General features: G+C 44.0%; 56 protein-coding genes and 2 pseudogenes (2 of these 58 cut by a window edge). 40 read left to right on the forward strand and 18 right to left on the reverse strand.

Annotated features, from left to right (window positions below):
* From H1S01_RS07255 to H1S01_RS07280, 6 genes and pseudogenes are all read left to right on the forward strand, one after another.
* On the forward strand, window positions 1-1037 hold the end of the coding sequence (locus H1S01_RS07255) for an ATP-binding cassette domain-containing protein (RefSeq protein WP_188039424.1). 2275 nt of this gene lie to the left of the window's left edge; 1037 of the gene's 3312 nt are visible here — the last part of the coding sequence; its start codon lies off the left edge, out of view; its stop codon occupies window positions 1035-1037.
* Window positions 1038-1416: 379 nt separating this feature from the next.
* Window positions 1417-1715 (forward strand): annotated as a pseudogene (locus H1S01_RS22500) (ATP-binding protein); the annotation flags it as partial.
* 642 nt (window positions 1716-2357) lie between these two features.
* A complete protein-coding gene (locus tag H1S01_RS07265; RefSeq protein ID WP_188039425.1) occupies window positions 2358-3317 on the forward strand; it encodes an aminotransferase in 960 nt (319 codons plus the stop codon).
* Entirely contained in the window at window positions 3304-6918 is a 3615-nt protein-coding gene (locus H1S01_RS07270; protein ID WP_188039426.1) for a DEAD/DEAH box helicase, read from the forward strand. Before H1S01_RS07265 ends, H1S01_RS07270 begins: the two co-directional genes overlap by 14 nt.
* Window positions 6919-7788: 870 nt before the next feature.
* Window positions 7789-8169 (forward strand): MmcQ/YjbR family DNA-binding protein, encoded by a 381-nt coding sequence (locus H1S01_RS07275; protein WP_188039427.1) that lies wholly within the window; start codon window positions 7789-7791, stop codon window positions 8167-8169.
* 294 nt (window positions 8170-8463) lie between these two features.
* Window positions 8464-8769, forward strand: coding sequence for a hypothetical protein (locus tag H1S01_RS07280; RefSeq protein WP_188039428.1), 306 nt, complete (start codon window positions 8464-8466; stop codon window positions 8767-8769).
* Here H1S01_RS07280 and H1S01_RS07285 read toward each other — a convergent pair.
* From H1S01_RS07285 to H1S01_RS07310, 6 genes are all read right to left on the reverse strand, one after another.
* On the reverse strand, window positions 8713-9612 hold the full coding sequence (locus H1S01_RS07285; RefSeq protein WP_188039429.1) for an ArsA family ATPase: 900 nt from the start codon (window positions 9610-9612) through the stop codon (window positions 8713-8715). The genes H1S01_RS07280 and H1S01_RS07285 overlap by 57 nt on opposite strands.
* Entirely contained in the window at window positions 9609-10496 is an 888-nt protein-coding gene (locus H1S01_RS07290) for an ArsA family ATPase (RefSeq protein ID WP_188039430.1), read from the reverse strand. The genes H1S01_RS07285 and H1S01_RS07290 overlap by 4 nt, the downstream gene beginning before the upstream one ends.
* Entirely contained in the window at window positions 10496-10834 is a 339-nt protein-coding gene (gene arsD, locus H1S01_RS07295; protein ID WP_341479052.1) for an arsenite efflux transporter metallochaperone ArsD, read from the reverse strand. Before arsD ends, H1S01_RS07290 begins: the two co-directional genes overlap by 1 nt.
* 97 nt (window positions 10835-10931) lie before the next feature.
* On the reverse strand, window positions 10932-11285 hold the full coding sequence (locus H1S01_RS07300) for an ArsR/SmtB family transcription factor (RefSeq protein ID WP_188039431.1): 354 nt from the start codon (window positions 11283-11285) through the stop codon (window positions 10932-10934).
* A gap of 445 nt (window positions 11286-11730) precedes the next feature.
* Window positions 11731-12447, reverse strand: coding sequence for a LolA family protein (locus H1S01_RS07305; RefSeq protein WP_188039432.1), 717 nt, complete (start codon window positions 12445-12447; stop codon window positions 11731-11733).
* Between the two features lie 285 nt (window positions 12448-12732).
* Window positions 12733-13068: a MerR family transcriptional regulator gene (locus H1S01_RS07310; protein WP_188039433.1), complete on the reverse strand. Its 336-nt coding sequence runs from the start codon at window positions 13066-13068 to the stop codon at window positions 12733-12735.
* A 247-nt stretch (window positions 13069-13315) separates the two neighbouring features.
* Between H1S01_RS07310 and H1S01_RS07315 the strand changes: the two genes are divergently transcribed.
* Together H1S01_RS07315 and H1S01_RS07320 are read left to right on the forward strand one after the other, a co-directional pair.
* The gene (locus tag H1S01_RS07315; RefSeq protein ID WP_243237130.1) at window positions 13316-14509 is read left to right on the forward strand and encodes an MFS transporter; all 1194 of its coding nucleotides are present in this window, start codon (window positions 13316-13318) and stop codon (window positions 14507-14509) included.
* A 72-nt stretch (window positions 14510-14581) separates the two neighbouring features.
* On the forward strand, window positions 14582-15184 hold the full coding sequence (locus H1S01_RS07320; protein WP_188039435.1) for a hypothetical protein: 603 nt from the start codon (window positions 14582-14584) through the stop codon (window positions 15182-15184).
* Window positions 15185-15574: 390 nt separating this feature from the next.
* Here H1S01_RS07320 and H1S01_RS07325 read toward each other — a convergent pair whose 3' ends face one another.
* Window positions 15575-16891: a D-alanyl-D-alanine carboxypeptidase family protein gene (locus tag H1S01_RS07325; RefSeq protein ID WP_188039436.1), complete on the reverse strand. Its 1317-nt coding sequence runs from the start codon at window positions 16889-16891 to the stop codon at window positions 15575-15577.
* 703 nt (window positions 16892-17594) lie between these two features.
* Here H1S01_RS07325 and H1S01_RS22260 point away from each other — a divergent pair.
* From H1S01_RS22260 to H1S01_RS07350, 5 genes are all read left to right on the forward strand, one after another.
* Window positions 17595-17915, forward strand: a complete 321-nt coding sequence (locus H1S01_RS22260; protein WP_207732236.1) for an FHA domain-containing protein — start codon at window positions 17595-17597, stop codon at window positions 17913-17915.
* Window positions 17916-17990: 75 nt separating this feature from the next.
* The gene (locus H1S01_RS07335) at window positions 17991-19964 is read left to right on the forward strand and encodes a stalk domain-containing protein (RefSeq protein WP_188039437.1); all 1974 of its coding nucleotides are present in this window, start codon (window positions 17991-17993) and stop codon (window positions 19962-19964) included.
* An 18-nt stretch (window positions 19965-19982) separates the two neighbouring features.
* Complete coding sequence (locus H1S01_RS07340; RefSeq protein ID WP_188039438.1) at window positions 19983-21446, forward strand: trypsin-like peptidase domain-containing protein; 1464 nt, start codon at window positions 19983-19985, stop codon at window positions 21444-21446.
* Between the two features lie 87 nt (window positions 21447-21533).
* Complete coding sequence (locus tag H1S01_RS07345; protein WP_188039439.1) at window positions 21534-22433, forward strand: PP2C family protein-serine/threonine phosphatase; 900 nt, start codon at window positions 21534-21536, stop codon at window positions 22431-22433.
* A gap of 98 nt (window positions 22434-22531) precedes the next feature.
* Entirely contained in the window at window positions 22532-23404 is an 873-nt protein-coding gene (locus H1S01_RS07350; RefSeq protein ID WP_188039440.1) for a PP2C family protein-serine/threonine phosphatase, read from the forward strand.
* A gap of 46 nt (window positions 23405-23450) precedes the next feature.
* On the opposite strand, the gene H1S01_RS07355 is transcribed toward H1S01_RS07350, so the two are convergent.
* Window positions 23451-23603, reverse strand: coding sequence for a hypothetical protein (locus tag H1S01_RS07355; RefSeq protein ID WP_188039441.1), 153 nt, complete (start codon window positions 23601-23603; stop codon window positions 23451-23453).
* A gap of 156 nt (window positions 23604-23759) precedes the next feature.
* Here H1S01_RS07355 and H1S01_RS07360 point away from each other — a divergent pair, with 156 nt between their 5' ends.
* From H1S01_RS07360 to H1S01_RS07385, 6 genes and pseudogenes are all read left to right on the forward strand, one after another.
* The gene (locus H1S01_RS07360; RefSeq protein WP_188039442.1) at window positions 23760-24185 is read left to right on the forward strand and encodes a MarR family winged helix-turn-helix transcriptional regulator; all 426 of its coding nucleotides are present in this window, start codon (window positions 23760-23762) and stop codon (window positions 24183-24185) included.
* A gap of 221 nt (window positions 24186-24406) precedes the next feature.
* Window positions 24407-24571, forward strand: a pseudogene (locus tag H1S01_RS22505) (DUF169 domain-containing protein); the annotation flags it as partial.
* A 46-nt stretch (window positions 24572-24617) separates the two neighbouring features.
* On the forward strand, window positions 24618-25127 hold the full coding sequence (locus tag H1S01_RS07370) for a hypothetical protein (RefSeq protein WP_188039443.1): 510 nt from the start codon (window positions 24618-24620) through the stop codon (window positions 25125-25127).
* Window positions 25128-25624: 497 nt separating this feature from the next.
* Window positions 25625-26011: a MerR family transcriptional regulator gene (locus H1S01_RS07375; RefSeq protein WP_188039444.1), complete on the forward strand. Its 387-nt coding sequence runs from the start codon at window positions 25625-25627 to the stop codon at window positions 26009-26011.
* 41 nt (window positions 26012-26052) lie between these two features.
* Window positions 26053-27054 (forward strand): aldo/keto reductase, encoded by a 1002-nt coding sequence (locus tag H1S01_RS07380; protein WP_188039445.1) that lies wholly within the window; start codon window positions 26053-26055, stop codon window positions 27052-27054.
* 112 nt (window positions 27055-27166) lie between these two features.
* On the forward strand, window positions 27167-28288 hold the full coding sequence (locus H1S01_RS07385; RefSeq protein WP_188039446.1) for an MBL fold metallo-hydrolase: 1122 nt from the start codon (window positions 27167-27169) through the stop codon (window positions 28286-28288).
* A 167-nt stretch (window positions 28289-28455) separates the two neighbouring features.
* On the opposite strand, the gene H1S01_RS07390 is transcribed toward H1S01_RS07385, so the two are convergent.
* Window positions 28456-29274 (reverse strand): stalk domain-containing protein, encoded by an 819-nt coding sequence (locus H1S01_RS07390; RefSeq protein ID WP_188039447.1) that lies wholly within the window; start codon window positions 29272-29274, stop codon window positions 28456-28458.
* A 452-nt stretch (window positions 29275-29726) separates the two neighbouring features.
* Here H1S01_RS07390 and H1S01_RS07395 point away from each other — a divergent pair, with 452 nt between their 5' ends.
* The 3 genes from H1S01_RS07395 to H1S01_RS07405 are packed head-to-tail and all read left to right on the forward strand — an operon-like array spanning window position 29727 to window position 31667.
* Window positions 29727-30155: a MarR family winged helix-turn-helix transcriptional regulator gene (locus tag H1S01_RS07395; RefSeq protein ID WP_243237131.1), complete on the forward strand. Its 429-nt coding sequence runs from the start codon at window positions 29727-29729 to the stop codon at window positions 30153-30155.
* A 46-nt stretch (window positions 30156-30201) separates the two neighbouring features.
* Entirely contained in the window at window positions 30202-30816 is a 615-nt protein-coding gene (locus H1S01_RS07400; protein ID WP_207732237.1) for a class I SAM-dependent methyltransferase, read from the forward strand.
* A gap of 35 nt (window positions 30817-30851) precedes the next feature.
* On the forward strand, window positions 30852-31667 hold the full coding sequence (locus H1S01_RS07405; RefSeq protein WP_188039449.1) for an arsenite methyltransferase: 816 nt from the start codon (window positions 30852-30854) through the stop codon (window positions 31665-31667).
* Window positions 31668-31676: 9 nt separating this feature from the next.
* Here H1S01_RS07405 and H1S01_RS07410 read toward each other — a convergent pair whose 3' ends face one another.
* Together H1S01_RS07410 and H1S01_RS07415 are read right to left on the reverse strand one after the other, a co-directional pair.
* A complete protein-coding gene (locus tag H1S01_RS07410) occupies window positions 31677-32573 on the reverse strand; it encodes a DMT family transporter (protein WP_188039450.1) in 897 nt (298 codons plus the stop codon).
* A 205-nt stretch (window positions 32574-32778) separates the two neighbouring features.
* A complete protein-coding gene (locus H1S01_RS07415) occupies window positions 32779-33225 on the reverse strand; it encodes an ATP-binding protein (protein ID WP_188039451.1) in 447 nt (148 codons plus the stop codon).
* A 181-nt stretch (window positions 33226-33406) separates the two neighbouring features.
* On the opposite strand from H1S01_RS07415, the gene H1S01_RS07420 reads away from it, so the two are divergent.
* Window positions 33407-34906 carry a 4Fe-4S dicluster domain-containing protein gene (locus H1S01_RS07420; RefSeq protein ID WP_188039452.1) on the forward strand — a complete coding sequence of 500 codons (1500 nt, stop codon included), beginning with the start codon at window positions 33407-33409 and terminating at the stop codon, window positions 34904-34906.
* A 73-nt stretch (window positions 34907-34979) separates the two neighbouring features.
* Here the strand turns inward: H1S01_RS07420 and H1S01_RS07425 are convergent, their stop codons facing one another.
* Entirely contained in the window at window positions 34980-35444 is a 465-nt protein-coding gene (locus tag H1S01_RS07425; RefSeq protein ID WP_188039453.1) for a pyridoxamine 5'-phosphate oxidase family protein, read from the reverse strand.
* 538 nt (window positions 35445-35982) lie between these two features.
* Here H1S01_RS07425 and spoVG point away from each other — a divergent pair.
* From spoVG to H1S01_RS07470, 9 genes are all read left to right on the forward strand, one after another.
* The gene (gene spoVG / locus H1S01_RS07430; protein ID WP_188039454.1) at window positions 35983-36261 is read left to right on the forward strand and encodes a septation regulator SpoVG; all 279 of its coding nucleotides are present in this window, start codon (window positions 35983-35985) and stop codon (window positions 36259-36261) included.
* A gap of 301 nt (window positions 36262-36562) precedes the next feature.
* Window positions 36563-38581, forward strand: a complete 2019-nt coding sequence (locus H1S01_RS07435) for a sensor domain-containing diguanylate cyclase (RefSeq protein WP_188039455.1) — start codon at window positions 36563-36565, stop codon at window positions 38579-38581.
* A 130-nt stretch (window positions 38582-38711) separates the two neighbouring features.
* Window positions 38712-41684, forward strand: a complete 2973-nt coding sequence (locus H1S01_RS07440; RefSeq protein WP_188039456.1) for an ATP-binding protein — start codon at window positions 38712-38714, stop codon at window positions 41682-41684.
* Window positions 41681-42595, forward strand: coding sequence for a response regulator (locus H1S01_RS07445; protein ID WP_188039457.1), 915 nt, complete (start codon window positions 41681-41683; stop codon window positions 42593-42595). Before H1S01_RS07440 ends, H1S01_RS07445 begins: the two co-directional genes overlap by 4 nt.
* A gap of 210 nt (window positions 42596-42805) precedes the next feature.
* Window positions 42806-44038, forward strand: coding sequence for a poly-beta-1,6-N-acetyl-D-glucosamine synthase (gene pgaC / locus H1S01_RS07450; RefSeq protein WP_188039458.1), 1233 nt, complete (start codon window positions 42806-42808; stop codon window positions 44036-44038).
* Window positions 44038-44439: a poly-beta-1,6-N-acetyl-D-glucosamine biosynthesis protein PgaD gene (pgaD, locus tag H1S01_RS07455; RefSeq protein WP_188039459.1), complete on the forward strand. Its 402-nt coding sequence runs from the start codon at window positions 44038-44040 to the stop codon at window positions 44437-44439. Before pgaC ends, pgaD begins: the two co-directional genes overlap by 1 nt.
* 248 nt (window positions 44440-44687) lie before the next feature.
* A complete protein-coding gene (locus tag H1S01_RS07460; RefSeq protein WP_188039460.1) occupies window positions 44688-45899 on the forward strand; it encodes an HD-GYP domain-containing protein in 1212 nt (403 codons plus the stop codon).
* Window positions 45900-46052: 153 nt separating this feature from the next.
* Entirely contained in the window at window positions 46053-46505 is a 453-nt protein-coding gene (locus H1S01_RS07465) for a PaaI family thioesterase (protein ID WP_188039461.1), read from the forward strand.
* 51 nt (window positions 46506-46556) lie between these two features.
* Complete coding sequence (locus H1S01_RS07470; protein WP_155475388.1) at window positions 46557-46796, forward strand: hypothetical protein; 240 nt, start codon at window positions 46557-46559, stop codon at window positions 46794-46796.
* A 165-nt stretch (window positions 46797-46961) separates the two neighbouring features.
* On the opposite strand, the gene H1S01_RS07475 is transcribed toward H1S01_RS07470, so the two are convergent.
* Complete coding sequence (locus tag H1S01_RS07475; protein WP_188039462.1) at window positions 46962-47705, reverse strand: VCBS repeat-containing protein; 744 nt, start codon at window positions 47703-47705, stop codon at window positions 46962-46964.
* A 91-nt stretch (window positions 47706-47796) separates the two neighbouring features.
* Between H1S01_RS07475 and H1S01_RS07480 the strand changes: the two genes are divergently transcribed.
* The 5 genes from H1S01_RS07480 to H1S01_RS22270 all read left to right on the forward strand — a co-directional run bounded on the left by H1S01_RS07480 (window position 47797) and on the right by H1S01_RS22270 (window position 51375).
* A complete protein-coding gene (locus H1S01_RS07480; protein ID WP_188039463.1) occupies window positions 47797-48453 on the forward strand; it encodes a DUF1847 domain-containing protein in 657 nt (218 codons plus the stop codon).
* A 237-nt stretch (window positions 48454-48690) separates the two neighbouring features.
* Window positions 48691-49203: a flavin reductase gene (locus H1S01_RS07485; protein WP_188039464.1), complete on the forward strand. Its 513-nt coding sequence runs from the start codon at window positions 48691-48693 to the stop codon at window positions 49201-49203.
* 249 nt (window positions 49204-49452) lie between these two features.
* On the forward strand, window positions 49453-49830 hold the full coding sequence (locus H1S01_RS07490) for a hypothetical protein (protein ID WP_188039465.1): 378 nt from the start codon (window positions 49453-49455) through the stop codon (window positions 49828-49830).
* Window positions 49827-49982, forward strand: coding sequence for a hypothetical protein (locus tag H1S01_RS07495; RefSeq protein WP_188039466.1), 156 nt, complete (start codon window positions 49827-49829; stop codon window positions 49980-49982). Before H1S01_RS07490 ends, H1S01_RS07495 begins: the two co-directional genes overlap by 4 nt.
* Window positions 49983-50100: 118 nt before the next feature.
* Complete coding sequence (locus tag H1S01_RS22270; protein WP_188039467.1) at window positions 50101-51375, forward strand: DUF429 domain-containing protein; 1275 nt, start codon at window positions 50101-50103, stop codon at window positions 51373-51375.
* A 163-nt stretch (window positions 51376-51538) separates the two neighbouring features.
* On the opposite strand, the gene H1S01_RS07505 is transcribed toward H1S01_RS22270, so the two are convergent.
* The 3 genes from H1S01_RS07505 to H1S01_RS07515 are packed head-to-tail and all read right to left on the reverse strand — an operon-like array spanning window position 51539 to window position 52838.
* Window positions 51539-51859: a hypothetical protein gene (locus H1S01_RS07505; protein WP_188039468.1), complete on the reverse strand. Its 321-nt coding sequence runs from the start codon at window positions 51857-51859 to the stop codon at window positions 51539-51541.
* Between the two features lie 16 nt (window positions 51860-51875).
* Window positions 51876-52409: an RNA polymerase sigma factor gene (locus H1S01_RS07510; protein WP_188039469.1), complete on the reverse strand. Its 534-nt coding sequence runs from the start codon at window positions 52407-52409 to the stop codon at window positions 51876-51878.
* 36 nt (window positions 52410-52445) lie between these two features.
* Window positions 52446-52838, reverse strand: coding sequence for a hypothetical protein (locus H1S01_RS07515; protein WP_188039470.1), 393 nt, complete (start codon window positions 52836-52838; stop codon window positions 52446-52448).
* A 217-nt stretch (window positions 52839-53055) separates the two neighbouring features.
* On the opposite strand from H1S01_RS07515, the gene H1S01_RS07520 reads away from it, so the two are divergent.
* From H1S01_RS07520 to H1S01_RS07530, 3 genes are read left to right on the forward strand one after another with little or no spacing between them, the layout of a single operon-like run.
* Window positions 53056-53514, forward strand: a complete 459-nt coding sequence (locus H1S01_RS07520; protein WP_188039471.1) for a tripartite tricarboxylate transporter TctB family protein — start codon at window positions 53056-53058, stop codon at window positions 53512-53514.
* 26 nt (window positions 53515-53540) lie between these two features.
* Complete coding sequence (locus H1S01_RS07525; protein ID WP_188039472.1) at window positions 53541-55223, forward strand: tripartite tricarboxylate transporter permease; 1683 nt, start codon at window positions 53541-53543, stop codon at window positions 55221-55223.
* A complete protein-coding gene (locus H1S01_RS07530) occupies window positions 55204-56115 on the forward strand; it encodes a tripartite tricarboxylate transporter substrate binding protein (RefSeq protein WP_341479053.1) in 912 nt (303 codons plus the stop codon). The genes H1S01_RS07525 and H1S01_RS07530 overlap by 20 nt, the downstream gene beginning before the upstream one ends.
* 67 nt (window positions 56116-56182) lie before the next feature.
* Here the strand turns inward: H1S01_RS07530 and H1S01_RS07535 are convergent, their stop codons facing one another.
* Window positions 56183-57565, reverse strand: a complete 1383-nt coding sequence (locus H1S01_RS07535; protein WP_188039474.1) for a 4Fe-4S binding protein — start codon at window positions 57563-57565, stop codon at window positions 56183-56185.
* A gap of 2 nt (window positions 57566-57567) precedes the next feature.
* Window positions 57568-57671, reverse strand: the 3' portion of a protein-coding gene (locus H1S01_RS07540; RefSeq protein ID WP_188039475.1) for a hypothetical protein. 808 nt of this gene lie beyond the right edge of the window; 104 of the gene's 912 nt are visible here — the last part of the coding sequence; the start codon falls outside the window, past its right edge — the gene reads right to left on this strand; it ends in the stop codon at window positions 57568-57570.

Genomic DNA, 57671 nt, shown 5'->3' on the forward strand with positions numbered 1-57671 from the left:
ATAACTTCTCGAAGATTCGCTTTTTATTTAGAGAAATCAAAAAAACGACAAAGCTTGATTTAGCAAAAGCTGAAGCAGATATGAATGATGAAGAAAAGAAAGCCCTGTGGTACGGAGTATGGGATCATTCTTTCTTGTATTCACAGAAAGGTTCTTATTACAGATGGAGAGGATTAACATTCCTCATCCAGAAATATGTGCGCAGTTCCAAGTCTTGGCTTAAGGACGTACTGAAAAAATCAAGCCATACGAAAACGTGTCCCATATGCAATGGAGATCTGCTGTTCCATAGAAGAGAACTTTTCATCAAAGGGCGGGACATTCGAGAATGGTTGCGCCTTCCTCTGTCAGAAATTGCGCAATCTTTCCCCGACATCCCCGTTATCCAGCGACTTGCCACGATTCTTCCTGAGGGGACGTGTGCAAATGATGATGTATCTTTGCTACAAAGGGACATCCAAGCAAGACTAAAGTTATTTGAAATCGTAGAACGATCATTTTTTGGTTTTCACTTTGTCTTTAACAATGTCCTCCCCTATTTCACCTTGGAAGATGACCTTCTCCGTAAACTCTCCCAAAATAACGAAGTGACGCTCTGCGATGACCCAGAAATTGCACAAACGAAAGATGTGATCATCGCAGAGTTTGCATCCTTTAGCCATGATGGGGACGCATTGGTCTGGGAAGTGCTGGGCTATAAAAAAGTTAACACAGAAATACAGCGCCTAAAGAAGAATGCTCCCTGTCCCACGTGTCTAGGGAAAGGACGATTCAAAGTTGAAAGCCCAGAAGACATTGTCGATGCTTATTATATTACCTGCAGTCACTGTTCGGGAGAAGGGATATCTTCCGATGGGCTTGGACAGATGATTCAAGGTGTACTAGCGAAAACCTGGCTATTCGGCAGAGTTTCTGATCTGCCCGAATTTGAGGTGCTGGAAGGGACTTATAGGTCAGCCAGAATCATGGCTAAGCTGAAAGAACTGGAAAAATCGACCTTGAAATCACTATTGGCCTTCTTAAAGAGCAAGAAGTAACTTTTTTATTATCCTGTCTCCAAAAATATAAAAATGACAAGGAGAACCTGTATGAAGCTGATATACTTCCCTTGTGGTAGACAGATGAAATAATAAAATCTGTCACTTCAAGGGGAGTATTTTTTATGTCTAAAAGAGCCATTGATCCAGAGGTTAGCGCTTGAGGAGACTAAAGCGGTTAATGTTCCCCCATGAGGCCACACTGGAAACGTTCGCTTCTAGCTTTCGAAACAGTATTTCTAAGCGATGATGAAACAAATGACTGATCTGGCTTGATTGGAAAGTGCGTACAATATTATGTTTCTTGGACCATAAGGCGTGGGGTAAACGCATTTGGCGATATCGTTAGGCATCAAAGCATTGATGCGGTTACTCCGTTTGCTTTATCAGCATGGACGACTTCATCTACGCCCTTAAAGCCGAAACCGTCTCCAGCGGTAGTCGTAAAAAGCTAAAAGCCCTGTACGGATCCAACCTTGCCATCCTTGATGAGGTTGAGTTCCAACCGATAACGAGGAAGAGGCGCGTCAACTATTTGAATTTATCAACAGGCTCTATCAGCAAACTTCTGTAATCCCTACCTCCAAGAAGAGCTTTGAAGAATGTGGTGAATTCCTCGGCGACACGGTCATCACTGCGGTATGCTTAACCGGTTTATGCACAAGCGCGAATGTTTAAATGCGAGGCGACGGTTGCCGCTTGGCCCCCCCTTAACCGAATTTTGGCGGATGAAGATCCAAGATAATTTTCAATTTTACAGGTGGTGTACAGCGGCAAAAAATGCCGTATTTTACTTCAACGCTAACACCTGGCGTATGTATTGCGAAAATGAAAGAAATATGGGACAATGTCTTTGGATAAGTTTTAAATATAAGGGACAGGGATCCATTGTGGTTAAAGAATTATTTGAACATAGAATTAGTTACTATTTAATATACTGATGAACCTTGGTCGCAGGCTATGATGAAATTGAGTCATAGCCTTTTTGCTTTTGGTCACTCTCTGTCATAGATTAGTTCTATTATTCAGTGTTTAACCCCCTTTATGAAATTGTTTGAACAACTTTTAAAGAACAGACTAACAAAACTAAGAGTACGGATAAAACTATTTTAAGATGTAGCTTGTTTTTGGTATGAATAAATACTCATCTAACTTTGCTTATCTTGTAGAACTTTTAACTAAAGTAAAATACTTATTTGTTTTGACTGATGAATCAATAGTTGTTTTTAACAACCCAGTTTTTAACTGTTTTTTGCTTAGCATTTTTAGCTTTCTTTGCTCATAGTACGTCGGAACAAGTACATGGAAAGGATGATTTGGATGCATACATGTCCACCCCCAATTGAAGAACTTAGTAAATGGTTGAGGGAATACCCTTCGACTAAAGGAAACTATGGGCATTTATTACTTGAACAGAGGTGTGATTGTAAACAAGAGTTGCTTGATGAATTAAGGCAATATTTTGAGTCCGCTCATCTTGATGCCCGTGAATATTTCCATGCAGTTATAGGAATTGATCTTCATCCAGACGTCGATGATGACGCCAATCATGCTTTATATCCTAAATGTTTACCTGAAAGTGCACGACGTGGGCTTTTTGGTGAGGTCATGGCAGGTCTAATTACAGAAAGTTATACATTTGTTGGGCAGCATAAATGGTTAGTACCGGTATTCCTTTTTCGTTACCATGCAGATGCAGAAAAGTATCTTTTTGATTTGGCTCGTAACGAAAAACGAACCCGTGCGGTTTTTGGTCGTCTTGGCTCGGATTTTATAGGAATATCTTTAGGGAGGGATGGTTCAGTTGTCCGTTTTATTGCTGGTGAAGCTAAATGGCGAAGCAACCTGAAGGACTCAGTTATTGAAGAATTATTACTAGGAAAGTGGACTACAAAAGGAGAAAAACGTGTTCGACTCGGAGGTATCTGGCATAACTTAAATACAGACACACAGATTCCTCATGGAGTACGACAACTCCAGCGACTACTTCAGGAATGCGATCCTAATGGATATTCAGCAGCGATACTTTCAATGGATAAGGCACTTCTTTTAAGGGATCCGGTACCAATCCCACGGACAGACCTCGTTTTAATTGTCGGAAATGTTGATAGTAAACGAGAAAAAGGACTTCCTTTCATAACGTGGGAAAATGCCCCAAATGAGTACGTGGCTGGTAACGATCTACAGGTCGTTGAAGTATTTCTCAGTGAAGGTGAAAGACTTATTGACTCTATCTACGATAACCTTTGGACGGAAGGAGATAATAATGCTTCCGCATGATGACGAAAGGTTAGAAGTTGCAAATACAATTCGACAGTTGATTGCAAGTGAAGAAAATCTAACACCAGTGCAAGCCCGTTCTTTTGTGAGGTGTTTACAAAATTCCTGGAATGTTCCTATGATTAAATGGGGAGAAGATGAATCCTTTGGACAGCTAAATGATGCACGTCGACTCATTCATGCTGCTGAAATTTATCGGCAATTGGAAGGATATTCGTCACCAAATGCACTTTTATGTTATCGTCGTGCGGGTGAATTATTAGAATGGCTAATGCGTGCAAAGGACCAAATAAGTACAATAGCACCGATAGCTCTTTTTGCTGCAGGAGCATATCAACTAGGAGGTTTACCAGCAATGGCATCTAGCCTTCTAGTTCAAGCGGAAGTTCGAGAAAGTGGAGCGCAATTATATTCCAGTTTCCTAAAAGCGGATTTTGATGGTGTAATAAAAAATGTGGCGATGTTTTGGAGTGAAAATCAAGAATTAACAAATTACTCTCAAGGAAAAAGACTTTTAGATAATGAGAATGATGACAATATATCATGGTACTTTACAGTAGAACTAGTTCGCAGTTTAGGTCTGATTGCCGATTCTTTGCGTCATGGCGATGATCAGCGCCTTGAGAAAGCTTTGGATAAGCTATATGCTCTTGACAAGCTGGCTGTCCGTGTATTTAGTGACGATGTATCGCTGTTGATCACACTTTTATGTAATGTTGCTATAGAGTATAACGAATCGAGTATCTACAAACCGATTAAACAAATTACTCAGTCAAGCGAGCGCCATCAAAAACGACTTTTTACTTTTGCACGTAGACAATTTAAACGTCGACGAGGAATACTCTGGTCTTCCCAACGCCAAGGTCTTAATAGGCTATTAAACAGTTCTTCTTTTGCCCTCTGTACTCCGACAGGATCTGGAAAAACACTAGTTGCTACTTTTGCGATAATCAAAGAATTGTTGTTAAAGGACGAGGTTGTTCCAGCACCTTTGGGTCTATACCTTGTACCTTCAAGAGCGCTTGCTACTGAGGTTGAGGATAAACTAACTAACGAGTTTGGTAAGGACCTCGTAATTACTGGACTTTATGGGGGGACGGATTGGGGCATAACAGATTATTGGTTGGCTGCTGACCAACCGACGGTTCTTATTGCAACTGTTGAGAAGGCTGATGCACTTATGCGTTTTTTATGTCCTTTTTTAGTTGCACGTCTTCGCTTGCTTATTTTGGATGAAGCTCATCTGGTTGTGCCAGAGGATAATGAGAATAGTCGTCGTTCATTTGCAGATCATACAAACCGTTCAATTAAATTAGAAGCGTTTGTTTCAAGGCTACTCATGTTATCGCCTAGTATATCTAGAATTGCGTTAACGGCAGTTGCAGGGGGAGCATCATTACCTGTTGCTAAATGGACAGAAGGTAGGCAAGATGCGGAAGCTATTGGAACGAACTATCGTAGTACAAGGCAGCTTGTTGGAAAACTTGAAGTTTCAACGGACTCTTCTGGACGTATGCTCCTTGAATTAATGAATGGACAGCCGTTATATGTACGCGGTCGTAATGAACCCGTTTACATTCCTCTTCGCCTTCCCAGAATGCCCAATCTTCCGGCTACAATGCGGAATAGCATTTATCGATTTACTGAACTGTCAGTTTTGTGGACGGCCTTGCATCTAGTGGGCGAAAAGCGTCGTATTCTTATCTCTATTGCTCAGGAACCTGAGCAAACAATGGGTTGGTATAAAGATGCATTTGAACTAAACGGCTGGGAAAATATTAATTTTAAGCCACCTAAGGATGAAGTACTGCTTGCTAAGTACATAGAGACTCTTGAAGCTTGCAAAGATTATTGTGGTATAAATTCTTACGAATATTTTCTTCTTAAGAGGGGGATTGCGAGCAATCATGGTCAGATGCCACAACGGCTTCGTAGGTTGATGATTAATTTAATTGATCTCCGTATCTGTCCAATCACGGTTGCCACAGCAACTTTGACCGAGGGTGTCAACTTACCGTTTGATATTATTTTTTTAACTTCCTTAACACGTAGATCGTACGATTTCTCTATCAATAAACAAATTATTACTCCACTAAGCGTCTCGGAATTCAATAATCTTGCGGGACGAGCAGGACGACCTGGTACGACAAATGGAATGGAAGGGATGACATTAATAGCTGTACCACAGAAACCGTCAACTACTGCTCCAGCACAGATACCAAATCAAGTAAAGCAAATTGTTAATCTTAATCGCGTCTATGATACATTAATAAATAATCTTCAAAACCCGAAGATGGTACGCGAAGAGACGAACAGTCCACTTGCTCTTCTATTGGATACTATAGCTAAGCTTGTGGAAAAACTATATGGTAAAACTTCGGGTGAATTTCTAGAATGGCTAGATACTATAGCTCCAGATGAAATCAGCCAAGAAGCTGGTACAGGTATGTCATCACCAGAGGCCCGATTGGCGGATTGCATTGATGAGCTTGATGGTATTTTAATCAGTGCTTTGGAGGAAATACGTCAAGTAGAATCCAGGGATCTAAGAGGTTCAGAAATTGAAGCATTTTTAGCAAAACTGTGGAAAAAAACGTTTTCTAGTGTTGCGTCCATACAAGAAATTTGGCTTGAAAAGGCTTTTATTCGAAGGGGACGAGCGGCTATCGAAGTTGTATACCCTGACGCAGATGAACGAAGGCGCCTTTACCAATACGGATTTCCACCATATCTTGGACGACGATTTGAACAAGTAGTTCCTCGTATACGTAAAGTAATTGAAAATGCATCAAATTATGGTACCATGTCTGAAAATGAACGTATTGTAGTTTTCGATTCTTTAGGTGATATAATATCGAATGACCGAGGTTTTGGTTTTCGAGCTCCCCGTACCGTGACAGACCAAATACTCTTAAAAAATTGGAAAAATGTACTTTCATGGTGGATGAATGTTGAGAATGTCAAAGGCCCGGAACCACAAGAGCTTCGCGCTTGGCAACGTTTTGTTGTTGATAATTTTGAGTTTCGATTAGGTATTACTATAGGTGCCGTTGTAGCCTATTCATGGTCTTCCGGTTCTAGTGCTCCATTGCAAATACCCTCTCTTAACTTGTGGCGAGAAATTACAGGTCTGCCTTGGTTCGGCTTTTGGGTGAGAGAACTTCTACGATGGGGAACACTTGAGCCATTCGTTGCTTTTGCACTTTCCCAAGGCTTATCACATACTCGATCTGAAGCTTTAGAGTTACGTAGTGAATACGAAACTTGGTTGAAGAATTTGTACGGGGGTTTAGATGCTGAAAGTTTTATTAACCCTCAACTATTTCTTGAATGGCGCCGAAGCCGTCCGAAGAGAGATAGTAGTAGAGTGGATAATATTTCTGTAAAGGCGAAACTTACCGGAACTAATGGTCGACGGGTACGCTATAATGTGATTCCCATAGAAGTAGAAAACACGATACAGTGGATTGATGCATCAGGTTACGAATTAGCCAGGTCACAAGCTCAAATTGATATGATGGGTACTAGTGATGTTCCAAGCGATTACGTGTTACAAGTTAAAAATGGAAAGGCTACTGTGCGAAAGTATATTGTATACTAACGTGTAACCTGTGCATTTTCTTTGAACAACTATTTTGTTTCCTTCTCTAAAGAATCGACGGGGAACATAGTAATAAGCGATAGAAATCATCTCCTTTATTTACTACCCTTTCAGGTTGCTACACTCCTTAAATTAGCAGGGAAAGGTGGAAATTCGGTGTCTCATCTGATTGGTAATCATTCAATTTGAGGTAGCACACTTTAGACTGTCCAAAACAAGAGAGTTAAAACCAGTGGCAGGAATTAAGGATTAAATTCCTATGGTATACAACTTATTTTTTCGGTAATCTAAATACTGCTATGTTAGTATACAATTTTATTTCGTAAGTAGTCTGCGTAAAATCAAGTAATTTTTACTGTCAAAGTATACAACTTTGTTTTCAATCTACATTTGTGGGTTCTCAAAAAGTTTGAGACTGTTATCAGAATCCGTGAGAATGTAATCAAAGGTTAGATATATTACTCTCAATCTATCAAATAATTTTTCTTAAAATCAATTTTCTGTGTGGAAACAAGAACGGCTTGGATCTTACGTATACAGCTTACTTCCTATCCTTTTTGAGTTTGAACAGCAACATAAAAACGCAGCACTTTGCGGCGTTTCAGACTGAAGGTAAACACCGCTTTCGGGTTGCGAAGCTCGAAAGCGGTGTTTATCTTTTTGGTAATAATTTGAAACGATAAGGAAAACGGGAAGTAGTATATAACGTTTAGGATAGCCTTCCCGTCTTTTCTTTTCCCGGTTACAGCCAACGGAATCGACTGGCAGACAGAATGAAACATGATGAAGAAATTCGTTTGGGTAGTCGAGATTATGAATTAATTGTTCTGTAGTAAGGATGGCCTGAGGCATCCTTTTAGAGTGGTGAACATGGACAAAAAAGCTACATATCAATGGCTACATTGCTACATGATGACCAAACCCGGAACCGAGGAAACGTATCCGTTTGACTTTGAAACGACTGTTTATCGCGTCGGTGGTAAGATGTTTGCCTTAGTCTTCACAAACGGAGATACCCTTCGAGTTAATCTTAAATGCGATCCCATGCTGGCGCTTTTGCTTCGAGAAAAGTACAGCGCAATCACACCGGGTTATCACATGAATAAGCAGCACTGGAACACTGTTCTTATGGATGGTTCCATTCCTTGCGATGAAGTCAAAGAAATGATATCGCACTCGTACGATTTGGTCTTTAACGGGCTACCTAAAGTGGAAAAGAACCGTATCATCGGAGCAGTATTCCCATGCTAGGAATATTGCTTCGATTTTTTTGTTGTGTAGCTGATCTTTCATTGAAAAGTACGAACCAAGGAGCGTTTTTCCGTCTATAAAACCTCCGAAAGTCCGGATCGAGACCGTAAAATTGGGGTTAGGTCTCATAATCGGCTTTTTTCGTCGGCAGGGTGTTTTTATGTTGGTATCGGGAATTTAATTATTGTGTTAGTGGCATATTGTTGCTGAGATCGGTCTCAAAGAAGAGAGGTTTAAGCATCTTTCGCGATAGAGAAATTAACAGAATCGATTACTTTGTCAGGAGGTACTATCTTGTCATCGTCCATTCGAATACCCGCAAGTCCCCTCGATTTATTTAACCACATACAAGGTTATAAAGGTGCCAATCAAGAAATTAATACCATTACAAAGCTTTCCGGGAGGATCGATGAAAACCTTCTACGGAAAGCACTGAAACTGGCGATTAATGAAGATCCCATCCTAGGTTGTCGCTTGGTTGAAGATAATCCGATTCCCTACTGGGAATTAATTTTAGCATCTGTAATCGAGGAATCTGAAAACTTATTGCAGAGAAAAGATCGCCTCTGCAACGTCATTCAGGAAGTCCAACCTTTTTAGCTCTTGGTCGAACAAAGGAACCTGAAGAAGAGTAGCTTCTGTAAATTTTGAACGGATCTGCTCGATATAGCTCATTTGCATTTCTCGTCGCTTTTTAAAAAAGGGAGTGACCGCTTGCTCTTCGGGTATGACCAAATTAGCCACTACAAGTTGTGTTCTTATGCCAAATGACTCTAATTCTTGGGACGCTCGGAACGCCTCAACGATTGGAGTCTTTTCTGGATACATCACGAACGCAAATGTGGTGATCGAAGGGTCTTTCATGAGCGATATCATATGATCAAATTTACCTTTTTCCCTTTGATCTTCTTCACTGAGTTCACCAATCCCGTCGACCTTGAGTTGAATCTGTTTACTCCAATCCATTGGTAGTTCTAATAGTCTTAGGGTGTGGCCTGTCGGAGCCGTGTCAATAACAATCACTTCGAAATCATCGCGACCGGCGATTTCGATGAATTTTTGAAATGACGCCATTTCCTCGGTGCAAGGGGAATCCAATTCTTCTTTCATGCCAAGTACGGTATTTTCACTAAACTTTTGGCTGGCTTCGGAAAGTATTTGCTGTTTGTACGCTTCGGCAGCAGATTTTGGGTCAATCTTAACGGCAAATAGATTGTCTATGCCTGGTATTTCAGTCACACTGTCTGTAACCGTCTGCTCGAGTATATTTCCAATATGCGCGGCTGGGTCGGTGGTCATCAAAAGGGTACGAAACCCTTGTTTAGCCACATGCAGCGCGGTTAAACAGGCCATAGAAGTCTTTCCAACCCCTCCTTTTCCGGAGAAGAAGATAAGTCTCTTGGATTGTTCGTTCGGGAGTAATAGTGTGTTTATCGGGTTCATTTAATCTCCACTCCTGAGAATAGCTTTTCACCGGATAGCCGGAACATATCAAGGCCCTTTAATTCGGTATCAAATAGTTCCATTGTTTTTATTTCTATGTGTAAAAACGTCTTCATTGCTTTTTCAATATTGGCATGTTGCATTTCATGGCGTTTTTTGAAGAAGGGAGTGACGACTTCCGAACTCGGGATGATACCGTTAATGATTAACTTCGAGGTAGGGATGCCAAGGCGCTCTAACTCATTTGATGCCCGTAGAGTTTCATCGAGTGAGGTTTGTTCCGGTTGCATAACAAAGATAAATTCTGTTCGAGTTTTGTCGCGAAGTTTAGAAATCGCCGCATCAAACTTTTGTTTGTTCTCTTGGATAAGGCTCACCGGCCCCATGCAAGTCTGACCGCTTCCTTTGGCACTTTCTTCAATATGTTTGCTCCAGTCCACCGGTAACTCCAACAATCGAATGGTGTGGCCTGTTGGCGCAGTGTCAAAGATAATAACCTCATATTCGCTGTCTTCCATAAAATCAACGAACTTATCGAAGGAGGCCATCTCTTCGGTGCACGGTCCGCTTATCTGCTCTTCTGCAACATGAATCATCTCTTCGTCCAAAAAGAGTTGTTTCATCGGCGCTAAAAGGCGTTCCTTGTATTCTTCTGTCGCCTTATCCGGGTCGATCTCCATAGCAAACAAGTTGCTTGTTCCTTGAATCAGCGTGATGTTGTGTCCAATTTCCTGTTCGAATACATCGGACAGATTCGCTGCGGGATCAGTGGTAACGATGAGTGTTTTTTTGCCTTGGTCAGCACAACGCACGGCGGTTGTGCAAGCCATGGATGTTTTGCCTACACCGCCTTTTCCGGAAAAGAAAATGAATTTTGTTTCCATTATTGACCTCCGGAGATCGATTGCTCTATTTCGGTTAGTTCTGGATATTGAGCGTATTTTAGGATATTTCCATTGATTGTGGTGATGGGAAGAGCTTTCATCCCTTGATCCTGGACAAGTTGAAGTACCTCTGGGTTATCTTGAAACTTTAGGGGCTGCCGATTGATCATATATCGTTCAATGATGATACCGGGGTATTTGTTTTTTAGGAGTTGAATGTTTTCGTTCAATTGCACTAGCTTTTGATCGACACTTGGGCCACAGATTCCGGTGGGGCAACACATCGGTGGTTCGAAAAATTCGATCCGCAAATCTAGGGGTTGTGTCTCTGTTTTCACCGTTATTTCCTCCAAAAGAATATATTCTTTTCACATGAGTATATGAGTATAAATTCATATACTCATATGAAGCCTACAACTCAGTAAACTATATTTTCTACAACGAAGGTAGTGGCACGCATCTATCGGCCGATTCTTTGCTGTTTTTCAGCCTGATCAGATCCCCCGCTAAAGTCTTGTTTTGCTTCAACTCTTGCTCAAACAGAACGGCAATAAAGGGATTTTGGGAAAGTGTCTGTTGATTTATGGCATAGTATACCCACTGCGCTTGTTTTTCTGCAACGATTAGATTGGTGGTTCTCAACCTTGTCAAATGACGGGACGCATTTGACTGGGTGATTTGGAGGATCGACTCAATCTCACAGACACACAAACGGCCCTTCAAAAGTAAGTTTATCATTCGAAGTCGGGTTGGATCGCCGAGTGCTTTTAGAAGCTCGATTGTTTCCATTAGCCCTCCGTAAATCAAATAAATAATCGGTAGTTGCTTATATTTGATTATACGCATATAGGGGATTTTGTCAAAAGCGGTTGCATAAGTTTTGAGGTGTGAACATGAGAACGGTTTTTATACTAAATAGTGGACTTACAACAGCATAAGGTAGGCTTTTATATTGGAAAAGATAAAGTAGTGCCTCGTGCAATTCATGGCATCTAAAATAGTTGCAACAAACAATTATTCCAGTTGCTTTGGTGGCGAAACAAGCTTTATTTCAAACTCTTCGCCCAATTAGGTTCTACTCAGAAATAAGCTGACGCTGGTATTAAATACGGAGTCAGCTTATTTCTTTAAACGTCAAATAACATACAAAAAGCCAAGGACATCGTCCCTGGCTTAACTTATTTTTTACGACTTTTTACAATTAAAAACCTCGGTAGGCGTCACAAATACCAATTTAATTACTAGCCTTAGGCATGCCCTTCATAAGATCGTTCATATCCACGATTTGTACCCCAGTAGGTAACTCAAATTGGCCGTCGGGAATATCGGCGGTTTCGAAATCGATAAAGTCTATCGTACTTAGAGTACCATTATCCTTAGACTCGACTCGAATCGGCAGTCCGAGATTTTTACTAATCCAAAGTTTTGATACGTTTTCCTTGTCTTTAGTTTCAATGACTTTACACAATTCTCCACGAAGCTCTTGATCTCCAAGGATTGAATACTTTGTTTCATCGGTCTCTAACTGCTCACCATAATCCAATGGTGTTTTATTCTTTTTACTTTCAAACTGTGCCATATCCATTTTCATAGCCGTGTTCTGCTCCGGGATGTATGTATAAGCGACTTTTTTATCCGAATCTACATAAAAAATACCTTTCATCGGTCCGTCGGACATTTCCATTTTTAATTTAGGTCCCTTCATCCACATTTTTGATTTAGCAAGCTCTTTTCCATCACTTGTCATAACCATGGTGTAGGAAATAGTTTTAATATCTTTGGTTTTTGCTAAAAGGGTTTTTAGATCATCCGAAGTGTTTGGTGCTTGAGCTTCTTGATGAGAGGTGCTGCTAGTCTGAGTGCTCGGTTGTGTTTGTTGCCCTCCGCCACATCCCGATATTAGTGTGGCGACTAGAATAGTTCCGAGTAACACCGAAAAGACTTTTTTCAACGCAAACTCCCCCTTTGTGGTATTCAATAACATTATGGCATAAATGTAATTAGTTGTAATTAGAATTTAACTTTTATCCAGTTATTTAAACAAATGGACCTGTCATGTAAATATTATTAGACAATTTGGCTATGCTGGAGATTTCTATGACGTCGTTAAAAAGGTAAAAACCTCACAGCGATGCATGCAAATCACATATAACACAAAAAAGCCCAGGACTCTCATCCTGGAACTTTCCTGCTTTACGTAAATTCAACATACGTCTAATAAGTTACGCTAATATGATTAGTTCTCCTCATTTGATTGTACATTGTTTACTAATCTAAAGAAGACTTCATTTATGTTCTTCATTCGATTTTCGACTTTTTTGGCAGCAGCGTCAAGAGTGAAACCTTCGTCCATCAATTCCTGAATCAAAAGGATTTTCTTTATGTTTAGGTAGTCATACCTACGAGTCGCTCCTTCTCCCTCTTTCACAGAACTAATGATCCCTTTTTCCTCCCAATAGCGTATCTTTCTCGTAGGTACACCTGTTATTTCCGCTACTTCTCCAATAGCCACGACGAGTTTTTGTAGAAAATCGAGATCGAGTAATGAATTAACGTCTCTTTTTTCGCTCATAGGAATCCCCTTAATGCTTTCTTGTGTAGATATTTTACATCAAAAGTAGTTTAGTTACAAATAGAAAATTTTTCGTGAACCCAATTGACAACCGTTGTAATTAGGTTACAATTAACGTAATAGAACGCCAAATGATTTAAACAAACGGCCTGAAGGGGGTGATGCAATACATGTCCCCAAAAAAATCCAGAAGTCTTACAGTTTAAACATCTTTAGTTTAATCAAAAACATGAAGAGGTGGCTATTCTTGACGAATCTAAGCGCATTGGCTCTAGAAAAAAAGAGGCGGAATGACTCATTGATCATTGCCATTCTCTTTTGGTGTGGCTTGGTAGTAGTATCCAGTCTTTACGTAACTATTCCCTTGGTATCTGCTATCTCAGATACATTCAAAGTTAAGCCAGATCAAGCTGCTTGGACCGGAAGTGTCTTTTCGTTTTTCTATGCTATTGGTCTATTATTCTTTGGACCTCTATCGTTTCGTTATGGACGAAAACAAATTATATTATTCGGTCTAGTCAGTTTGGCGATTTTGTCCCCGCTTTTAGGGATAATTCATAACTTTCTAGCCCTGGTTTTTCTTCGGGGCTTACAGGGATTTATTGCATCGACATTTGCACCATCCGCCTTGGCTTATATTGTCGAGTTTTTCTCAATTAGAAAAAGAGTAACAGCAATTTCTTTTGTTAGTACGGGATTTTTAACAGCTGGGATCACAGGTCAGGTCTACAGCAGTTATATAAGTCAGGTTCAAAATTGGCACGCAGTGTTTTATTATCTTGGAGTTGTATATTTAGTTACCGCGATCTTTGTCGCTTTGTTGATCCCTAAAGGAGAGAATCAAAATCAAGAGGATAGTCTAAAAAAGACTATAGAACAAATGGCAATAATTGTTAAGAAAAAACCACTTATTTTCTGCTATATGATTACGGTTACCTTATTGCTTTCTTTTGTCGGTATGTATACAGCCTTTGGTAACTACTTAAGCACGCAATTCAATCTCACCAGTCAGCAAATCCTTTCAGTCCGATCCGCAGGAATTATTGGAATGCTCCTTTGCCCGTTTGTGGGCCGTTTTGTTGAAAGATATGGTGTCTATCGAGTTCTGCGAGGAGGTTTAAGTTTAGCGGTATTAGGCTTGGCTTTTCTCGGTATTAGTTCGAATCTCAACCTTCTTATCATCATCAGTGTGGTTTTTGTTACTGGAATATCAATAACCGTACCAACACTTATTTCACTTGTTGGCCAACTAGCGGGCACTCTTCGGGGAACTGCCGTAACCTTATACACGTTTATATTATTTATCGGAGCTACGTTAGGACCTATTGTGGTAACGTTATTGTTAAAAAAGGGTACAGTTCCTTTTACCTTTGGGGTTCTTGCGTTACTTCTCGGCATTGGACTCATATCGTCTTACGCAATTAAGCCCGAGAGAACTTGACGGAAATTTTATCATGGCGCAAGTTTCGTTTTGTGACGACCTAATTTACGTAAAATAAAAGAGGTGGATACAATGGGTTTAATTCAAGAGGAATTTACCCCGAGAAATTCATACGAAACGGCATTAGAAGAGGTATTGAAGGTTATTGAAGTTCCTAGAGAATACAAACTTAAAGAGGTTCGGTGCGGTACGCAAAATGAGTCAGCTGTTTGGATTTTTCGTTATGTAAAGTCGGATGGAAACCATTTATTAGGTGGAGAGCATTATTCATTTACCGTAGAACAAAAGACGCTAAAGCTTTTAGGATTAACTTGGATGGATCAACGGTTTGTTTCTGATCAAAGACTACCCTCTCAAGAAAGGACAAAAGACGTAGCAAAGTTGTTTTTAGAGTCGGTTCAACCCGGGTTATTTGAACGCTTGGACAATCACTGGATTCGTCCCCACGATGAACAAATCGGTATAAACGGTAGAAAACTAGTTATCACGGGTATGAAATTTAAGTGTTATATGGCAGAGGACGACACATGGGCATGGGTAATCGTTGGTCCTGACGAGAATATAATTACCTTTGAGCAAGGAATTAAATGGGAAAACGGCAGAATCACCGAGAAGTGGCTCCATGATAGCTGGGTTTTAGAATTAGGTATATCCGAAAGTATAACGGTCTTATGAAAAGTAACTCTTTGGATCAGACCTTTGAGCAGTTGTTCCTAAGGTCCAGGACTTCTCATCCTGGACCTTTACTCTATACTCTTTAAACCACTGTAGGCGTCACGTTAGGGGCCGATTCAAAACTGAGGCAACTGGCTAACTTTTCAATGTGTCCGTGCCCATCCTCCTCGAAAAAACCGATATCCCCAACGCCACCCGCTTCTGAACGATGCGCTCTAAAAGCAGTTGAGTCGCTTTGACCGAATCGGGTTCGTAAATCAGTTTACCGCCAAATACGTTTTCCGCCGTTACGCCTTCATCGCTGCTGCTACCGCAAAGTGAGCTACCGAATGAGTCTGAGGAAAAGATAAGTAGAGATATAATGTCTTTGTACGGTCTGTAAATCAAGGTTTAGGTCATAGAAGTCTCACTTCTATCTATAGATTTTCTGTTTCTTCGCAATTTGTTACGTTTTATTATTTGTAAGTTGCTATATGTCCGAAGTGCCATAATAACCAATAGTAAAACTACAAACCATTTAACATATAAATATTTACCATCATCATTAATATCCATAGTGGTTAAAGGTGTTGTGGGAGGTACAGTTTCTTCCGATGATAAGAGAGGAATAGTGCTTAGGAGATTGTTTCCGCTCCAGACCTCAACATTGGAAACTTCTTCATTTTCTTTTACTTGATCGTTTTTATTTGTTACGGGTTTAACTTGAAGATTGACAGTTGGCAGTTGTCCATCAACCGTTTTCGTTAAATAAATTGGTTTTGCTAGATTTAAGTTAACTGATTTAGAACCTACCATTATTGAACCAACGGATGCTCCTGATGGTTTGTATACTATATTGCTTGTTTGAGTAAAACCGTACTCAAAAAGATGGGACATGTCATTCCATATAGTTCCCACCGGTGATTTTAATAACACTCCTACTAGACTGCGTCCATTCACTGTCGATGTAGCAACAAAACAATTTAATGCTTGAGAGGTAAAGCCTACTTTCATGCCGTCAACATGCGGGTCACGCCATAACAGCTTATTCTCATTAATCATTTGAGTTGGTTGACCCTGTACGGTACGAGTGATCAAATGTTCTTTTGTTTTTATATATTGATCAAATATTGGATTCTGATAGGCGACACGGGCGATCAACGCTAAGTCGTGTGCAGTTGTTGTATGCTGCGGGTCAGTTAAACCAGTAGGATTCACAAAATGAGTCTGTGTTGCACCTATTTGTTGAGCCCTAGCGTTCATCATGTCAACAAAATTAGGTACACTCCCACCTATATATTCCGCAATAGCAACAGCAGCATCGTTTGCAGAATCTAGGAGCGTAGCATATAATAAATCATTCAGAGTTAACGTCTCGCCTGGCGTCAAATTTATGACTGTTCCGTATACTAATTTACTATCAGTAACCGTATTTGTAATGGTTACCTTATCATTTAAATTTCCATATTCGATAGCTAAAAGAGCGGTCATAATCTTGGTTGTACTTGCTGGCTCTAGTTTTTCGTTAGCGTTTCTACTGTATATTTCTTGTCCAGATTGAATATCAAGAAGATAACCAGATTCTCCTCGAATTTCAGGTAATGCTGTGCTTGCCGCATTTACCGGCGTAGGAATAAGTATAGTTAAAACCATAAGCATGGAACCAAGCAAACGTATTGATCTTAATCGTCTCTTATGTTTCCATTTAAACAAATACATTATATTCATTTCAAACCTTTCTAGAATGGCTCCTTTTCAAATTGTACTCGACAATATTCGACATATATTTTAATATATTTTTCTTGATTTGGATATGGAAAAACCAGCTTCCTCTGGCGATCATTGAAGGCATTTTGAGGTATCGCATTCGTACGATTTGGTCTTTTACGGACTGCCTAAAGTGAAAAAGAACCGTATCATCGGAGCAATATTCCCAGGCTAGGAATATTGCTCCGATTTTTTTGTTGTGTAGTGAAGCTCATTTATGTTCCTAGGGATTTCTTTACATACTTTAAAACTAACGCCAATAAAATGAAAAAGGTAAGCGGAAAGACAATTTTTAATGAGTAGGTTCTAAAAGGATGATGTCGAGTGGCGCAGCCACCATGAAATAGAAAGGTGGGATGAGATAACGATGAAGCGATGTTCCAATGGACATTATTACGATCCACAAATGCACAGCACGTGCCCATACTGCGGGATAGCGAATTTTGATCCATCGGTAACCCGTCCTCTTTCATCGGGGACTTTTCCCTTAATGGAAGTCCCTCCCACACAAGCAAAACGTCCAGACTATGGCGTGCCTTCTTTACCCCAGGCGTCACCCCCGGTTTGGCCCCAACTTCAAACTCCTCAACAAGAACAAATCCCACCCACAAGGGGGATCACTCAAGTCAAAGGGTGTGACCCCGTGGTGGGGTGGTTGGTCTGTGTGGAAGGAGCGGAACTAGGGAAAGATTACCGTCTTCATAGTGAGAAAAATTTCATCGGACGCTCGGAAAAGATGGATGTTGTCATCAGGGATGACGAAACGATTTCCCGAGAAAATCATGCAATCGTAAGCTATGACCCTAAGAAGAATAGTTTTCGCTTGCATCCAGGTGATGGAAGGGGGTTGGTGTATATCAATGGCGAAGAAGTCACCATCCCTATACCGATTGAAGCTTATGACATGATTGAGATTGGTGAAACGACGTTACAGTTTGTTCCCTTCTGTGGTGATCGATTTCAATGGAAAAAAGATAAGGCATGATCAGGATGAGTTCTCCAGGTTGCCTGAAGGCAATGTTAGTCAGTGGTAATGGTAATCGTATGAGGGGGAACATCTATGTGGGAAGAGCTTTGCATGGGTTGCATGGGACAGAAAGGGGAAGCAGCGGTTTGTCCCTCTTGTAGTTATGAGGAAGGAGCGGCCGTGATTCTACCCCATCAACTCCCGTCACGAACCTTTCTCAAAAACCGCTACGTTATCGGGCGTGTTTTGGGCCATGGTGGATTCGGCATCACTTATCTAGCCTGGGATACTACGCTAAACACTCGCGTGGCGATCAAAGAATACTTTCCGCGCGAACTCACGACTCGATCCTACGGGAACTTAACGGTCTTTATCTACACAGGTAACGCACGTAACCAATACCTTTACGGGTTAGATAAGTTTCTGGAGGAGGCCCGAGCCTTAGCACGGTTTGCCCATCATCCAGGAATCGTGGCTATCCAAGATTTTTACCAGGAAAATGAAACCGCCTACATGGTCATGCAGTACATGGAAGGCATGACACTGAAGGAATACTTGGATTCCGTTGGCCGCATCCCCTATGATACAGCCCTTAGTATCTTAATGCCGGTGATGGACGCGATAAGAGAAGTGCACGCTGCGGGGATGCTTCACCGGGATATCAGCCCAGACAATATCTACATAACAAAAATGAAACAAGTTAAAATTCTTGATTTTGGCGCCGCTCGTTACGCCCTTGGTGATTTTACGCAGAACATCTCGATTCTGTTGAAACCCGGGTTCTCTCCGGAGGAACAATACCGCAGCCGAGGACACCAAGGGCCATGGACCGATATTTATTCCCTTACAGCGACTCTATACATGGCCATAACGGGGATTATTCCACCGGCAGCGATCGATCGACTGCATGCCGATCTTCTTCAGGCTCCCTCGCAGCTAGGGGTAACCATTCAGCGGGAATTCGAATGGGCGCTGCTGAAAGGGTTGTCTGTTAAAGCAGAAAATCGCTATCAAAGTGTTAAAGAGTTTCAGATGGCTTTAGCCGGTTCGAACTTGGTGTTAGACGACCGGATTATCACTTGTGCACATTGCGGTGCCCAAAATCGAGTCTCATCCAACACATCTATTGAGAATATGGCCTGCAGTCAATGTTACCAACCGTTTAGATCGGTCGCTCCAGGGGGTACCACAAACCATTACGCTGTTCCTCAAGCTGCGTTCATGCCTAGCGGTGCACCCGGCAGCGTACCCGTCGCCATGCCGAATATCACCCCGAGTAGTATGCCGGGCTTCAACCTGGGTAGTCCATCCAGCGCTTCACCAAGGAACATATCGGCTGGAATACCTGGAGCTATCCCGTATGCCGTACCCGAATCCGCTCCGAGTCCCATTTCTGGCAATGCTCCAGGAGTAAGTTCGGTCAATGGAATAAATCCGTCAATGGTTGCATCAGATTCGGGTGGAACAACGATTATACAGTTCAACTCAAACAACAAAACGTTGATGAAAATAGCTGCAGGCGCAGTCGCTGCTATTTTAATAGTGGTTGGTTTGGCGATTTATGTTAAAGAACCATCTAAAAAAGAACCCCCCGGTAATACAAATATCACAACGTCCTCGAGTACGACAACAAAACACACAGATCCCCCCCAAACCCCGTCCTTCGAGCCACAAACCGCCGACCTAACCTTTAAAATCGGCGAAAAAGTTTTTTATAAAAACTATAAAAAATATACAACCGATGTAGCCCCCTATATTCGAAATGGCATAATCTACGTCACTGTTCGAGTTTTGGCTGAAACCTCCGGAGTTCAAGTGGATTGGGATCCGGATACTCAGACTGCTTCCTTTCTTCGGGATAATACTCGGTACTTGGTTAGGCCGGGCGTTCCTAAGCTCATGGGCGATAACGGCATCGCAATACCGATGGAAGGAGCACCGGAGCTCAAGGATGGCCGAATCATGATCCCGATAAACTGGATTGCCAAAGTGGCCCAAGGCAAAATGGAATATGATGAGACAACCCAAAACGTCACAATTACGCGAGAGCCGAACAAAAAACAGTAGGGAAATGGAGGTCTAGCGATGCTAAGGATCAAAAATAATTTAGTCGCCATCCTCCTTGGATTCGTATTTTCTCTAATTATCGTTACTGTTCCCTCTGTCGAGACCGCACAAGCCGAACCCGACGCGAATCAGATGCGGCAAAGCGTCGTACACGTCCGAACCTATTTCGCGAATGACCGTGTCGGGTACGGCTCTGGTTTTATCGTCGATCGAGAGGGACAATATGTGGTAACCAATAGGCATGCCGTAACGGATGAGGATGGTGTAAGGGGCTACGATTTTTACATCTACGTAAAGGATCAGGATGAACCGATTCAGGCACATATCCTAAGCCTGTCGCCTGAAAAAGATTTAGCCATCCTTGAGTTAACCAAAAAATCCGGAAAAGCTCCAGTCAGATTCGCCAGCAGTGATAACGTCAAGGATGGCCAGGCTGTTTATGCTGTTGGCTATCCTTTCCCGGCCTATATCGAAAAGATGACAAACATTGCCCAAATCAAGCATCCGCCGGAATCAAAGATTACCCGTGGTGTGATCAGCGGGAGAAACAAGGATGATAAAGGAACTAATCATTATCAGACAGATGCCGCCGTAAACTTTGGAAACTCAGGAGGTCCCCTTTTTAATGAAGCGGGGGCAGTAGTTGGCGTGATCCGAGCAAAACCTAACGTCAAAAAGATCGAATCCGAAGGGATTGCCTGGGCAATTCAAAGCGATGAAGTCATGCAGTATTTGGACCGGAATAATATCAAATATGACAACGAAGATACAGCAGTTAAACCCCTGAACCAGCCGGATCAATCATCAACTTCTACTAAGGGTGAGAATAATGCAAATTCGCAGGTAAACGGGACTGGAAATGCGAATACACCAGTTTCTACTCCACAATCTCAAGACAAAACATTGCTGATTGTCATCGGTGTGATCTCGGTGATTGTTCTCATCAGTGTAGTCGCCATCATGATGGTACAGTCAAAAAAGAAAGCGGCGGTACCCTCGTCGGCTGCGAATCCAGAAGTTAATCATGGAACAGATCGCACCATGCCAAATGGAAAGAGCATAGGGCTCGGGCCGCAAGGTTTAGAGAGAAAAGGAGCACAAGAAAACCCTGTAACTCAACCCGTTGCGACTAATCCAGAGAATTCACGGTCGACTAAGCCCATCCTTCGCGGACTGGTGGGCACATTTATCGGTCGAACCTTTGAGATGGATAAGGAACCCCTTACATTAGGTAGGGACTCCCGGGTTTGTCAAGTGATCTTCCCGCCAGATCAGACCAATATTGGACGGGTTCACTGCAGTATCCGCTATGAAGAGCCCAGTCGGACGTTCATTCTGGAAGATTGTTCGTCAACCAATGGAACCTACCTTTTCAATGGAAATCGAACCAGCCCCAATCAGCCTGTCCGGCTCAAATCGGGAGATCGGTTTTATCTCGCCGATCGAGAGAATATTTTTGAGGTATTGCTGGAAAAAGGATAATCCCATCTGGGGCGTTGAGAGGCTCGTGTTTTTTCAACACGAGCCTTTTCACTAGACGGATCAGCATCCGAAGCGGAAGGAGAACCCATGAGAATCATTCCGGGGAATTTCCAGCATATTGGCAGAAGGGAAGAACAGCAAGATGCCTTTGGTTTTTCCGATATCGATGATTTGACGTCTGTCCTCAACGGCGGCGTAATGGCTATTGTTGCCGACGGAATGGGTGGATTGTCCTGTGGTCGTCAAGCCAGTCAATTGGCGGTTCGAACCATGCTCTACGAATATTACCATGAATCTTGTCGCACATCGGTGCCGGAAGCTCTTTGGAAGAGTGTACATAAAGCCAACACTGCCATACTTCAACTGGCGATGGAGTCTAATTTGGCAGGGCAGACGGGTACAACACTTGCCGCTGCTGTGATTTATCGGGATATGCTCTTTTGGGTAACAGTGGGAGATAGCAGGGTTTACCTCTACCGGCAAGGAAAGCTAACACGCTTAAATGCCGATCATAACTATCGCTTGGATTTATTAAAAAAAAGCGCCCAAGGAGACTTCGGTCGAAAGGAAGCCGAGGCGCATGCCGAAGGAGCTCACTTGACAAGTTACCTCGGCTTGACTGATCTAGAAAGAATCGATCGGAATATTCGGCCGTACACCTTGTTTGCAGGAGATCGAATTCTGCTCTGCAGCGATGGGTTCTACGCCAATTTATCGGAACAAGAAATCGCAGAAGCGTTGGCGGGTGACCCTCAGAAGGCCTGCTATGTTTTGGCCGATCGTGTTCTGGCTTTAAATCGACCAGACCAAGACAATTTAACCGTTGCGATTTTAGCGTTAGAGAAAAATGAGCCATTCCGAGTGACAGAACGGCAGTTGCCGCAAACCCAGCGAATCAACACTATTGTTAGATTCCGCTGGGGCGCTGTCGCTTTGCTTTTCTTTATCGTTTCGGCGTGGATGATTATCCAAATGGCGAATTCATGAATTCAAACGGAATAGCTGCATCAACGAAGGGCAAGTGTTAATCCGAAAAAAGGGTCCTGTCGGGCCTGTGTAGGTGTAAGGTGGGAGGAAAAGGGTTTATGAGGCTTACGACTGCTGTGATTAGCCGGATAGGTGGAAGAGAGTCAAATCAGGATCGGTGTGATTACTTTTATAATGGGCAAAAGGGTTGTTGGGTCGTCGCCGATGGGTTGGGCGGTCACCGTGGGGGTGAAAGGGCGGCTCAGGTTGCCGTCAATACTGTATTGGAATACTATAAAAAAGACGGAACAGCTACGGCGGAAGACTTAGAAAAATGCTTTCAAACCGCCCAAAAACAAGTGACGATTGAACAGGACGAGCATAGTGAGTATTATCGGATGAAGTCAACGGCCGTAATTCTTCTGTTTGCGGAAAACATAGAATCGGGGACTATGCCAAGTACACCAAGAAATGAAGAATCGACAGAAGAAGAAAATTCAGAAGAAAGTTCAAAGGAAATTTCAAGGGAAAGCTCAAAGGAAGGTTCAAAAGAACTCTCAAAAGAAATCACTAGTGAAATCGTCTGCGGTCATATCGGAGATTCACGACTCTACTATTTTCGTGACGGAAAAATTGTCTTTATCACGAAGGACCACAGCGTGTCTCAGGCTATGGCGGATGCCGGCTATATTTCACATGAAGAGATACGTTTTCATGAAGATCGGAACCGGGTATTGCGATCACTGGGACAGAAGGAGTCAATACGACCGGATATCGTCAGAATTCCCGGTCCTTATCGACCGGGTGATGCCTTTCTCCTCTGCACGGATGGTTTTTGGGAACATGTCTGGGAGAGAGAAATGGAGATAGACCTGTCTAAGGCAGAAACACCGGACGCGTGGTTGGAATTAATGGAGATTCGAATCATGGAGCGTGCTCCTGAGGATCACGACAACTATTCGGCTATCTCTGTTTTTTTCTGTGAGTTTTAACGCAAGAAGGCCAGGACAATCATCCTGGCCTTCACTGTTTACTTGATTATATCCCCAACGCCACCCGCTTCTGATCGATGCGCTCTAAAAGCAGTTGAGCCGCTTTGACCGGATCGGGTTCGTAAATCAGTTTACCGCCAAATACTTTTTCCGCCGTTACGCCTTCGTCGCAGCCACTTCCGCAAAGCATATCCGTCACGATGGAGGATCCGGAAACTTGCGGGCTGACCCCGACATGGACATTAGGATGTTGAAAACGATGAAGAGGAATAATCAAAAAGAATCTGACTGGTTGACTGAAAAATACTACAAGCATATAATATAGTTGTCAGAACAACTGGTGGTGATAATATCGATGGACTTCAAATTAGAGGATTCATTAGGGTTTATTCTCAATAAGACGAACACAAAACTTAAAAATAAATTGCTTCAACGCTTCAGCGAATATAATGTTACGCCTGAACAATGGTCTGTCCTTAGCTGTTTATGGGCGCAAGAAGGAATTACCCCTAAAGAGTTGGCAGACATGATCTTCAAAGATAAGCCCAATACGAATCGCATTCTTGAAAAGTTAGAAATCAAAGAATTGATTGTTCGAAAACCACATCCGGTGGATAAAAGAGCCTACCAAATCTTTTTGACGAATCACGGACGGGCCTTGCGGGATGAGTTAGTCCCTAAAGCTATGCAATTAATCGAGGAAGCTACCATGGGAATAGAAAAACAGAAGGTCGCAGAAACGATAAAACTATTAAATCAAATATATGATAATCTCGACTAGCTATTTTTTTATCGTTTTAGTTGTTATGACAACCAAAATGATAAATTGATTTAAGCAGCATAAATACGCAGAAGGGGTGTAGTATGAACAGTAAGATTGCTGATTCCATAAAGCTTAAAAATCAGCCGGTAGCCGTATCGTTCAAAGGTCAAACCAGAGAAGGGCATTTAATTTCAAGAAGGAAAATGGGGTTTCTAGCACAATCTGAGGAACAGGGGTCAAAGTGTTTTATTGGACTCACGGACCCATCGGCAAGAAAAGTTATCGACAAAGATATCCTTTCATTCAGTATCCCCTATAAGCGCTTTTTAGAGTTAGAAGCTCAGGTGGAAGAAAGTTTTTTAACCAAAGAAACGTGGCTCCATATTGTGTCACGAATTGAGTAGCATTGTTTCGAACATCTAGTCAGGGGAGCGAAAGGAGCATACTGAAATGAAAGCACTGGGACCAAGGGGCGTTTCCTGGTTAAAAAGTTTTCATATCTTTGTGTCCGGGGTTTGGGTGGGAGCAGGAATCTGTATGATAATGATTAGTTATTTCGGCAGACCCGCGAATGGTGACGAACTTTATGCGACTAATGCTGCCGCTAAGTTGATCGATGATTTCGTTGTTATCCCGGCGGCGATATCCAGCTTATTAACGGGACTTGTTTACTCGGTGTTTACCAAATGGGGTTTCTTCAAACATAGGTGGGTTACCGTTAAATGGGTGGTCACAGTCTTTTCTATTCTCTTCGGCACTTTTTTTCTAGGCCCTTGGCTAAATGACGCCACGTCCATCGCCGCTTCAGAACGGTGGATGGCCTTAAATAATCCGATCTATGTTCATAGCATAACAATGAATCGGTACTTCGGGACAATGCAGGTCGCCAGTCTAATATTTCTTGTTTTCATATCTGTAATTAAACCGTGGAGGAAAAACAGTACGACAGTACCCGAATGACAAGGTGGGTCGAAGGGAGGTCATAAATCAAACTTTAGGTCTCATAACTGACAATCTCACTTCGAGGTTCATAATAGTACACTTAACAAGCCTTACAGGATAAAACTAAGATAGGGACGTACGAAAAAAATACAAAGAGGGCCGTCCAAAGAACATTGATCTTTGGACGGCCCTCTTTAATTTTTGTGTGATTTTCCCGAGCGAATCGTTTTTGTGTCTCCAAAGTATTAAAAATCACTTGACTTGGAGTTAACTCCAGGCTTTATACTAACGATACAAAATTTTCAAGGAGGAAGATCATGCAAAAGAAAGGAAAGAATTATTGAAAACTTTTTTGATTTTGAATTAAGCCAGGAGGATATGGAAAGAATGCAGCCTTTGGGTAGTCGGGATTATGAATTAATTGTTCTGTAGTACGTACGATCGTATCCTTTGGAAGCAGACCCGCCTGAAGATGTCCGAACGTTGGATGACCGAATATCGGGAGGTAAAAACCGATGACCATTACAGAAGTCAGTGAGAAATTGGGTATTCCACAGGATACACTCCGCTATTATGAACGCATCGGATTGATTCCCCGTGTGAACCGCAATAAAAACGGAATCCGGGATTATACCGAAGAAGATTGTAAGTGGGTCGAATTTATCAAATGTATGCGCAGTGCCGGTCTTCCGATTGAAATATTGATTGAGTATGTTGCGTTATTCCAACAGGGCGACGAAACGATTGAAGCAAGAAAAGAACTTTTTATCGAACAGCGTAAACAACTCATCACGAGAATCGAAGATATGAAGAAAACGCTGGAGCGCCTAGATTATAAAATTGCAGTATATGAACAGGCAATCGTCAAAAAAGAAAAAGAATTGAGAAGGCCGGAACATTAGCTATGAGCGCTCAAAAACAATTAAGGAAATGGAGAGTTACAATGAAGTACAGAAAATTAGGGAAAACAGACGTAGAAGTTTCGGCAGTGGGTCTAGGCTGCATGGGAATGAGTGCAGCTTACGGGCAGGCAGATGATAACGAAAGCATTAACACTTTACAATATGCACTGGAGCTTGGAATAAACTTTTGGGATACTGCGGATATCTATGGAAATGGTGCGAATGAAGAACTGATTTCGAAGGTACTGGTTCCTAACCGCAACAAGGTTTTTATTGCAACAAAATTCGGGTTCCGTGTAAGAGGCGCCAAAGGAGATGCCTTTGTGGGCGGAGATACCTATATTGACGGTTCCCCGAAGTGGATGAAGCAGGCCGTGGAGAACAGTCTTAGACGGTTGAAGGTGGACACCATTGACCTTTACTATGCTCACCGTGTAGACCCGCATGTTCCGGTAGAAGAGACCGTCGGTGCCATGGCCGACTTGGTCAAAGAGGGCAAAGTCCGTTACTTGGGATTAAGTGAGTGTACGCCGGAAGATTTGAAAAAGGCGCACGCTGTCCATCCGATTACTGCGGTACAAAGTGAATACTCGCTGTTAACTCGCGACGTGGAAAAAGAGATTCTTCCATTAACGAAGGAGTTAGAGATAACCTTCGTTCCCTTTGCTCCGTTAAGTCGTGGATTGATAACAAACAAACTCAATGTAAGCACCCTTGAATCCAATGATTTCCGCAGAAACCTTCCACGCTATAATGGAGAGTATTTGGAAAATAATCAGAATCTAGCAGCTGAATTTGCCGAATTTGCGGCGGGGAAGAACTGCACCCCGGTGCAGCTTGCCATCGCCTGGGTAATGGTACAGAGCGATAACATCATTCCTATCCCCGGAACAAAACGGAAAAAATATCTGGAAGAAAACGCAGGAGCGGTAGATGTTACACTTACGGCTTCAGATTTAGAACAGATAGAAAATGTAATTATAAAATATCCGAATATAGGGCCACGCTACAGTGCGCGGGAGAACAAATTTGTAAAAAAATAAAATCATACGTTGTGGTCATTGAACGTTTCGATAGTTAACCAAGTCGCCAAGAGCACTTGGTTTGCTACTTTTATAAAAAGTGTAGTCCAAAATCGGATTTTCGGAGAATTATATGAAAGATTGGTTAAGAAAAATGCTGTTCATCTCATTCCTAGGTCTTATCGTATTATCGCTAGGTATCGGTCTTTATTTGCAACATCCTAAGTTTGGCCGATTGCCTGACGGCTCGAACCTTGAAAGAATTAAAAGTTCTCCCCATTACTTGGATAACCGATTTCAAAATTTAATCCCCACTCCTCAATTTACCGGAGAAAAGAGTTCTGCTTCCTCGTTATGGGAGTTTCTCTTTACCAAAAAGGAACGGCTGCGACCGACCGATCCGATTCCAGCGATCAAAACAGATCTGATGGCTTTGGACAAAGGGAAAGATACCGTGATTTGGCTGGGTCACTCTTCGTACTACATGCAACTTGGCGGAAAAGGGATTCTCATTGATCCCGTATTTAGTTCCTACGCAGCACCTGTCTCTTTTGCGAATAAGGCATTTGAAGGAACGAATCCATACACAGCAGATGACATCCCAGAAATCGATTATTTGCTGATTTCTCACGATCATTGGGATCACTTAGATTATCCCACAGTGACTGCGCTGAAAGCCAAAGTTAAAAATGTGATCTGCCCTTTAGGTGTCGGTTCCTATTTTGAACAATGGGGATTTGAAAAACAGCGCATCCATGAGGGGGACTGGTTTAGCTCATTAGAGTTAGAAAAAGACTTTACCGTCCACGTACTGCCTGCTCGCCATTTTTCTGGACGCCTGCTCACCAGAGATAAGACGTTATGGGCTGGATTTGCACTGGTCACCCCGCAACGGCGGATATTCTACAGTGGTGACAGCGGATATGGTCCCCACTTCAAGCAAATCGGAGAAATGTTCAACGGTTTTGACCTCGCGATCATGGAAAATGGCCAGTATGACAAGAGCTGGGCAAATATACACATGATGCCGGAAGAAGTGGCAACGGCCGCTGAAGAATTGAAAACCAAGGCCTTATTACCTGGCCATTCTGGAAAGTTTGCGATCTCCAACCATCCTTGGGATGATCCATTGAAACGGATTACGTTTGCCAGTCAAAATATAAACTACCGGCTTCTTACGCCAATGATCGGAGAACCGATAGAGCTGGAAAATGAGCAACAACGCTTTACCCAGTGGTGGGAAAGGGTTAACTGAGTCACTGCAAAAAAGCGAAAAGTCGGAAAGACGTCTTTCCCCTCGATTGTGAACGGGCTTATGAATTAGGTGCAAGAATCACAGGTAGACAATGATTGCCTAAAAAAGAAAAATGGCGTGTCAAACTTTTACTAGTTTGCACGCCATTTTATTTTCAAATCAATAGCTTACTTTTTCATCATTTGATAGGGTAATGTATTTTCCGAATCCATTGCTATCGCGTCATCGAGTAATTGGTTGGCTCTTTCCACCTGCCCGTGATTGAAAAGCATTTGGGCCGCAGACGAGAATGTGCTATACAGGCTCTCCCGCTTTTGTTTTTTTGCATCAACCGCTATGAAGATGTATTTTGTCCCCTCGTCATAGTGGCCTACCTCGTAATACTGTGCAGCGATATTGAAGGCGTAAGTATCCCCTTGTTCGGGGTAGTATTCCATTGCTTGTTTTAACTGTTCAATTGACTCCAATGCGGCGGGATCTCCGGTCGATGACGACCCATTTGACACAGACGGCTCAGTCTTCGGATCGGGTGTATGATTTACGGAAGAATCCCTGTAAATATTCACTGTACTGGTATTCCCATCCCACTCGACGGAGCAACCCAGGCTTTCGGCAACAAATCGGGCAGGTACCATCGTTCTTCCCTCAATAATGGTTGCGGGAACATCCAAGTGAAGAGTTCGGTGATTGACGACAGCTTCATGACTACCGACCGGTAAGGAAATCGAGGTGCTTCCTTTGGTAGCTTTGACCGTACTGGTGGCCTGTTCCCATACCAACTTTGCGCCGAGAGATTCAAAGATCTCTCGCAGCGGAACCATCGTGCGTCCTTCAATGACAGTGGGTTGAACGTCGAAAAAGATCGGTTTTCCATCAATATTTACAAAAATACCTTCATCTGCAAAGGTGGGAGTAACTGTTGACGAAACAATGAGTGTAGTGATTACTGGAATTAGCCACTGTTTGTATTGCTTTTTTCGTTCCATCGAAATACCTCCATTGATGCTAGTTCCTTTATTGAAAAATTAGTGCAGCTGGTACGGTGATCGCTCTAATGAGAATTATAACATGGCAAAGCCATTAATGGATATTTTTATCCTAAGTGAATGGGTAGGCAGAGAAACATCCGCAGATAAACATAAAATAGGGAGGAAGTTCATAGGAAAAGGGATGGAACAATTCCAAGCATATTTACCAAATACTAGAGGCTTAGCAAAATTGCTAAGCCTCTTTTCGTAAAGCTCGACTATTCTCGTTCTCTTGTTATTGAGCGAGTTTTGCGGGTAAGCTCTTTTATTGGGGAAAGTAAAGTTATGGTTCAGACAATTCATGGCATATAAAATAGTTGCAACACACAACTACTTCTGTTATGGTTTGAATATGAGGTAAGCCTATTGGATGAGGAAGAAATTTGATTTCATGAGCAGGAGTGTTTGCATTGGAAGATGGCGTTAGTGCCAAGGAATTACGCGAAATCATCCGACAGCTTGAACGCAAGTTAGGTATTTTAGAAAAAAACGAAATGGGTTGCTGCGGGGTTTCTTTTGCACAGTGTCATGCGATTGTAGAAATCGGAAGAGGAAAAAAAGTATCTCTAAATCTGTTAGCCGATAGCCTCGGTTTAGATAGCAGTACGATGAGTAGGACTGTAAACAATCTTGTGAATAATGGATTAGTCCAAAGAGAGCTTGATCCGGAGGATCGAAGATACGTTACGATTCAACTAACGGAATCGGGAAAAAAGGTTTTCCAACACATAGAAGAAACCATGAACAATTACTTTCTAGGGGTTTGGGAGCGCATACCAACCGATAAAAGAGCGCAAATTCTTGAAAGTTTTCAAATCTTATTAACAGCGTTTCAATAACTGTTTCGGGTGACTCAGATTTTGTTGGTTAGGAGGTAACGTTGTGATGAGCAAAGAGTATTTTGATCGTGTTGCCGACAAATGGGATGATATGAGACAGGAATTTTTTTCGGATAAGATTCGTGAAAAAGCCTACTGTATAGCCAATCTAGTAAAAGGCACACTGGCGGCGGACATTGGGGCAGGAACTGGCTATGTTACGGAAGGTCTCACAGAAAAGGGTGTAAAAGTCATCGCCGTAGATCAGTCCGAGGAAATGTTACGACAGTTGAAATCTCGTTTTGGGGAAAAAGTCGATTGCCGTGTGGGAGATGCTTCTGCACTACCTATTGAAAATAACGTAGTCGATTATGTTTTTGCCAATATGTTTCTTCACCACGTGGATAGCCCGAGTGAGTCAATTACAGAAATGGTACGTATTCTGAAGCCGGGTGGAAAATTGATTATTACTGATTTAGACGAACATAACTTTGAATTTCTTCGAACTGAACAATTTGATCGGTGGCTAGGTTTTCGGCGAGAAGACATAAAAGTATGGTTGTGTCATGCTGGATTACACAACGTGAGCGTTGATTGTATAGGCGATAACTGTTGTTCGACGTCTGAATCCGGGACATCCCAAGCGAAGATAAGCATTTTTGTAGCCCATGGTGATAAATAAATAGGGGAACGCGTGAAGTCGGAGGAGGAACAAGGATGAGCACCGATATTCGTGAAATCGTTAGAGAAAAGTACGCAAAGGCAATCACTTCAAAGACGGGATGTTGTAGCTCTTTTGTTGGTTGTTGTTCTGGAGATCCCCTGAGCGAGGCCACCAAAGCGATTACGAAGGACATTTATGACGCAGATTCTCTCGAAGGAATTCCCGTCGATTTGGTTTCAATGTCGTTCGGTTGCGGAAATCCAACATTACTGGCTCAACTTAACGAGGGCGAAGTGGTACTTGATCTTGGGAGCGGTGCAGGTTTAGATGTGTTATTATCCGCGAAAAGAGTAGGTGAACGCGGTAAAGCCTTCGGGTTGGATATGACCGATGAAATGCTTCAGACTGCGCGTACCAACCAAAAACGTTCCGGCATTACCAATGTGGAATTTCTAAAGGGGCATATTGAAGAAATCCCACTTCCGGATAATTCCGTAGACGTGGTCATTTCCAACTGTGTAATAAATCTCTCCGGTGATAAAGACCGTGTATTCTCCGAAATACATCGAGTGTTAAAACCCGGTGGCCGGCTGGCGGTATCCGATATCGTCCTAAAAAAACAACTGCCTGATAAAGTTCAGCAAAGCATAATGGCGTGGGCAGGATGTATCTCTGGAGCATTACTCGAAAACGAATACAAAGATAAACTGATCCAAGCAGGGTTAGTCAATGTTGAGATTGAAATCATTCGAGTCTATAACGTGTGGGATTATGGTTTGGATAATTATCTACGTGATATGAGTGAGGCGGAAATTAATGAGCTAAATGATACAGTCATGAGTGCCTTTGTGCGCGCCTATAAGGTGTAACGATCTCCGTTAGAGGCTTTCTTGATTTTGTATCTGAAAACTATGTAACTGAGCTATCAACATGCCTACCGCCATGAGTACCATTCCTATGATCTCATGTGGACCAAGAATTTCCCCAAGGATGAGATATCCTCCCAACGTTGCAAACACAGTTTCCATACTCATGATAATCGCCGCATGAGTGGGTTCGGCATGTTTTTGCCCGATGATTTGGAGTGTATAAGCGATACCGACTGAGCAAAGTCCACCGTACAAGATAGGTACTGCCGCCTGAAACAGGAGGGCAGGTACGATTTCCTCTGTCGTTAGAGCTACGACCATGCTGAGAGCGGAACATGTTATGAACTGCCAAAAGGCTAGCACTAGATTATCCATTTTTGCAGCGTATCGGTCGATAAGTAAAATATGAAACGTCCAAAAAGCAGCACCGATCAGTTCCAGAAAGTCGCCGTAGGAAACGGTAAAGTCACTTTTAACACATAAAAAATACAGTCCAACTGCCGATAGAACGGAGCCTGCCCAAGTATTCATCGTAATCCGGTGACCGATAAACAGCCCTGTCAGTGGAACCAGTACTATGTAGAGGCAAGTAATAAAAGCAGCTTTCCCAGCAGTTGTATACAAAAGTCCGATTTGTTGTAGTGAAGCAGCGATAAATAGGACTGTTCCCGCCAATATGCCGATCTTCCACGCCTTTGGGGAATTTTCCTCAGGCGTTATTTTTTTTGTGGAAGAATCTCGGCGGAAATACCAGATCAACGGTAAAAGCGAAGCTGCGCCCAAGGCAAATCGTACACCGTTAAAGGTATAGGGGCCAACAAAATCCATACCTACCCGCTGAGCGACAAAGGCAAAGCCCCAGATGAATGCAGTCATTAATAGCAGTAAATTAGCTTTAAATTTCATCGATAACTCCTACATAATGTAATCGTGAACCTAGGTGCTCTTAAAAACCTAGCCGGACGACGAATCCAGCCAGATTTCTAGCTTTGCCTAAAAGTTAAGCATAAGATTGTTTCCATTTTCATGATAGCACTATGGGCGTTACGATACAACAAGCGCCGTACCGGTGACTATCGAATACAAGCTGATGATAACCGTGCCTTGAGTTTTATTCCATTCCCTCTTCCTCATACTCTACAATGTGATCAATGGTCTCATCTTTTCGTGGAGGTTGAAAACGTTTATTCATGGAACGAATCACAGCTACGGGTACTTTCCGATCGCGAGAAGCGTTTCGGGCTAGAGCCGTTTCTAGTGAGGTTTTTACCCAGTGGAGCGTAATAGTGGCCCCGTGTTTATGGGCTAACTGGATAAAGGGTTTACGGTTTCTTCGTGTCATATTGGTGGCGTCGAAAATGACAGCATTTCCTTGGGCGAGCATGTAGTCGATCATCAGATGGGCCATCTCAAAAACCAGTTTATCATGGCGTATGATGGCCTCGTCGTGCCAGAGAAACTTTCGGATGCTATCGGTGGATACCACATATCCCTTGAGCCGGTTAACCAAAGTCGATTTTCCACTGCCCGGCAGACCGCAGAGCATATGAAATTCCATTGGTACACTCCTTTACACGTGGCTGTGAGTATATAGGAGGCGGAATGCAAAAAGTCACCTAAAATGAGAAGCCGTCTGAAAATAGCGGTTTTTCTTTCCCCCCTTTTGCATGATTTTTTAATTATTGTGTCGAAAGTGTATATACTTGCCCTTGGCAAGATATCAGACAGGGGGCTTCGCAATGGATTTCAGAGTTTTGACGCAGCGACAATATGAGACAGCCGTACAGATGATACGTCATGAAGTCTTTTATTATGTGGCCAAGATGACAATGGATGGCACATTAGAAAAAAATAAGCAGTTCATCCCGACGTTGATCAACCAGGAAAAAAGGCCCCGCTACCGTTGTTGTGTCTATAAGGAAAGAGCCGTCTCGGCGGAGCGTGTCCGCTTGGCTTGCGGTGAAGAGCCGGAAGGAGGAGTCGCTCACGATCCCTCCGCTGGGGATGATCCAAGAATTCGCGTGATCTCCATCGCCTGTGATGAATGTCCAGTCAACCGGTTTTCGGTCACTCCTGCTTGCCGGGGCTGCATCACCAAACGGTGTATTGATGCCTGCCCGGTCAATGCGATCGCACAAATCGATCGGCGAGCAGTCATCATTCAAGAGAAGTGTATCGAATGCGGTCGCTGTCACCGGGTCTGCCCCTACGGTGCCATCACCGATATGCAGCGTCCTTGCATCAAAGCATGTCCTGTAGATGCCATTCGCTATGATGAAGACAAAATCGCTCGCATCGATCCGCAAAAATGTATCGCCTGCGGGCATTGCACCATCAGTTGTCCCTTTGGCGCGATCTCTGATACCTCTAGTATTGTCGATGCGGTAAAAATGTTGCAGCAGGAGAAGGGGAACGTCCATGCGGTATTAGCGCCGTCTGTGGCCAGTCAGTTTCCCGATATCACCATCGGTCAAGTAAACAGCGCACTGAAAAAGCTCGGCTTTACAGCGGTTCATGAGGCGGCCTTGGGCGCGGACATGATTCTAGAGGCGGAAGCTCGGGAACTGGCGGAGAAGCTAGAAGCAGGCTCGTTCCTGACGAACTCCTGCTGTCCCGCTTTTGTAGCGATCATCGAGAAACACTTTCCCCAACTGAAGGATAATGTCTCTACGTCCGTATCACCCATGGTGGCTGTTGGACGGTATGTAAAACAAAAATATCCCGGCGCTCAGACGATCTTCATCGGTCCTTGCATGGCCAAGAAAGTGGAGATTGGGCTGCCTAAGTGTCAAGGTGATATCGATCTGGCGATCACATTTGAAGAACTGCTGGGTATGTTCGATGCGGCGGGGATCGATCTGGCCGGTTGTGACGATGAGCCTTTGGAGCAGGCCTCTATTTTTGGTCGCCGCTTTGCCCGCTGCGGCGGTGTCGCTGAAGCGATAGGACAGGCGCTCAAGGAAGCTGGGGTGACTGTGGAACTCAAGCCTCATCGTTGCGACGGGGCGGAAGAGATCATCAAAGCACTTCGCATGGCGAAAGTGGGTCGCCCACCAGGCAATTTCATCGAAGGCATGGCTTGCGTCGGCGGCTGTCTCGGTGGGCCTGCTGCCTTAAACCATTCGCGCCGGACCAAGCAAATGCTCGAAGCATACAGCCAGGAGGCAAAGGCCCAAACCATTGGCGAGGCCCTTTCTTCCTTAGACTTAGGACAGATCTCGCTACATAAGCACGAATAGAAAAATAAAAAGAGCCTGTCCCAGCTACTTGGGACAGGCTCTTTTATCTGTGTGACTTTGCCGGTAAACAGATTTATCTTTGGGCTTTACCGGTCAAATGCTCGATTTCAATTCTTACTACGGTCGTAGTATGTCCGGAGTTCTCGATATATTTTTTCCCAGCCTCCATGTAATCGGAGGAATATTTTTTTACCAGCGCCATCAAGCCTTGTTCCTTCTCTTCGCCATGTACGATCTTAGCTTTACCAAAGACAATGACGCTTTCGTAATTCGTATCAAATGACTTGCATAATAATTCTGTGTTACCGACCACACAAAAGGAAACCCGGCTTTGTTTCTGGATATTGTCGAGTTTTAGTCCCTCTACTGCCGAATGGACATAGATGCTGTTGTTGTCGTAAACATAATTCAAGGGTATCCCGTAGGGATATCCATCCGTGCTTATCGTTGAAAGAACCCCGTATTCTCCTTCGGTGAGAATTTTTAAGCTATCGACTACGGTAAGTTGCTTGTCTTTTCTACGCATTTCGGTGAACAACTAAAATCGACTCCCTCAATAAATTAATCTCCTCTGAAATAATAATAAGTATAGCACGAGGCGTACCTTTCGTATCGTCGACGAAAAAAAACAGTCCAGGTTTACAACCGGACTGAATGACTTACTTATGTTACCAATAAAGGGAGGATATTACGATATCATTCGCGAAGGGATTATCCACGAAGGGATCAGCCACCCAACGTATCATGGAGGGATGTTTCAATGAGGTCTTTTCTCTTTAAATTTCTAACTGCGACTATCGTAGCAGCGATCGTCCTATTCATCGCGCTTGTGATTAAAGTGGTGCGAAGAGGTCGAGCCAGCAACCGTGTTGGCGATACTGATTTGGCATTGGACGTTGTAGAAAAAACTCGTTTTTCGTAACATCTCTAATAGGCAACTAAGGGTTCTAACATCGTCTAGCAAATGATAATTCTCTCTAAAGCTATAAAAACATTCAACGAGTATTGACTGTTTAAGCAAACTGGTTAAAATTGAACTGTTGAGTGCAAAAAGTGGTTGTAGGGAGATGTTACGAGTGGATATCAGTGTTAGAATCAGAAAGATCATCCGCGAAGGGTCCATAAAGGCCATCGCATCTGTTACTATCGACGAAATGTTTGTTATTCATGACATAAAGGTAATCGCGGGAAAGACAGGAGATTTTGTTGCGATGCCGAGTAAAAAGGTGCCAAACGGAAGTTATCTCGACATTGTGCATCCGATTCATCAAGAATTTCGTGACATTATTTTTAAGGCAGTAATGGAAGAATACGAGAAAGCAACCGTTAGTTCGAAAACATCGGTGGCGATGTAACCGGAACAGCTTTGGTCGATAAGGCTGAACTCTTTTTGTTAACCACAAGGGAATTCCAAATTCGAATTAAACTTCCGGAGCGATCTTGCCATCACGGGCGAGGTCGCTTTTTTATTGGTCAGAATAAAGATTGCTTGCCAAAGATCAGGCTGTTGGAAGTATCAAAGCAGAGTCTTCGACATGGGGCGAAAACAAATCAAAAGTAGTGAAATATGAAGATATTTTAACAAAAAGACCGTTTTTACGCGTTCGCTTGACTCAATTGTAAGAGTTTTGTCAGCGTAGGATGATACCCTTATTCATGAGTCATCAAAGAGACAGATCGATCATTGACGTGACCGAGGTGAACATTATCGTGAAACCACAGAATGTCGAAAATCGTTACCAGCCTCTATCACTCATTAAAGGCATCCTTGTTAAGATCTTTCTCATGTCCATCGCAATCGTGACGGTGGTCTCTTTGATCTCGTACTATAATGCCTATCACCGGGAGACGGAAGAAAGGCTGGAGGAACTCACCACCTATGTTTCGGAACACGTTCGAACAGAAAGTGAGATCTTTAGGCTGGCCAAAGACAACCTCGACGTTTTTTCCCAGGAGTTTTTGAAACTCTATCAATCTGACATCAAGGTATCGGAACAGGAATTCTGGTCTTATTACTTTGTCGATAGTCAAGGTGCTACGCGGATGAAACGAGAGTACTTTGATGGTTTCTATACGAAGGATGGCGGCTATATCTACGGGTTGTCCAGCTTCATCGGCAACAACCAAAGCGTGAAGGATCCTGATTTTCAACGACGGCTCATCCTGGCCGGCAGGGTCTTGTCTCGAATGGGCCCGGCATGGGTGAATCGTTTTGCCAATGTGCATGTGGCTTATCCGGAGAACGCCATCACCCTTTTCTACCCCGTGGAGCCGTGGGGCTTGCACGCCCGGGCCGACCTACCCATGAACGAACTGGGCGTCATTCGAGCTGTCAATAAAAAGGAGAATCCAGAACGGAAAGCGATTTGGTCTGGTCTTTACTACGATGAGACGGCGAAAAAGTGGATGGTTACCTACATGGATCCCTTGGATGAGGGAGATCGGCACTTGATCACGCCCGGTCACGACATATATCTGACTGATTTAGTCGATAAAATCGTCGAAAACAACAACGATGGAACCTACAACTTCATCATTCGGAAAGATGGGTATCTGGTCGCCCACCCGAGCGATCCTACAGACGATCAAAAATGGGTGGGACAGCTATCCCTAGATAAAATCAACAGCCCATTTATCAAGGAAGCCTATAGACTGATTCAAGAAGAAACCAAGGGGAATCTCTCGGAAGTTAAGATCATTAAAAATAATGCCTATGACTGCTACCTGGCTGTGGGCCAGTTTGAAGGTCCCGAGTGGCTGCTCGTACGGGTCTTTCCCATGAAGATTATTCGGGAGGCAGCCCACGCAGCAGCGATAAGAATCTTTACCGAAGGCATGATGATTCTCACGATCATCCTTTTCATCGTGTACTATGTGATGCGCTATCAAGCAGAAAAACCCTTGAAACAGTTGACCCTTGCTGCCGAGGCTATTGGACGAGGGGAGTATCAAGCGGTGGCGGAGCAAACGATTACATTACCAGTGCAATTGGATAATGAAATTGGCTTACTGTCTACCAGATTTGTGGAAATGGCTACCAACATCCGCGATGCCCAGGAAAACTTAGAAAGAATCGTGGAAGAACGAACAAAAGCCCTAGAGCAGGTCAATGCCGATCTGGTAGAGATGAGCCTTTTAGACGGCCTTACAGGGATCCATAATCGCCGATCTTTCGATCGCAGCATGACACGGATCTTTACCGACGGGAAGAACAATTTAGGAACGTTTTCGATCATGATGGTCGATATCGATTTTTTTAAGAACTTTAATGATACCTACGGCCATGCCGAGGGAGACCAAGTCATAAAGAGCATTGCGAACACGATTAAGGGAAACATTCGGGCAGAAGATCGTGTATTTCGTTATGGCGGGGAAGAGTTTGTTGTGATTTTTAGCCATGCCAACTTGATGATCGCCAAAGAGGTGGCAGATCGAATTCTTCAGGCGATTCAAGGTCTGCAGATCCTTCATAGGCAGAGCCCTCATGGAATGGTTACGATCAGCGGTGGGATTGAGGAGTTCGATCCATCCTATACTTCTGCGGAGGAGATGCTCAGGGTGGCCGACAGCAGACTTTATCATGCCAAAAAAGCAGGAAAAAACCGTATCGTCTTCGGTTCTTCGGACCCATCGGGTAGCAACGATGATGTTGAAGTATCATTCATTACGGCGTAAATCAACGGAAAGGGATGATCATGGTTCACCCCTTCCGGGAATTCGAAAGAGAGGTCCCTCAAGGATAAGACTACCTTCGTGAAGAATATATGTGCAGAACGACGTGACGAAAATTAGGTGAGTATTATATATGTTGAAGTTTTTTTGTTTCAAAAAGCCCTACATGCCTTTTTTATGGCTGTTGCTTATCGCGCTTATTGTACCTGCTTCTGTCGTTCATGCCGAAGAGTTACCGGAAAAGCACGTACTGTTTTTGCACGCTTTTACCCCCGATGATCCAGCCCATCAGTTGTTTAACGAGGGGTTTAAGCGAACGATCGAAAAAAATGCTCAATATAAATTTATCTATTCCTACGAGTATCTTGATTTGGCTCGTCACCCTAATGATGAGGAGTACTTAAAAAACGTAGCCCACTATCTCCAAGTAAAATACGCCCGTCGTGAGCCAGATTTTGTGACTGCTAAAGCTAACCTGCGGCCCTTTTTATCGAAATACGGAAACGACGTTTTTCCGGGAGCGTCCATTAGTATCGATGTCAAAAAAGACGAGGGACCGGCTGAAGAGGATCCCTTAGTGCGTATGGGAAATCCCCGCGCGATAGATATCGAAAAAAACATTCAACTCATTCTGCAAACGAAGCCGGAGACGAAAACTATCTACATGGTGACTCCCGATCCGATCGAACCCCATATCTCTGGAATGATCGAGAAATATAAGGGGCGAACGAAGTTCGTTTTTGTCAATCAACTGCCCTATAAACAGATGGTTCAACGCCTGAAAAAAGCTGATGATGACTCCGCAATCTTGTATTTTCATTGGATGACCGATGTGGATGGAAAAAAGTATGCGCCCATCGAAGTCCTGCAAACGATATGCCAAGAAACCACGGTACCTGTATTTGGCACCGATGTGCAGTATCTCGGGTATGGTATTGTTGGAGGATATGTCTTTGATTTTGAAAAGCTAGGGCAGTACGCGGCGTTACGGGTACTTGATGAGTTGACCCGTATAAAACCTCCGGACGATTTCTTTTCCCCTCCTGAATATCATAAGTATGCTTTCGATGACCGCCAGCTAAAACAATGGGGAATAAAACGGAATCAGTTACCTGCCGAGAGCAAGATCGAATTTCAAGAGACCTCCTTTTGGGAGCAATACGGAGATTATATTGTCAGCGGAATTCTCTTGCTTATCCTACAAGCCTTGTTGATCGTGCTTCTTTTAATCAATCGGATGAAACGGATAAAAGCAGAGAGCAACTTGATCGAAGCAAACAGTTCACTTCAACAGATGTCGGAAAAACTCATCAAACTGGACAAGCTCAAAGATGAGTTTTTATTGAATACATCCCATGAACTTCGGACTCCCCTCAATGGAATTATCAATATCACTCAATCCGTCTTGGAGGAAGGCAAAAATAACCTTACCCACGCTCAGAAAGAAAGCCTGACAATCGTCAAAGCGGCGGGAAACCGCCTGTACCATATGATCAACGATATCTTAGAAATCTCAAAACTAAAACAAGGAGAAATCAAGCTCGACCTAAAGCCTGTCGACTTGTTTACCGCCGTATCAAAGGTCAGTTCGGTCTTGCTTTTTTTGATCAAAGATAAAGAGATAGAACTACATAGCGAAATCGCTCCAAATCTTCCGCCTGTATTAGCCGACGAAAAGCGCCTGATCCAGATCCTTTATAATGTCATCGGCAATGCTATCAAGTTTACCGAAAAGGGTTCCATCGTCATCCGGGTTCGATGCCATCCTGACAGGATGGAGATTTCCGTCGAGGATACGGGAATCGGTATCGATCGAGAAGAGTTACCGTTTATCTTTGAAGCGTTCGTTCAACTTCATCACCAAGATTCGCGATCGTACTATGGAACAGGTCTGGGATTGTCCATCACCCAAAAGCTTGTAGAACTGCATGGTGGTAAAATATGGGCTACTTCGGAATTGCATCAAGGGTCAACTTTTACTTTTACATTACCGGTGACCCAAGGAACCGCGCCGACTATAGAGTCATCGGTCGAGCTGTCCGCTCCCAACATTCCGAGACAGACGGGATCAGCTCCGATGGAAATCCAGGGAAGCAACGGTTTTCGGATTTTAGTTGTTGATGATGATCCGGCAAATTTACAAGCCATTGTCAACATTTTAGCGTTAGAAGGATACAGCATCAAAGCAGTCACTCGCGGACAAGAGGTTTTAGATTTACTCAAACATGGTGCTGCCTATGAATTGCTTATCTTGGATTTGATGATGCCGGGAATGACCGGCTTTGAAGTGTTAGAGTCGTTGCGGGACAAGTATTCCTATGTGGATTTGCCAGTACTCGTTCTTACCGCTAGAGCGCGGCAAGAAGATCTGGAAATCGTTTTTTCGATGGGGGCAAACGAATATCTCCCTAAACCCTTTGATGCGGGAGAACTGCGCGTACGTGTGAAGACATTGGTGCAGTTAAAAAGGCTGGTCAGCAATAAAGTATCTAGTGAGTTGATGTTTCTCCAAGCGCAAATGAAACCTCATTTTATCTTCAATGCCTTAAATGTCATTGCCTCTCTCAGTATTCGAGAGCCGAATAAGGCCAAAGAGCTGGTCCTCGACCTATCCGATTATTTGCGGAGCAGTTTTGACTTTGAAAGCAACGAAGGCATGACGAGTTTGATGAAAGAACTGGAGCTGGTTCGTGCCTATTTAGCGATTGAGCAGGCACGGTTCAGGCAAAGGCTGACGGTCGAAATCCTGGTAGAGGAAGAGATCGACATCGACATCCCGATGTTATCCATTCAGCCGCTCGTAGAAAATGCGGTACGGCATGGGATCATGACCCGTATCGAAGGGGGGCGCGTATCTGTTTCTGTCCATCGAGAAGCGGATGATGTCAAAGTGTCTGTCTGTGACAACGGCGTAGGTATGGAAGAAAAACTGCTTGCCGTCATTTTCTCCAAGGAAGGGAAACAAGGCAGCGTGGGGATGAAGAACATTCACCGAAGGCTGTTAGCGCTCTATGGTAGGGGTCTGGAAATTACCAGTCAACCGGAAAAAGGAACGACCGTGGAATTTGCTGTCCCCTTCAGAGAGACGGAGGTTATGGACACATGAATATTTTAATCGTTGACGACGAGCCAGATTCCCTTCTTGAAATAGGCGCTTATCTAAACAAGTTCGGAAGATTTGACGCTTATGAGTTATGCAGCAACCCCTTGGAAGCGTTGGAAAAAGCAAAGCAAAGCCCCTTTCAGGTGGCTTTGCTCGATATCGAGATGCCCGAAATGAACGGGCTTGATCTAGCGGAAAAACTGCTTGCTCTGTATCCACAGATCGGCGTCGCCTTTATTACTGCTTACAATCATTACGCAACGGAAGCGTTTGAGGTGAATGCGATTGATTACATATTAAAGCCCATCCGTGAGGAACGGTTGTTTAGAGCCCTGGATAAGATGAAGGCTAAATTGGATGAGTTCCATGTCCTAAAGGAAGACATCCCGGTCGTACCTGTGAATAGAGATACACTCACGATTACCATGTTTGGAAAGTTTGCTATACGGATGGGAGACCATCTGATTAAGTGGAACAGGCAAAAAGCTGCCGAACTGTTTGCCTATCTGTTAGATAAAAAGGAACAACCCGTTCACAAGGAAAAGCTATGTGAGCTTCTCTGGCCCGATTCGGATCCGCAAAAGGCGCTGGTGAATTTACAGACGTCGATCCATGCGATTCGGAAAACATTCTTGAACAGGTATGCCGATCATTTGTCCATTGAATACAGCGGAAACAGCTATATGCTCCGTCTGGAGGACGTCATTATCGATGTGGAACAGTTTGAAGACTTGTTAAAAAAAGCAGAGGAAAGCCATGACCGAGCTTTTTTAGAGCAAGCGGTAAGCGTATATGGAGGGGACTATCTGGAGGAAGACGGTTGGCATTGGGCGGAAGCGAAAAAGGTATGGTTACAGAGGAAGTACCTAGCTGCGGTGCAGCGATTGAAGAAGGATAGGAAAGCTGGCAAATAAAAACAAACCGGACCAGAGATAGCGGAAGGAATCGAGAAATCGAGAAATACCGAAAAACACGATTTAAGCCGAATATTATCGAGTTATTTGATGCGGGAGGCGATTATTGTTACACCTCCTGCTTTTTTTCAAATTATTACAGATCTAAGGTCAAGTCTACAATGTTAGATTCGAAAAACTATAGTAAGCTAAACTGGAGGCTCAATAAAGTTGGGTAAATTATTGGCAATCATAACAAGCTATGTCTTCTGGTACCCTCTTGTAATGAGCATGACCTGGATCATCGGCGGCTTATTATTCTATTTTCGCAGGGAAAAGCGCCGCCCGCCCGAATTGACGGTAACACCGCTGGTTTCTATTTTAATCCCTTGTTACAATGAGTCGAAAACGATCGAAGAAACTGTCTTTCACCTTCATCAAATTAACTATCCTAATTTTGAGGTCATCGCCATCAATGACGGCAGTACCGATGAAACCGAAAAAGTGCTGCGGGACTTACATGATAAATATGAAAAGCTGAAAGTGATCCATCTCAAAAAGAATTCCGGCAAAGCGAATGCCCTATATTTGGGGCTGATCGCCTCAAAGGGAGAAATCATATTAGGTCTAGATGCGGATTCGCTCTTGGATCAAGATGCCTTAAATTTCATGGTACCCCACTTTACCACCCCAAACTACGGAGAGCGGGTCGGGGCCGTAACCGGCAATCCGAGAGTTCGAAACCGTAGTTCCCTTTTAGCCAGAGTTCAGCTATGCGAGTTTTCAAGTATCATCGGGCTAATCAAACGATCTCAACGCATCCTGGGTAAAATCATGACTGTTTCTGGAGTTATTGTCGCCTTTCGAAAAAGGGCGCTTCTCGATTGCGGAATGTGGGATAGGGATATGATCACGGAAGACATCGGGGTAACGTGGAAACTGCAAAGACGCTTTTGGGACGTGCGGTACGAACCGAGAGCCTTGTGTTGGATGTTAGTGCCAGAGACCTTATCAGGATACTGGAAACAGAGGGTGCGCTGGGCCCAGGGCGGCATTGAAGTTCTCATAAAACATCGGGATATCTTTTTAGATTGGCGCCAGCGGAGATTGATACCGATTTATATTGAAGAGCTGCTCAGTATTTTCTGGTCTTTGTCATGGATAATTACGACATTACTCATAGTGGTTAACATGATTAAAACCAATTTTTACTATGCGCCTGTATTCTGGTCTGGTTCCTACTTGGCTCTCATATGTCTCATCCAGTTTGGCGTGGCTATGTTCATCGACGGTGAATACGACGCGAATCTAAGAAAGTACTATTTATGGGCCATATGGTACCCCATTATTTACTGGTATTTTAACGCTTTGGTTGTCGTCAGGGCTTTACCGAAAGCCCTATTTAAGAAAAACAAGCATCAATTTGCCGTATGGGACAGCCCCGATCGGGGGTTAGGGACCTAGTGATTATTGACGGGAAACAAAATAAGCTGAGGAAGCTGCTCGAAGGCGTCTTGACCTCACTTGGCTGGAGCTATATTTTTTTCTTTTCGGTACAACTGATTGCGTCCTTGATGCTTTGGTATTTTAATATAAAACTGTTTCATTCCGAGTTGTTTACGGACGAAAATATTCAGGGTACGATAAGAGTTTTTACCATTAATGTTATCCTGGCGTTGATTAATTTCATCATTATGTATACTTGGGGTATGTATAATGCCAAAAAGTTTGGCCGGTTACATCGAAGAAAGTTTTTAAATGATGTGACCAATGCTGAGGTGGCCAACTATTTTCAAATTCCCGAGTCACAAGTTGAGCACTTTCAAAAATCCGAATGGATAGAGCTGGAGGAGACGATCGTATAGCTTCTGGACAACCCCGACGGTTGTCACACTAAAAGGTTTACCACTCGTTGGTCCTAAGAAATAACCACGAGCCAAACTGCTCATACTCACGGAACTCCTAACTTCACTACATGGAGCCGGTGAGAATGGGCAGTTTTAGTTTTAAAAATGGAGCAGGGCGATGATATTGATTTTCATTTACCTTTAGATACCTCCGTGATATAATCAGGGCAAATATGGATTACTCGGTTGATGGAGGCAGACCGTAGATGCGCTTTAATCTTAACGAATTTTTGATCGCCCTGTCTTTTGCCTTAGACTTTGTCGAGATGGACATCTTCGGGATCGTAACGAATCACTCCAAAAGAGTCGCATACATGTCGATGCGTATGGCCGAGAAACTGGGGATGTCGCAAAGAGAAATCTTTGATATCGTATCGTTATCGATTCTGCACGATAATGGAGCAAGTGAAAAGATACTCCACGATAAACTAAAAAACGAACCGATGAGTTCCTTACAATCGATCGAAAGCAAACAAGAGCATGGTCTCAAGGGAGAAGAGAACGTAAAGGAGTATCCTTTTCTTACGGACGTTCACAACGTAATCAAGTACCATCACGAAAACTACGACGGTACCGGCTTTTTTCAGATCAAAGGTGACGATATTCCCGTTATGGCGCAGATCATCAAACTCGCCGATACGGTGGAACTAAATACTTCCTTAAATAAGGTCACCATTGCGGAAAAACGCAGAATCCAGGAATATGTGAAGTTGCAAGAAATGTCGGCGTTTTCACCGAAAATCGTCAATGCTTTTATCGAAGTGAGTCAAACACCCCATTTTTGGCTTGACTTGAAAGATGAATTTATCCACGCATCGCTGCAAAGAAATATTCCCAACTTCAGTGTCGAGATGACTTTTGCGCAGCTACATAATATTACGAGGGTCTTTTCGAAGATCATTGACGCCAAATCTACCTTTACGCAGGTTCATTCCAGTGAACTCGCCGACAAGGTGGCAAAGATGGGAGAATACTACAAGAAGCCTGATGATGAAATCTATCAGTTGATCATCGCGGCAGACTTACATGACATCGGGAAACTGGCTGTCAGCAACGCGATTCTCGATAAACCTGGAAGGCTCGACGAGGAAGAGTTCGATGCGATCAAGCAGCACTCTTACTATACGAGGTTGAGTTTGCAGGAGATTCAAGGGTTTGAAGATATCATGGAATGGGCCTCAAACCACCACGAGAAACTCAACGGAAAAGGCTATCCCTATGGCAAGAGAGGAACAGAGCTGGACTTTAATTCGCGATTGATCGCTTGCCTTGACGTCTATCAAGCGCTTACCGAAGACAGGCCCTATCGAGAGGCGATAACCCATAGGAAAAGTTCGGAAATCCTGATGGGGATGATTCGAGATGGGTCGTTAGATGAACAGATCACTTCTGATGTGATCGGTGTTTTTAAAAGATAACGATGAAAATATCGATAAGATTAACGAAGGATTTGAGTTGCCCCTAGCCTTTTAATCCGAGTACAAGGGTACCAGCGGATTGTGTAGGGTTGGTATTTGGAAAAAATGTAATTTATGATACGATAGATCCAAAAGTGGACTGGGGGATTTCGATTGACGCAAGAACACCTTTCATGGGTACGCAACTATCTACAGGAAAAGTATCAGACACCTATCCTCGAAAATTTTCTTGGACTTGAAGTTGTCGAACTGGCTGAAGGAAAAGTTATCTATCGAGTACAAATGAACGAACATCATCGCAACATATACGGATCCGTACATGGCGGTACGTTGGCTTCGATTTCAGACGTGGTCATGGGAGTTTCCTGCTTAACCTTGGGGAAGCGTGTCGTTACCATTGATATGAACGTTAGCTACATAAAAAATGTAACCCAGGGAAGCATCTTAACTGCCGTCGGAGAGATTGTCAGCAATGGGAAAACCATCATGCGAGCGGTCGGAGAAATTTATCACGAAGAACAACTCCTAGTACGGGCGCAAGCATCTTTTTTTGTGTTGGGTGTTTTTACGGAAAAAGATTACCACGTTGAACCTCTCGCCAAATGACAGGTGTTAATGAGTCGACTTTGGATACCCTAGTCTTGGGAGGTAGATGTCTTGTCAGAACGTATGCGCGAAATCCGTGAAGCCCGTGAGGCTGAACAATTATCGAAGCTCAAAGATCTTCAAGTGCAGTACGAGAGGATTGCCCAAGATATTCAGGGGTTCATTGACAGTGTGGAGGTAGCCGGTATTCGCATTCCTATTGAGGTTACGAAACTATTGGAAGACGAGATGGCCACACTGAGGGGGCTATCTACCGAGTTAAAAGGCGATCTAAGACAAAAATTAAACTAGAATGATTGGAAGATCTCGCTAAGTTCGGCGAGGTCCTTTTTTGTTATTACGGCATAAAAAGACGCCCACCTTGATAAGATTGAGCGCAAGCCCGTATTTATAGCGGAAGATAATAGAGTACACTCGGCAAGCAATGCCAAACGTAGACAGGGAAACGAAAATGGACTAAAAGGGATAGAGCACTACGCTGTAGTTTCGCAAGCGAAAACTGGTTCCATACCAATCCCACGTCGACTGTACATAGCCTAGCGTGTCTGCATTAGCGATACCGATAATTCGCTGATTGGCCAGCAAAGAAAATGTTCCGTCACGGTTTAGGTCAATCGGATGAACGATTTCTAAGGGCAAGACTTGACCGTTCACGGGCTTGCGCAACTTTCCGTTCGGTGAATAGATGTCTGTATAGTACTCTTTGCGGTTGCTCACGTCCAGTGTCACCGTTAGAGTGCGGTCACTTGACGCGACAACCACTCTGTAATCATCACGATAATTCACTTGAAGTTGAAGACCTTGGTTAAATTTCTCCATATCAAACAGGGAAGTCAATTGGTTATAGCGAAACGAATATAAGGCGTTCCAAATGAGACCGCCGCTTCCTCCCGTAGAGATGTTAACGAGGATATCAGAGATCAGGTCTTTGTTGAAGTCGCCGAGAAACAGCATGGGTGTGTAGCCGTTTTTAAAAGGCAACGGATATTTATAAGTAGCCTTCGTCAATCCGTCCTCAATCACCAGCGTGATTTTCGAAAAGGCACCGGATGTATCTCCGGTGGCACTTGTTCCCAATAAGGAGACCAGATCGGCGATATGATCTCCGTTCACATCTGCCCACTTCTTGACAATCATTGCCTGCGGTCCCTTGGAGGCAGCGGAATGATCATAGGGATTGGAATGAATATCTTTATTCATTTTTACCCTCCCGTACATGACGCCTAAGGCAAGGTTAACCTAGTATATGAAACAAGGAACGGCCCCGTGAAAAGAAAGAGGAGGATTTACGATGACGACGGACACCAAAAAGCTTAGTTGTTCCGACTGTGGTCAGTTGAACTGTTTCCGGCAGGATAAGGAGTTTCCTCATTTTTGTCTTACCACTGAGATCGAAGCGGATGAACTGGAGCGGATCAAAGAGCTCTATCGAACGGATGAATGGGTATCCAAACTAGCCTATGCCGCTGCCGATATCGAAGGAACCTATTACGGGAAGCTCACCCGAGTCGAAGAGATCATCGCTTTTGCTAAGCACATCGGTGCGAAAAAGATAGGAATTGCCACCTGTCTCGGTTTAATCGAAGAAGCAAAGACCTTTGTCAAAATCTTGCGGGCTAAAGGGTTAGAGCCCTACAGCGTCATCTGTAAGGTGGGGAGTGTAGACAAGACCGAAGTCGGGGTCCCCGAAGAGAAAAAAGTAAAAACCGGTTGCTTTGAGGCTCTTTGTAACCCCGTGCTTCAAGCAGAAATCTTAAACCGCGAGCAGACCGAGCTAAATGTGATCATTGGCTTGTGCGTGGGCCATGATTCGTTATTCATTAAATATTCCCAAGCGCCTGTGACGACCCTGATCACGAAAGACCGGATACTCGGCCATAATCCGGCTGCGGCCTTGTACACGACGGGCTTTTATTACAAACGTCTTTTGGAACCGGAAAAGGAATAATCAAAAGTTAAGTGTCGGGGTAAAACGCATAAAAACTGTTTATGTAGAAGATACTTGCTTAATGAAGCATACCTAAAAGGTGGGCGAATAGGCGAAGCCCGTGAAGCCTTTTAGCACGCTTTTGTGCAGTGATTCGCCATGCCTGATGAAGCTGACAGAAGGGAACATAATCGAAAGAACCAAGTGGAGAACAACGGGATTGTATGAATACCGACTTCTATCATAGGTGGGGATTTGATGAACGAAAATTTTACCGAGATCAAACCGGAGAATCTGGACAAAAGTCCTTTTCGGTTAATTGGAGCCGAGTGGATGCTCGTCACCGCGGAGAAAGAGGGTAAAGTCAACACGATGACTGCCTCTTGGGGCGGCCTAGGCATTATGTGGGGCAAAAATGTGGCCTTTATCGTCCTTCGTCCTCAGCGTTACACGAAGGAATTTGTCGATAGTAGCAATACCTTTTCCCTAACTTTCTTTGCAAACGATTTCAAGAAAGAGTTGGGCTATCTAGGCTCTGTATCAGGTAGAGACGAAGACAAGATCAAAAAGGCAAATTTAACGGTTCTCTATTCCGATAAAACGCCCTACTTTCAAGAAGCCAAACTGGCCATGTTCTGCAGGAAGCTCTATGCCCAAGAGTTTCAGCCTGAATGTTTTATTGAAGCAGAACTGATGGAGAATTTGTATCCGCAGAAGGACTATCACACCATGTACATCGCCGAGGTGACCAAGATCTTGGCCAAAGATTAAAAATAAAATACAGTACCCGTGAACTAACCAAGCCTATGAAGTTATGAGTAGAGTATAAACAACTGAAACAGTACCCTGTTGCGCAAAGAACTTTTACGCTTGCGTAAGAAACTATTTACTTTTGAGAATAGTTTGTGCTAAAATCATCTTAAAAGTTGATACCTTCCAGGAGAGTTGGAGAGGAACCTTGTACGTTGAGGTTCCTCTTTTTGTTTTTAAAAATCGGGGGTGGGGTACGCAAAGAATACTGTGGTTTCTGGTGCGCTTGATGCTGTTGGGGGAGAAAAGAAGATTTTGGGGGGCGGTGGCGTGATGTTTAGAGAACTCGCCAAAGAGGGAGACGAACTAAGTTCAACGCTTTTGGTTAAGGATTTACCGGACTGCTTTTTATATCAGATACCTTCCTTTCAAACGTGGGTTGAAAAGTGTAAACGAGCTCTAAAAAGAAAGTTATCCAGAACAGCTACAGAAGCGTTTTTTTTAGAGCAGGCAAATGCTCAGGATGAATCCTTTCGTATAGTTTTAGATAAGATGTTATTTGTGATCCATGGACTCGCCTTGGCGGAAGATCTTATTGCGGATATGGACCGCAATGATGCCGAAACGCTTCGAGCCATAAGAGCATGAAATCGAAAGCGACATCGAGTGAACAAGACGTTCGCTTTGATGTCGCTTTTTATGTACCCAAAACGGTCGCTTTTTACTTGCCAAAAACAAGTGAGGGCCGTTCGGTAGTCAAAATAATCACGCAAAAAGGAATTCAGCGGGTAGACGAATAAGATATAAAAGAAATCAAAACATAGATAGAGTTTATATATTGAGTCCCAAGTTTAAAAAGCAGAAGCAAAAACCTAAAATTAACTGAAAATGATTTCCGTAACATTCTGTGAGGTACCTATGTCTGATTACATTCTGACCTATTCAAAAACCAAGTTTTTTCCCGTAGAGCCGGTATCAGATGATATTCACATCGTGGATATCGCTCATTCCTTGTCGTTAATGACGCGGGCAAACGGTCACTTTATTCACTTTTACTCGGTCGCTCAACACGCGATCAACTGTTGCAAAGAAGCCCAAAGCCGTTCCTATTCCGAGCGGGTTCAACTCGCATGCCTGCTGCACGATGCCAGTGAAAGCTATATCTCTGATTTAACGAGACCGATGAAACGAAATCTTCCCGAGTATTTTCGAATCGAAGAAAAGCTGCAAAGTGTAATCTACGAACGGTTCGGACTAGGCGATTTATCGGAGTCAGAACTCAAGCAGATAGAAGCGATCGATGATGCGCTTCTTCACTTTGAATTTGCGGCCTTGATGGGCATCGAGATTTCAGATATTCCCCCGGTGAAGACGATGGATCATGATTGTTCACAGCGAGATTTTATAGATGTAGAAAAAGAGTTTCTTCGCCTTTTCCGTCGGTTAACCGGTGAAAAAGGTGGGTTCGCTTGTGTCGGGGTCGATGGCTGCAAAGAAGGGTGGATCGCCGTAGCGATCACCGAAGGTGATGTTGAGGTGGATCTATTCCCAAGCGTGGAAGCAATCTGTTTGAAATACGGTGGGAGTGACTGTATCCTTATCGATATGCCTATCGGTCTTCCGGAAGATGTGAGCGATATCCGACCCGATGGGGCAGCGAGACGAATTTTGTCTACCCGAGCTTCCTCCGTGTTCAGCGTCCCTTGTCGACAGGCCCTGTACGCTAGTAATTATTCTGAAGCAAACGCTATAAATCGGCGAGTCATGGGGAAAGGCCTCAGCCAACAAGCATTCAATATTTGCGGCAAAATCAAGGAAATCGATTTATGGTTAGAGCGAAACCCCTCTTATAAAAACAGACTCTTAGAAAGTCATCCGGAATTGTGTTTTACCATGCTGAACGCTAAGGGTGAGGAGAAAATACCGATTTCGGAGAATAAACGGACAGAAGCAGGTAGGGCAAAACGCTTATCTTTACTCAAAAGTTATTACGATAAGACTAGCCGAGTTGAAAAGATAATGAATGAAGATCCAAGGTTGCGTAAGATGAAGGACGACGTCATCGATGCTCTTTGCCTGGCGGTGACGGGAATGTTGGGGATGAAATACGGACTGAAGTCGATCCCCCAAAAGCCCACCCATGACCGACGGTGTATCCTGATGCAGATAGTTTGTGTCGAAATCCCGCAGTAGAACCTTATTTCTGAGGATTCATCAAGACGATTCTATAACGCTACATCTCCATAAAGATTCAACTAGATAGTGAAAGGCCCTTGGAACTAAACGCTCCAAGGGCCTTTGTTATTACTCATGGCGGTAGTGTAGAAATAGGGTAAGGAATCCTTTTCCGGCTTGACTATACTTGTGGTTCGCCTTCCGCTGTATGGGAAACACAGGGATTCTGGTCAGTACCATTTCTGTGAGTGCATTTTTGCTTATGCCCATGTTTCGGGTGTCCGGCAGTCCCGAAAAGCAATCGAGACAATATGACGAGTCCTGCTCCTTGCCAGTAGGTAATAGTTTTTAATCCGAAAATGTCTGGCATCAACTGATTCCATAAGACCATGACGAAAAAACCGAAGAGCAAGCTAATGGCAACGGCCATTAAAATGCCGCCGAAGATATGGGTCAAAACTAACGTAGCTTTTCCTTTGCCGTGACCGTGATGACAATTCATACTCAGTCATAGCCTCCTAGTCTTGGTCGTCGAGTATCTTTTTCAGGGCTTTTGAGGCTCTGTTTTTACGGGACAAGAGTGTTCCGAGCGGTTCGTTCCACTTCTCCGCCAGTTCTTTAAAGCTCCGGCCCTCTATTTCAGTGGCGATCCATACGTTCCGTTGATTCGGTTCAAGTTCTAAAAGAGCTGAATTCAGCCGCTCCTGAACCTCCTTTTTTTGCAAAACCCTATAGATATCCGCGTCGGGATCGATGATTCGTTCCAACAGGGTCGTTCCGGTCGCTTCATCGATCTGATCGAGCGATATCGACGGTTTCGGCTTACGCAGGAAATCAACTACCTTATTTCTTATAGAGCGATACAGATAGGCTGTTAGATTTTCAACATGAATTTCTAGGTCTGCACGATTAAATACATTGAAGAACACTTCGGCCACGATGTCTTCCGCGTCCATTTCCGATATGCCAGTGACTTTGCGACGGACATAGTGTATGAAGTTTTTTTGCTCTTGTTGGAACACGTCTCCGATGTGTTTTTGTTGTCCATCCATGATGTTTTCTCCAGATAAACTACACCCGGTTGAGAATCAGCACTTCGATGAAGCATCGCCAGTCTCTTGAGGAGATGTTGTTTGTTGAGCTTTGATGCTATCGACCATCCCGATACCAAAGTGTACGTAATAATCAGGCACACAGGTCAGGGGAATCCAGTAACCGATGATTTTCGTTTCTCCAGAAAGGGAATCTTGTCGGATGGCTTCATTTTTGTCCAGAGCAACGTTAGCTTTACAGCCTTTGTGCTTTTCTGGGTTGACGGCATTGCATTTGGTCCCAGGAACTCCGCCGTATTGCTTGCAGCACTCATTGACCGCAATGACGGTGCGGCTTCGATGAATCAGCATAACCGGTTCGGGAAATTTACCCCACATGAGTTCAAAAGCTTTGGCTAACTGTTCTTCGCATTTTTGTTGGTCTGTCATTGATAGGCCTCCTTATTTGTTCTAATTCTAATGACGTAAAAGCCCACCTTTTATTGCACAGTAAATAAAAATATTTATCTTTTCGGCGTGGAAGGTATGTCCGAGGTTCACAGAATAAATTGGAACAAACGGTTGAGCTCCCCCTTGCATATCCATAAGTCGAACATAGTGTCTTATAGTCTACCGATTGAATAGAAGAAAGGAGGAGAAATCAGCCGTGTTTGCCGCCAATATCGGCGTAAGCCTCGGGTTACTTGTTCTCTCAGGTGCTGTCGTTGTTACGGCACAACAATTGCCTCGAACACTTCCGGGTATCGCCATGGGTCCCGGCGTGTTACCCTTATGGGCTGGCCTATTGATGAGCCTATTGGCTGTAAGTTTGCTGATACAGAATATATTTTTTCGTTCGCCGAGTCTAAAGCGGAGGGTTTTTGAACCCAAAGAACTAGCCGCCGTTGGCAAGATGTTTTTCGCGATCAGTGCTTATGCTGCCGGGATAGAGTATCTCGGTTTTGGCATGGCAACTTGTATCATTGTCGTCTATTTGAGTCGATACCTCGGACAGTATGCTTGGTGGCGCTGTCTCTTGTTCGGTCTAATCATGGCTGGGGTGAGTGTCGGTGTATTTCGATATTTTCTAGACCTGCCGTTACCGACGGGTTGGTTCGGTTTGTAGCGATCCCATAGAGGCAGGTGATGGGTATGGATGTTTTCCAGCCGCTCCTTCAGGGGTTTGCCACCGCTTTAACCCCACAGAACTTATGCTTTGGCTTTATCGGCTGCGTTCTGGGAACGCTCGTTGGCGTCCTTCCCGGTATCGGTCCCACATCGGCCATCGCCATGCTGCTGCCGCTGACCTTGATCCTCGATCCGACACCAGCGATCATCATGCTGAGCGGAATCTACTATGGCGCCATGTATGGCGGCTCCACGACAGCGATTTTAGTGAATATTCCGGGCGAGATTTCCTCGGCGCCGACGGCTCTCGACGGATATGCCATGGCCAAAAAGGGTAGAGCCGGTCCAGCGCTCGCTATTTCCGCCATTTCTTCCTTTGTTGCCGGAACATTGAGCCTCGTTGGGCTGACCTTTTTCGCTCCGACGCTGGCCCAATTGGCACTGCACTTTGGACCTCCCGAGTATTTTGCCCTGATGCTGTTGGCGTTGAGTGTCGTCATCAATCTTTCCGGAAAGTCGCTGATCAAAGGGTTGATTTCGGCGGTTGCTGGATTTTTCGTGGCTATGGTGGGAATGGACCCGATCACAGGTATCGCCCGCTTTACCTTTGGTTCGGTGGAATTAATGTCAGGTATCGATTTTGTCAGCGTCATCATCGGTCTTTTTGCGATAGCCGAGGTGCTTTCAACATGGGAAGCGCAAGTTACTCCAGTGATTCGGACGAAGCTGACCGGTTTGATGCCGACAAAAGAGGACCTTCGTGAGACCTTTCCGGCGATGCTTCGTTCTACCGTTATTGGTTTTTTTCTTGGCCTTTTACCTGGCTGTAGTCCAGGAGTGACCGCCTTCATCGCCTACGATACGGAAAAGCGTTTTTCTCGCGTTCCGGAAACGTTCGGCCAAGGCCAAATCGCCGGAGTCGCTGCTGCTGAAGGGGCGAACAACGCTACGACCAGCGGTGGTTTTGTGCCGCTGCTGTCCTTTGGCATCCCCTCTGGTCCGGCACTCGCGGTTTTGCTCGGCGGCTTTATGATGTACGGCTTGCAGCCGGGGCCTACTTTATTTGAAAAGAACGCACCCTTCGTATGGGCGCTGATTGCCTCTATGTATATCGGCAATGTGATGTTGATCATTTTGAATCTGCCCCTGATAGGTCTTTGGGCAAGACTCGTCAAAGTGCCCTATCCTCTGCTGGCGCCGATCATCCTCATTTCTTCCTTCATCGGTGCCTACAGTGTACGCAATAAGATGATGGATGTCTGGCTCGCCATCGCCTTTGGCCTCATCGGTTGGTTGATGCGAAAGCTAGAAATCCCATCGGTACCGCTGATTTTAACGACGATCTTGGCGGGGATGCTCGAGACGTCGATCAAGCAAACCTTAAGCATGGGCGATATGGGAATTTATCTTTTATTCACCCGGCCCATCAGTTTGACAATTTGCATACTTGCCCTCTTGTTAACCATCTCATCCCTCTACGGTAGGTACAAAAAGATCTCCTTGCCGGGAGATGATGAAGAGTTTTCGTCGGAGTCTATTGAGTATCCTGAGGTCTTTGAAAAAAAGAGCCCTGTCCTGGTGAAACCAAGGAGGTATCTACATGCTCCCAAAGCGGTTTACCTGGTACGTGAGCATGATCGCAGCCGTAATGTTGCTAAGTGTGGTTCTTTACGGATGCGTCAAGCCGGTGAACAAGTCCAACGGTGAAGGGTATCCGAATAAGCCGGTTCAACTGATCATCGCCTTTACGGCTGGCGGTTCTAGCGACGTGCAGGCTCGAATCGTTGAGAAGTACTGGAAGAAGTATTTCAATGACCAGCCGCTGGCCTTTGAATACAAACCTGGTGCCGGAGGCCAAGTCGGCTTTACGGAAATCGCCCGGGCTGTTCCGGACGGCTACACTATCGGCGGTGTCAATGTTCCTCATATTCTCTTACAGTCGCTGAGTCCCCAGGCGACCTTTTGCAAAGATGACTTTGTCCACATCGCCCAGGTGGTCAATGATCCGCAGTTGATTGTCGTCAATCCAAACAACCCGATTCGAACACTCGACGATTTCATCGCCGAAGCGAAGAAAAAAGAGGGACGAATGACTGTCGGTATCGTCGGGACCTTCACAGCCCATCATATGGCCCTCTTAAAACTGCAGGACATTTTGGGTGTGAAATTCAACGCCGTTCCCTTCCAGGGGTCTGCCGATCAGAATGTGGCGCTCCTTGGTGGTCATATCGATGCCATAATCGGGAATCTGAATGATATCATGCGGTATACAGAACAGTTCCGCATGTTGGCTATCGCTTCGGAAAATCGTCACCAATGGCTTCCCGATGTGCCTACCTTCCAAGAGTTAGGCTATTCCTTCACCTCGGACATTCGACGGGGCTTCTCTGTGCCCGCAAACACAGACCCGGCCATTGTCCAGCGTTTGCGAGAGGGCTTCCAACAGATTTGTAACGACCCGGAATACCTCAATGAGATGGAAAAAATCGGCCAGCCTGCGGCATACCTTTCGGGGGAGGATTTTACCAAGTACTGTGACCGGTATTATGAAGAAGCAAAGCAGTTGATTGATAAGTACGAACTCAATAAGAAAAATTAAGGAAGAGCCCCACAGATCGTCTAACAATCTGTAGGGGCTCTTTGGTATCTATCGAATCGGAGAGGCTTTACACCCGGTGCGCCATCGGCAATGAGAAAGCGTAAATGTTGATGAGCAGGATTAAGCCCAAGAAGATGAGGTGGGGGAGTAAGGTCGAAAACGTCTTTCCTTGTTCTTTGTAATGGTTATGAGCAATCCGGAAGGCTGTATAACCCGATCCGATAAAGCCGACGAGAAGCAAAAGAATTTGCAGGATATAGATGGTGCCGTTCCCTACGATGGCTAAGGATGTGGGGGTTGAAACGGTGGTGAATACATTCAAGAACGTATACCAAACCGCTTTCCCTTCGCTGAGCAAGTGGAACAGGTTGTGAGCCATGTGTGCAGCTAAGTCGAGCGGGATGATCGCGTACCCAAATAGGGTAAGATTCCGTAGCGTCTTGTCAGACGTGCCAGCGCGAGAAAGGGCGCTGGTCAGCCAAAGTGCGAAGAACGGAATCGCCATAGCTACAATGAAAATAGCCGTAAAGAGGAGGGGGTAATTGGTCGTTCCCAGCAGATTTTGTGTAAATTCTAGGATACGGGGCCAGATGGACAACATGGTCAAGTTCTGAATCAAGACGATACCCATGACGACTACGGCGAGAAAAGCTTCTTCCATCTTAGGTTTACGAATGAACCAGAGTTCCCTCGTCGGAACACGGGGTGTCACGCGAATTGAATCGTTGGGGCAGTTCTTGATGCAGTAGCCGCAGAGATTACATTTGGTGTTGTCTTCCATCGTTCGGGGAAACTCAAACATAGGGCAGCCTGGGGCTTTATCCGAACCGTTGTAACAGGACTTGCTGGTACAATTGCGGCAAATATCCGGGGTTGCCCGGAGCTCTAGAATACCAGCGCGGGAATAGTTTCCTGACAGGCCGCCGATAAAGCAGATGTAGCGGCAAAAAGTTCTCCGCTCCCAAAAGGCACCGGCAAAGATGACGAAGGCAACGATAATCAGTAAGAGATAAGAGGAGCCGCGAGGCGACTCGATAACTCCCCAAATATGATCCGACCAAGTGATGAGAAGGAAAAAGGCGTCGATGATCCACAACCCATACTTCTTCAGGAACTGGGGGACAGGCCGGTTCGCACCGAAATACTTTTGCACGATATCTGAAAGCCACGAGAAGGGGCAGATGGCACACCAAAACCGGCCAAAGAGGAAGAAGAATAAAGGGATCAGGGGCCACCAAAGGACCCAGGTGGCGGCAGTGCCGAAGTTTTTAGAAGCATTGGTGGAGCCGAACAAGGTAACATAGATGATCAGTGCGAAGACAGTGACGGTAATCCAATGAAATACCCGTGGATATAAAGAACTTTGAAAAATGCCTTTGAACCAGCGATTTTTCAAAAGGTTATATGGCTGTCGATTATCATCGTGGTTGAGTTTATTTGTAGAGTTCATCATTACACCTCCTTCAGTTGTCGCTTGTTTCGTAGAATCGTAGAACTCATCAACGTACCGGCAACAAACAAGCTAAACCCGCCCAAGAACCACTTGTTCGGGGGAG

The organism is Heliobacterium chlorum (assembly GCF_014502795.1).
Classification (GTDB): domain Bacteria; phylum Bacillota; class Desulfitobacteriia; order Heliobacteriales; family Heliobacteriaceae; genus Heliobacterium; species Heliobacterium chlorum.

Excerpts from the sequence above, each read along its gene's own strand:
- H1S01_RS07265 (WP_188039425.1), top strand. The coding sequence starts at position 2,358 with ATGCATACATGTCCACCCCCAATTGAAGAACTTAGTAAATGGTTGAGG.
- H1S01_RS07270 (WP_188039426.1), top strand. The coding sequence starts at position 3,304 with ATGCTTCCGCATGATGACGAAAGGTTAGAAGTTGCAAATACAATTCGA.
- H1S01_RS07275 (WP_188039427.1), top strand. The coding sequence starts at position 7,789 with ATGGACAAAAAAGCTACATATCAATGGCTACATTGCTACATGATGACC.
- H1S01_RS07285 (WP_188039429.1), bottom strand. The coding sequence starts at position 9,612 with ATGAACCCGATAAACACACTATTACTCCCGAACGAACAATCCAAGAGA.
- H1S01_RS07290 (WP_188039430.1), bottom strand. The coding sequence starts at position 10,496 with ATGGAAACAAAATTCATTTTCTTTTCCGGAAAAGGCGGTGTAGGCAAA.
- H1S01_RS07300 (WP_188039431.1), bottom strand. The coding sequence starts at position 11,285 with ATGGAAACAATCGAGCTTCTAAAAGCACTCGGCGATCCAACCCGACTT.
- H1S01_RS07310 (WP_188039433.1), bottom strand. The coding sequence starts at position 13,068 with ATGAGCGAAAAAAGAGACGTTAATTCATTACTCGATCTCGATTTTCTA.
- H1S01_RS07320 (WP_188039435.1), top strand. The coding sequence starts at position 14,582 with ATGGGTTTAATTCAAGAGGAATTTACCCCGAGAAATTCATACGAAACG.
- H1S01_RS07325 (WP_188039436.1), bottom strand. The coding sequence starts at position 16,891 with ATGAATATAATGTATTTGTTTAAATGGAAACATAAGAGACGATTAAGA.
- H1S01_RS07335 (WP_188039437.1), top strand. The coding sequence starts at position 17,991 with ATGTGGGAAGAGCTTTGCATGGGTTGCATGGGACAGAAAGGGGAAGCA.
- H1S01_RS07340 (WP_188039438.1), top strand. The coding sequence starts at position 19,983 with ATGCTAAGGATCAAAAATAATTTAGTCGCCATCCTCCTTGGATTCGTA.
- H1S01_RS07345 (WP_188039439.1), top strand. The coding sequence starts at position 21,534 with ATGAGAATCATTCCGGGGAATTTCCAGCATATTGGCAGAAGGGAAGAA.
- H1S01_RS07350 (WP_188039440.1), top strand. The coding sequence starts at position 22,532 with ATGAGGCTTACGACTGCTGTGATTAGCCGGATAGGTGGAAGAGAGTCA.
- H1S01_RS07360 (WP_188039442.1), top strand. The coding sequence starts at position 23,760 with ATGGACTTCAAATTAGAGGATTCATTAGGGTTTATTCTCAATAAGACG.
- H1S01_RS07370 (WP_188039443.1), top strand. The coding sequence starts at position 24,618 with ATGAAAGCACTGGGACCAAGGGGCGTTTCCTGGTTAAAAAGTTTTCAT.
- H1S01_RS07375 (WP_188039444.1), top strand. The coding sequence starts at position 25,625 with ATGACCATTACAGAAGTCAGTGAGAAATTGGGTATTCCACAGGATACA.
- H1S01_RS07380 (WP_188039445.1), top strand. The coding sequence starts at position 26,053 with ATGAAGTACAGAAAATTAGGGAAAACAGACGTAGAAGTTTCGGCAGTG.
- H1S01_RS07385 (WP_188039446.1), top strand. The coding sequence starts at position 27,167 with ATGAAAGATTGGTTAAGAAAAATGCTGTTCATCTCATTCCTAGGTCTT.
- H1S01_RS07390 (WP_188039447.1), bottom strand. The coding sequence starts at position 29,274 with ATGGAACGAAAAAAGCAATACAAACAGTGGCTAATTCCAGTAATCACT.
- H1S01_RS07400 (WP_207732237.1), top strand. The coding sequence starts at position 30,202 with ATGAGCAAAGAGTATTTTGATCGTGTTGCCGACAAATGGGATGATATG.
- H1S01_RS07405 (WP_188039449.1), top strand. The coding sequence starts at position 30,852 with ATGAGCACCGATATTCGTGAAATCGTTAGAGAAAAGTACGCAAAGGCA.
- H1S01_RS07410 (WP_188039450.1), bottom strand. The coding sequence starts at position 32,573 with ATGAAATTTAAAGCTAATTTACTGCTATTAATGACTGCATTCATCTGG.
- H1S01_RS07415 (WP_188039451.1), bottom strand. The coding sequence starts at position 33,225 with ATGGAATTTCATATGCTCTGCGGTCTGCCGGGCAGTGGAAAATCGACT.
- H1S01_RS07420 (WP_188039452.1), top strand. The coding sequence starts at position 33,407 with ATGGATTTCAGAGTTTTGACGCAGCGACAATATGAGACAGCCGTACAG.
- H1S01_RS07435 (WP_188039455.1), top strand. The coding sequence starts at position 36,563 with ATGAGTCATCAAAGAGACAGATCGATCATTGACGTGACCGAGGTGAAC.
- H1S01_RS07440 (WP_188039456.1), top strand. The coding sequence starts at position 38,712 with ATGTTGAAGTTTTTTTGTTTCAAAAAGCCCTACATGCCTTTTTTATGG.
- H1S01_RS07445 (WP_188039457.1), top strand. The coding sequence starts at position 41,681 with ATGAATATTTTAATCGTTGACGACGAGCCAGATTCCCTTCTTGAAATA.
- H1S01_RS07460 (WP_188039460.1), top strand. The coding sequence starts at position 44,688 with ATGCGCTTTAATCTTAACGAATTTTTGATCGCCCTGTCTTTTGCCTTA.
- H1S01_RS07475 (WP_188039462.1), bottom strand. The coding sequence starts at position 47,705 with ATGAATAAAGATATTCATTCCAATCCCTATGATCATTCCGCTGCCTCC.
- H1S01_RS07480 (WP_188039463.1), top strand. The coding sequence starts at position 47,797 with ATGACGACGGACACCAAAAAGCTTAGTTGTTCCGACTGTGGTCAGTTG.
- H1S01_RS07485 (WP_188039464.1), top strand. The coding sequence starts at position 48,691 with ATGAACGAAAATTTTACCGAGATCAAACCGGAGAATCTGGACAAAAGT.
- H1S01_RS07495 (WP_188039466.1), top strand. The coding sequence starts at position 49,827 with ATGAAATCGAAAGCGACATCGAGTGAACAAGACGTTCGCTTTGATGTC.
- H1S01_RS22270 (WP_188039467.1), top strand. The coding sequence starts at position 50,101 with ATGTCTGATTACATTCTGACCTATTCAAAAACCAAGTTTTTTCCCGTA.
- H1S01_RS07505 (WP_188039468.1), bottom strand. The coding sequence starts at position 51,859 with ATGAATTGTCATCACGGTCACGGCAAAGGAAAAGCTACGTTAGTTTTG.
- H1S01_RS07510 (WP_188039469.1), bottom strand. The coding sequence starts at position 52,409 with ATGGATGGACAACAAAAACACATCGGAGACGTGTTCCAACAAGAGCAA.
- H1S01_RS07515 (WP_188039470.1), bottom strand. The coding sequence starts at position 52,838 with ATGACAGACCAACAAAAATGCGAAGAACAGTTAGCCAAAGCTTTTGAA.
- H1S01_RS07525 (WP_188039472.1), top strand. The coding sequence starts at position 53,541 with ATGGATGTTTTCCAGCCGCTCCTTCAGGGGTTTGCCACCGCTTTAACC.
- H1S01_RS07535 (WP_188039474.1), bottom strand. The coding sequence starts at position 57,565 with ATGAACTCTACAAATAAACTCAACCACGATGATAATCGACAGCCATAT.